Here is a 48970-nt window from a genome sequence, read left to right on the forward strand (position 1 = left end):
AGAAGGAGCGGTCGCGGTCATCACCGCGCTCGTGCTGGTCGCGCTGATGGCCGGCGTCGCGCTGACGGTCGACGTCGGCGGCCTGCTGCTGCGACGCCGTGCGATGGTCAACGGCGCCGACGCCGCCGCGCTCGCCGCCGCGCAATCCTGCGCCGATGCCACGCTCGGCACCCCCGAGACGAAGGCCGACGAGTTCGCGGCGAAGAACGTCCCGATCACCGACGGTGGGCTCACGGGCGGCATCATCACCGGTGTCGACCCCGAGAGCGGACAACAGTGGACCATCAACTGCGGCGTCGACATCACCGGGCACGTATCGGTGCGCTACGAGAGCGACCAGTCGCTGTTCTTCGCTCCCGTGCTGGGCTTCGACCAAACGTCGGAGGTCACCTCACGTGCCACCGCCTCGTGGGGCGCGGCCGGTGCGACCGGTCCGATCCCCCTCGTGATCTATCAGGGCTTCTTCCAGGGGAACCGGTGCGACGTGCCCAACGTGGCCGAGAACACCGTCTGCTACATCTGGGAGGACAACGACCTCTCCGGCGGCGGCGACTTCGGCTTCCTCGACGTCGGCGAGGGCTGGGACATCGGCAAGACCGATGACTGCAACAACTCCGGTGGATCCGACCAGCTCGCCGGCTGGATGAACGGATCCGACCCCGTGGAGATCCAAGACCTCAACTACCCGAACGCCACGTGGGTCTGCACGATCGAGGGCTCCCGAGGCAACAACATCGCCTGGCAGGCGCTCGAGGATCTCGCTGGCGAGGTCCGCGACTTCCCGATCGTCGGGGTGTCTCCGGGCGACGGTGAGCCCGCGCAGGTCTTCCCGCCGCAGCCCAAGTACAACGTGGTCGGGTTCGCCCAGTTCGAGATCGTGGGCGTCAACATGCCGAGTCAGGAAGCCTTGAGCTGCACGATCCCGCCCACCGCGACGCTCCCGTTCGACCTGATGGCGGCCTGTGCTTCCCCGGGTGACGGCTACATCGAGGGCAGCGCCAAGGCCAACAACGGAGCGAAGCTCACCGTCGATGCGAACGGCGTCATCACGGCGTGGAGCAAGAAGCCGAGCATCGTGACCTTCGAGACGACCGGGTCCGCCGAGTGCGGCGGCAACCCCCCTCCGAACTCGAGCGCTCACTGCCTGGTACTGAAGTGGAAGGGTGCCAGGATCGGTGGCGCCGAGCCCGGTGGCGGAGCCTACTTCGGTCTCCTCGCAGCGCAACTCTGTGACCTCCCGTACCGCAGCTGCCTCGAATGATGCGACCGGTCTTCCTGCGAGGCAGCTGAGGTCCCATCGGGGCGACCCAAAGCGGGCCATGCAGCCAGCGACCCCAGCGTGCCCGGGTCCCACACCACCCATCTACCCAGCGATAGCGTCCTCCACCGATGAGCGATGCGTGGATCCGCGCCCTCGTGGCGCTGCCGTTCGGGCTGGCGATCGGGAGCTTCATGACGGTCGTCGTGTCCCGCGTGCCGGCGGGGGAGAGCGTGCTGCGGCCCCGGTCACGGTGTCCGAGCTGCGGCACCGAGATCCGCAATCGCGACAACGTGCCGGTGGTGTCGTGGGTGCTGTTGCGGGGGCGATGCCGATCGTGCGGTGAGCGCATCTCCGGGCGGTACCCCCTGCTCGAGCTCTCCACCACGGTGCTCGTCGTCGCAGCCGCAGCGGCCTACGAGCGGATCTGGATCGCGGTCATGGTGGCGCTGTTCCTGTCGCTGATGCCGGCCCTGGCCTGGATCGACATCGAGCATCGCATCATCCCCAACCGCATCACGTACCCGGCGTTCCTGGGGTTCAGCGCGTACGTGGTGGTCGCGTGGCTCTTCGACGGCGGGACCGATCCGATTCGGGCGCTCGGCGGTGCCCTGCTCTACGGCGGCCTGTTGTTCGTCGTCGCGCTCGTGTCGCGAGGCATGGGCATGGGCGACGTGAAGCTGGCCCTGGTGATCGGGGTCGTGCTGGGGTCGATCGGCCTCGGCTTCGTCGGGGTGGCGGCCGCAGGTGCTGTGCTCTTCGGCGGGATCGGGGGGATCGTGGCTCTGATCGTGGGCCGAAATCGCAAGGCGATGATCCCGTTCGGACCGTACATGGCCGCGGGCGCGGTGGTCGGGGCGTTCTGGGGTGAGCCGATCGCCGACTGGTACCTGCGGTCGTTCAGCGCCACGCTCCTCTGAGCAGGTCGTTCGGCCCTCGAACATACGTTCAAACATCGTTCCTGCAGATGTTTGACTTGCCCTGTGGCCTGCTGTTTCGTGAGCAGCCTCAACAGCACTTCTGTCGTTTCATGTGACTCGTGTGAACTGGTGTGAACTGATGTGACGGAGGAGGCGGTATGGCCGATGTGCAGCCGTTCGTGACCGGAGCGTTGCTCACGGTTGCGGAGGTCGCCGCCGGCATGCGCGTGTCGAACATGACGGTCTACCGGTTGATCAAGAGCGGCGAGCTGCCCGCCGTCCGCGTCGGCAAGGGCTACCGCATCCGCGGATCGGAGCTGCAGCGCTTCCTCGAGGAGCGTTCCGTGCAGGTAGAGGGGGGCTAGTGGCCAGGGGGCGCATCGGCCTCGACATCGGCTCGACCGCGGTCAGAGCCGTCGAGCTCGCGGGGGGCGATCCGCCCACCGTGGTCAAGGCCGCCCAGGTGCCGCTGCCCGCCGGTGCCGTGGAGAACGGCGAGGTCAGGGAACCCGAGGTGGTCACCGATGCGCTGCGCGAGCTCTGGGAGCGCGGCGGCTTCAAAGCCAAGCGCGTGTACATGGGCGTGGGCAACCAGCGGGTCGTGGTGCGCGAGATCGCCCTGCCCTACCTGCCCGAGAAGGAGCTCCGGGCTTCGCTCGGCTTCCAGGTCCAGGAGTTCATCCCGATGCCCGTCGACGAGGCCGTGCTGGACTACGACCCGATCGGGGAATTCGAACAGGACGACCGCAAGATGCTGCGCATGCTGCTGGTCGCGGCGCAGCGGCAGATGGTCGACACGGTGGTGTCCGCCGTGACCGGCGCCAAGCTCGAGCCGGTCGGCCTCGACCTCGTTCCTTTCGCGATGGTGCGCTCGGTCGGCACGACCGGCGTCGGCATGGATCTCGAGGACGAGGGCGACGAGGCCGTGATCGACATCGGCGCCCACGTGACCAACATCGTGGTGCACGCGCGCGGCACGGTGCGGTTCGTGCGCATCCTCCCGTCGGGCGGGCGCGACGTGACCCTCGCGATCGCCCGCGGCATCGGTGTCGAGGACGACGTGGCCGAACGCCTGAAGAGGGGTGAGGAGGTCGAACTCGAGACGCCCCCGAGGGTCGACCAGGAGGACGGCGAGGAGGTGGCCGAGGCGCCCGATACCGGTCGGGTCAGGGAGATCGCGATGCAGCGGGCGGCGAGCTTCGTCGACGAGATCCGGTCGTCGCTCGAGTTCTACACGGCGCAGGCGCAAGGCGCTCGCATCGCGCGCGTGCTCGTCACGGGCGGCGGCTCGAAGCTGGAGGGGCTCCTCGAGCTCCTGCGCCAGCGTATCCCGGTCGAGGTCGAGGCGGGCCAGGTGTTCCAGCACGCACGCTCGCAGCTCTCGCTGTCGGCTGAGGCACTCGAAGAGGCGGAGCCGGTGCTCGCCGTGGCCGTCGGGCTCGCGATCCCCGGGAGGATCCCGTGAGCCAGGTCAACCTCCTTCCCCCCGATATCCTGCAGGCGCAGCGATATCGGCGCCTCACCTCAGGCGTGGTCGTCGCGGGCATCGTCCTGGTCGCGGCGGTCTTCGCTTACTACCTCTGGCAGAGCAACGAGCTGAGCAGCGTGAACGATGAGATCGTCGCGCAGGAGGCCACGAACGCCTCGATCCAGGCGAGCATCGCCGAGAAGCAGAAGTACGCCGACCTGCAGGCCGAGGCGCAGGCGCAGCAGCAGCTCTTGGCCGCGGCCTACGCGGGGGAGGTCTCGTTCTCGGCCCTGTTGATGGACTTCTCTCGCGTGATCCCGTCCGACGCCTACGTCAACAGCCTCGCGGTCCAGGCCGACCAGGCGGCGGTGGCTGCCGAGGGAGCGACCCCCGGCCTGATCGGCGGGATCACCGGCAGCGGCCAGGCGGTCAGCATCGACACGCTCTCGGTCTTCCTGACCCGGCTCGAGCAGGTGAAGGGGTGGGTCAACCCCTGGATGTCGACGGTGAGCAAGAACGAGGAGGTCAACGGCTACGACTACTCGGTGAGCGTGGATCTCACCGACGAGGTCGTGACCGAGCGAGGGAAGGAAGGGGCCGTCGATGCTGCGGGGTAGCCGGGCGCCGCTGATCGCCGGCGTCGGGGCCCTGGTGCTCGTCGGGCTGCTGATATTCCTCCTCGTGCTGCCGAAGATGGGGCAGGTCTCCGAGGCGAACGACCTGCTCGCGGCCGCGCAGGCCCAACAGGGAACGCTCGAATCGCAACTCGCCGCCCTGGAGCAGGCCGAGGCTGCCGCGCCCGAGGCGAAGGCGACGATCCAGGACGTGGAGCAGCGTATCCCGCCGACCGCCGACGAGCCCGGCATGTTGCTGCTGATCAAGAACGCGGCCGCCCGGGCGGCGGTGACCCTGGCGACGCTCACCCCGGGGACCCCAGCCCTCGACGCTGCGAGCGGGTTGTCGACGATCCCCGTTGCCGTGACGGCGTCCGGGAACTACTTCCAGCTCACGGAGTTCCTCTACAACCTCGAGACGCTGCCGAGGGCCGCCAAGGTGCTGAACATCACCCTCGCCCCGGGGGCCGGCTCCGACGCCACCACCACGACCGTGACGAACCTGTTGCAGCTGCAGGCCAACGTCGTGCTGTACACGAGCGACCAGAGCGCCGGTCCGGGCTCGGTGCCCGGCCCGACCGAGGACGCCGCCGCCGGAGGAGCCTGAGATGCCGCTGACCCCTCGTGACCGGCGCACCTTGATGATCGGCGGCGGCGTGCTCGGCGTGCTGCTCGTCGGCTTCCTCCTCATGAACCTGCTGTCCGGCGGCGGCGGCGACGAAGCGATCCCGACCCTGCCACCGATCACCTCCGGTCCGGGCGGGGGCGGAGGCCCCACCGAGCCCTCGCCGACCGGAGGCGTGAGCCCGATCCCGGTGTTCACGGGGCGCGATCCGTTCTCCGTGCCCCCTGCGCTCTCTCCGACGACCGCGACAACGTTCCCGCCGCCGTCGGGGAGCGTATCCCCACCGCCGTCGGGGAGCGTATCCCCACCCCCGAGCAGCCCCGCCCCCACGGCGCCGGGTGGCGGCTCCAGTGAGGAGGTCGGCGGCAAGACCGTGGTGCTCCTCTCCGTCTTCTCGAGCGGCGGTGAGCCGATGGTGCAGGTCGAGGTCGACGGGCAGGTCTTCAACAACATCGGCATCGGCGACACGTTCGACAACGGGCGATACGAACTGCGATCGGTCTCGGGTGACTGCGCGACGTTCCTCTTCGGCGACGAGTCGTTCACCCTCTGCGCCAACTCGACGAAGTAGGTCCCGAGCCGGGACCGACGGCTCCGGCGATCCGCCCACGGGGGGAGCGGTCGCCGGTTCGCGGGGGCGGCCTCCGGGCCGCCCCCGCATCACGTGGTGCTTCCACTATCTGCCGCCCTGAAGGCGGCGGTGGAGCGTTCCCTATGATGAGCGGATGCTCCGCATGCTCACGGCCGGCGAGTCGCACGGGAAGGCGCTCGTCGCCGTGCTCGAAGGCATGCCCGCGGGCGTGCCGGTCGATCCCGACGCCCTCGCGCACCAGCTCGCGCGGCGGCGCCACGGCCACGGTCGTGGGGGGCGACAGCGGTTCGAGTCGGACCGGTTCGAGATCCTCGCCGGGGTCCGTCACGGCCGCACGCTCGGCTCGCCGATCGCGGTGACGATCCCGAACCTGGAGTTCGAGGCGAAATACCGCGATCTCATGGGTGTGACCGGCGAGGAAGATCCCGCGGCGCGCCTCACCCGGCCACGGCCCGGGCACGCCGATCTCGCGGGCTCGCAGAAGTACGGGTTCGACGACGTGCGCAACGTGCTCGAGCGGGCGAGTGCGCGGGAGACGGCGGCCCGCATGACGGCGGGGACGTTCTGCCGGTGGTTCCTCGCCGAGCTCGGGATCGAGATCGTGTCGCACGTCGTGCGGATCGGATCGGTCAAGGTGCCCGCGCGGACCCCGCTGCCGACGCCCGCCGACGCGGCGACGATCGACCGCTCACCGGTGCGTTGCTTCCACGATGCCTCGTCGAAGGCCATGGTGGCCGAGATCGACCGACTCCGGAAAGGCCGCGAGACGGTCGGCGGCGTCTTCGAGGTGCTCGCCCACGGCGCTCCGCCGGGGCTCGGGTCCCACGTGCACTACGACCGCAAGCTCGACGGCCGACTCGCGCTCGCCCTGATGAGCATCCAATCCGTGAAGGGGGTGGAGGTCGGCGACGGGTTCGCGACCGCTGCTCGACCGGGTTCCAAGGCGCACGATGAGATCGTGGTCCGGGGAGGCCGCGTCACGCGCGCGACCGGCCGGGCGGGTGGCATCGAAGGCGGCATGAGCACCGGCGAGACGATCAGGGTGCGGGCGGCCATGAAGCCGTTCTCGACCGTGCCGACGCCGCTCGCGACGGTCGACATCGCCTCCGGTGAACCGGCGGTCGCGATCAAGCAGCGTACCGACGTCTGCGCCGTGCCCGCGGGCGGGGTCGTCGGCGAGGGGGTCGTCGCGTTCGAGCTCGCGAACGCCGTGCTGGAGAAGTTCGGGGGGGATTCGCTCCCGGAGACCCGTGGGAACCTCGAACGCTACCGGGAGGGATCGGCGTGATCGTCTACCTGGTGGGCATGCCGGGCGCCGGCAAGACGGTCGTCGGGCGGGAGCTGGCGGACCGTCTCGGGGTGCCGTTCGTCGACCTCGACACCGAGATCGAGCTGGAGCAGCGACGCCCGATCACAGAGATCTTCGTGTCGGAGGGGGAGCCGGCGTTCCGGGCGATGGAGGCTGCCGCGCTCGTCAAGGCGGGCGCGCACGACCCCTCGGTGGTGTCCTGCGGGGGCGGGGTGGTGCTCGAGCCCGCGAACCGGATCACGTTGCGGAACACGGGAACCGTGGTCTACCTCGACGTGCCGCTCGACGAGCTCCGGGCCCGTGTCAGGCCCGCGGAGGATCGGCCGTTGATCCACGAGGAAGGTGACCTCGAGCGACTGCTCGCCGAGCGAGGCCAGTTGTACCGGGAGTTCGCCGCCCACGTGGTGGACGGGAGCGGCGCGCCCGGAGATGTGGCGGACGCGATCGTCGAGGAGCTGCGTTGGTCCGTGTGACCGTGCCCATCCCCGAGCGCGCGTATGACGTCGTGATCGGCCGCGGGCTTCTCGTCGACGCAGCCCGCCATCTCCCGGAGTTCCCGAGGGCCACGCGGGCGTTCGTGATCGCGGACCGCGCGGTCGTCGATCGGGCGTTCGGCTCCCTCGCCGGTGGACTCGCACGGGCAGGCCTCGACGCCGTGCTGCTGACGGTTCCGTCGGGGGAGGAGGCGAAGACCCTGCAGGTCTCGGGCACGCTCCTGCATCAGTTGGCGACCCAGGAGGCCCACCGCGACGACGTCGTGGTGGCGCTCGGGGGTGGATCGACCGGGGACCTGGCTGGATTCGTGGCCTCCACCTACATGCGGGGGGTGCCGTTCGTGCAGGTGCCGACGACCCTGCTCGCGCAGGTCGACGCGGCGGTCGGGGGCAAGACCGCGGTCAACCTGCCCGAGGGCAAGAACCTCGTGGGCACGTTCTTCCAGCCCCGTGGCGTGTTGGCCGACGTCGAGACGCTGGCCACCCTGGACGAGCGAGACTTCCGGTCGGGGCTCGCCGAGGTGGCGAAGTACGCGCTCGCACTCGATCCAGCGCTGCTCGAGGGCCTGGAATCCGATCCGGGCCCGGTCCTCGCTCGGGATCCCGAGGCGCTCGAGTCGTTGGTGGCGCGGTGCGTGGCCGCGAAGGCGCGCACGGTCGCCAGCGACGAGCTCGACATGGGGTCGCGCCTCTTCCTGAACTACGGGCACACCCTCGGACACGCGCTCGAGCGGCTCGAGGCGTTCTCCGGGCGCACCCACGGCGAGGCGATCGCGGTCGGCATGGTCTTCGCGGCCCGCCTTGCAGAACGGCGCGGCCTGGCGTCGCCTGGGCTCGTCGGACGGACCACGCGGCTGCTGTCCTCGCTCGGACTCGAGGTGGACGGACCCCTCCCCCCGGTCGACGACATCACGACGGCGTTCCGCATGGACAAGAAGTTCCACGGAGGAGTCCGGTTCGTGCTGCTGCGTGCGGTCGGCGATCCGGTGGTCGTCGAGGACGTCGCCGACGACGAGCTGCGGACGACGATGCTGGAGATGGGAGCGACGGCATGAATGTGCTGTTCCTGTTCGGACCGAACCTCGGGGCCCTCGGCCGGCGCGAACCCGAGACGTACGGGGTCGAGACCCTCGAGCAGATCATGCGAGAGGTCGAGGCCCGGGCGGCGGCGCTCGGCCTCGAGATGGTGTGGCGTCAGTCCGACCACGAGGGCGATCTCGTCGGCTGGCTGCTGGCGGCCGCCGGCGACGGCCACGACGCGGTGGTCATCAACCCGGGTGCGTTGTCGCACTACTCGTTCTCGGTCCGCGACGCCGTGGAGGCCTGCGGGCTCCCGGTCATCGAGGTGCACATGTCCCACATCGCCGCTCGCGAGGAGTTCCGCCGGCATTCGGTGGTCTCCGAGGTGTGCCGGGCGACGATCACCGGTCTCGGGGCCGGTGGCTATCATCTGGCGCTGGAGGCGATGCCGTGGATCACCAGCTGAGACGAACTGCTCTGTCCGAGCGACTGCCCGACCTCGAGGTCGATGCCTACCTCGTGACCGGACTGACGAACGTGCGGTACCTGACCGGCTTCACGGGTTCCAACGGTCAGGCCCTCCTTACCCGCGACGCGTCGGTGTTCTTCACCGACGGCCGGTACACGGAGCAGTCCCGCCACGAGGTGCCCGACCTCGAGCGCGTGACGTACGGAGCCGCCTTCGGGGACGTGCTGGCCGAACAGGCAGCGCGTCTCGGGGTCGCGAGGATCGGCTTCGAGGCCCACCAGGTCACGGTCCGGGCCTATGAGCGCCTCGTGGCGGCCCTGGAAGGCCGGGAGCTGGTCGCCTGCGACGAGGAGGTCGAGCGCGTTCGCTGGGTCAAGGACGACGAGGAGCTCGAGCTGCTGCGGAGCGCCCAGGCCGTGACCGATCAGGCGTTCGATGACGTGCTCGACATGCTCGCGGTGGGTGTGAGCGAGCGCCAGGTGGCTCGACAGCTCGAGGCGTTGCTGCGCCGCGACGGCGCGGACGGCCTGTCCTTCGAGTCGATCATCGCGTTCGGCGAGAACGCTGCGGAGCCGCACCACGAGCCCGGGCATCGCACGCTCGAGGAGGGCGACGTCATCACGATGGACTTCGGGGCGTTGTTCGGTGGCTACCACGCCGATATGACGCGCACGGTCGCGTTCGGCGAACCCGCCTCCGAACTGAAGAAGATCCACGACATCGTGCGGCAGGCCCAGCAGGCGGGCATCGACGCCGTCGCGGAGGGCGTCACCGGCGCGGAGGTCGACGCCGCCGCCCGCGGGGTGATCGATGGCGCCGGCTACGGCGACCGGTTCACCCACGGGCTCGGTCACGGCGTCGGGCTCGACATCCACGAGGGTCCGAGGCTCGGCCGCGAGTTCGCCGAGCACACGTTGCCCGCGCGCGCGGTGGTCACGGTCGAGCCCGGCGTCTACGTGCCGGGCTTGGGTGGCGCGCGCATCGAGGACATGGTCGAGGTGACGCCCGACGGGTGCCGTGTGCTCGGCAACGCGTCGCGTGAGCTGATCGAACTGTAGGCCGGACGGTCCGGACGAGACGACATCGGGAGCTGAGCGTCGCGTGAGCGTTTCCACGAACGACTTCAAGAACGGCATGACCCTGGAGCTCGACGGGGTGTTGTTTCAGATCATCGAGTTCCAGCATGTGAAGCCGGGCAAGGGCGGCGCCTTCGTGCGCACGAAGCTGCGGAACGTGAAGAGTGGCGCCGTGCTCGAGCGCACGTTCAACGCGGGCGTGAAGGTCGGCCTCGCGATCGTCGAGCGCAAGGACTTCCAGTACCTCTATCCCGAGGGCGACAGCTTCGTCTTCATGGATCTGGAGACCTACGAGCAGGTGCACGTGCCCTCGGAGACGATGGGCTCGGCGAAGGACTATCTCACCGAGGGCGGCACGGCGCAGATCGCGATGCACGACGGCATCCCGATCGCGGTCGATCTGCCGGCGTCGCTGGTGCTCGCGATCACGAAGTGCGATCCGGGGGTGAAGGGCGACACGAGGACCGGCGCCCTGAAGCCGGCGACCCTGGAGACCGGGGTAGTGGTGAACGTGCCGCTGTTCGTCGAGGAGGGCGAGCACATCAAGGTCGACACGCGCACGGGCGAGTACATGGAACGCGTGAAGGTCTGACGGGTGGAGCGCCGGTGACGCCACGATGAGCACTCGCCGTCAGGCGCGGCGCGTGGCGCTCGACATCCTCTACCAGGCCGACGTGACCGGCGACGATCCCGAGCTGGCGCTCGAGTCGTGGATCGAGGCTGGGCGCGAGGTGCCTGCATTCGCGCGGGAGCTGGTCCACGGGGTCGCCGAGCACGGGCCCGGCATCGATCTCATGCTCGAGGAGCACGCGGAGGGGTGGACGGTGGCCCGCATGGCCGCCCTCGATCGCACGATCCTCAGGGTGGCGGTGGAGGAGCTGCGCTACCGTGACGACGTGCCCGACTCCGTCGCGATCAGCGAGGCCGTCGAGTCCGCGTCGGCGCTGTCCGCCGACGAGTCGAAGGCGTTCGTGAACGGCATCCTGGGCAGGATCGCCCGGGGCTGACCGAGGGAAACCTTGCGACGAAGGTCAGGCCTGGGTGGTCGGCGGGTCGGTCGGCTCGGAGGGCTGTGGCGTCGGGGTGGCCTTGGTGGCGGCGTCGTCCTGGTCACCCTCCTTCAGACCCTTCTTGAACTCACCCGACGAACGGCCGAGGTTGCGGGCGATCTCGGGGAGCTTCGTCGCGCCGAAGATCACGGCGATGGCCACGATGCCCACGATGATCCACTCGTTCATGCGGTTGCCACTTCCTTCCGATGTGGGGTCCGACCCTCGGGGATCGGGTCGCAGACATCAGTCTACGCCGGGGGTGTGGCGATGGCCACGAGGCCTCGTTGCCCCTCGGTCGGACCGCCCGCTATGCTCTTCACGAGAGAGCTTCCCCCTTTAAGTCCGGTCCCGAGAGGCCGGGAAGGGAGCAACGGAACATGCTGCACCGAATCGGCCGCGCCTCCTCGCATGCCCGGGGAGGCGTTCTCGTTCCCGGGCGCGTGAGGCCGGTCGCATGAGCGCCCCCGGCACGCTGCTCGACGCCGACGACATCCGGCGAACGCTGACGCGCATCGCGCACGAGATCATCGAACGCGACAAGGGGGCCGCCGACATCGTGCTCGTCGGCATCGCGAACCGCGGCGACCACCTCGCACGGCGACTCTCGCAGGAGATCGAGCGCATCGAGGGGACGCGGGTCCCGGTCGGGGTGCTCGACATCACGTTCTACCGCGACGACATCGGCCTGCGCGCCGAGGCGCCCGAGGTCCACGAGACGCTCATCGACGTCGACATCACCGGGCGCACCCTGGTGCTCGTCGACGACGTGCTCTTCACGGGCCGCACGATCAGGGCGGCGATGGACGCCCTCACCGACTTCGGCCGGCCCGCACGCATCCGACTGGCGGTGCTCGTCGACCGGGGGCACCGTGAGCTGCCGATCCGTGCCGACTTCGTCGGCAAGAACGTCCCCACCCACCGTGACGACGACGTCCGTGTGCACGTGCGGGAGCTCGACGGCGACGACGCGGTGACCGTGCAGGAAGCTGCCCCCATACAGGAGGTGCACCGATGAACCGCCACGTGCTCTCGATGCACGACCTGAGCGCCGACGACGTGACGCGCGTGCTCGACACGGCGGAGTCCTTCCGCGAGGTCGGCACCCGCGTGATCAAGAAGGTACCGGCCCTTCGCGGGCGGACGGTCGTGAACTTCTTCCTGGAGAACTCCACGCGCACCCGCATCTCCTTCGAGCTGGCCGCCAAGCGGCTGTCGGCCGACGTGATCAACTTCTCGGCGAGCGGATCGAGCGTGTCCAAGGGCGAGAGCCTGAAGGACACGGCGCTGACGCTGCAGGCGATGGGCGCCGACGCGATCGTGATCAGGCATTCGTCGAGCGGTTCGCCGCTGCAGCTCACGAAGTGGGTCGAGGGGCATGTCCTGAACGCCGGAGACGGCACGCACGAGCACCCGACGCAGGCCCTGCTCGACCTCTACACGATGCGGGAGAAGCTCGGACGGCTCGAGGGCCTGCGAGTCGCGATCGTCGGCGACGTGCTGCACTCGAGGGTCGCGCGATCCCTCAGCTTCGGGCTCGTGACGATGGGCGCCGACGTGACCCTGATCGGACCCCCGACCCTGATCCCGCCGGACGCGCCCACCTGGGGCGTGCAGGTCAGTTACGACATCGACGCCGTGATCCCCAAGCTCGACGTCTGTTACATGCTGCGCGTGCAGAAGGAACGCCAGCGGCTCGAGTACTTCCCGAGCGTGCGTGAGTACAACCGGCTGTTCGGTCTCACCGCCACCCGCGCCGGCGTGTTGCCCGAAGGCTCGCTGATCATGCACCCGGGCCCCATGAACCGGGGGGTCGAGATCGACTCCGACGTCGCCGATCTGCCGCAGTCGGTGATCGAGGAACAGGTGACGAACGGCATCGCGGTGCGCATGTCGCTGCTCTACCTGCTGCTGGGGGCTGGCGGAAGCCTCGGCGCCGACGGACCCGCAGGGCCGGGGCAGGTGTCCCGTGGCTGAGGCGCTGCTGCTCCGGGGAGCGCGCGTGATCGACGCCGCATCCGAGATCGACACCCATTCGGACGTGCTCGTCGCCGATGGGCGTATCGAGGCGGTGGGCAGCGGTCTCGATCCCCTGGGCGCGGACGTGCTGGATTGCCGAGGACTCGTGCTCTCGCCGGGGCTAGTGGACCTGCACACCCATCTACGTGAGCCGGGGTTCGAGCACAAGGAGACGATCGCGAGCGGGACCCGCGCGGCCGCCGCGGGAGGGTTCACCGCGGTCTCGTCGATGGCGAACACCGATCCCGTCAGCGACCACGCGGGCATCGTGGCCGAGATCCGCGACAAGGCCGCCGACGCGGGGTTCGCCGACGTCTTCCCGGTCGGCGCGATCACGAAGGGCCTCGCCGGTGAATCGATGGCCGAGCTGGGAGAGATGGTGGAGGCCGGCGTTCGGGTCTTCAGCGACGACGGCAACTGCGTGCCGACCGCACGCATGCTGCGCAACGCACTCGTGTACGCGAAGGCGTTCCCCGCCGAGATCGTGATCGCCGACCACTGCGAGGACGCGTCCCTGGTCGCCGGCGGACACATGCACGAAGGCGTGCACTCCTACTCCCTGGGTCTCGCCGGCCGGCCCGCGGAGGCGGAGGAGATCGTCGTCGCCCGGGACCTCGCGATCGCGCGTGCGACCGGCGGCCGCATCCATATCTGCCACGTGTCGAGCGCGCAGGCGGTCGATCTGATCCGCCGTGCCAAGGCCGACGGGGTGCGCGTCACCGCGGAGGTGACGCCCCATCACCTCGTCTTCACCGACGACGACCTCGTCGGGTACGACACGAACTTCAAGGTGAACCCGCCGCTGCGTACGGCGGACGATCGCGAGGCGCTGCGAGCGGCCGTCGCCGACGGCACGATCGACGTGATCGCGACCGATCACGCGCCGCACGCGGTGGAGGAGAAGGACTCCGAGTTCGACCTCTCGCCACCCGGGACGATCGGCCTCGAGACCGCCCTGGCCGCCGTGCTCACCTCCCTCGTCGAACCGGGCATGGTGTCGCTGTCCCGGGCGATCCAGGCGATGTCGGTCACGCCGGCCCGCATCCTCGGCGCCACCGGGCACGGGGGAGCGGTCGAGGCGGGCCGCCCCGCGAACCTCCTCGTCTTCGATCCCACCGAGCGCTGGGTCGTGGAGCCGCCGTTCGCCTCGAAGGCCCGCAACAGCGCGTTCACCGGTCACGAGCTCGTCGGCCGGGTCCGTCACACGATGCTCCGGGGTCGGCTCACCGTCGCCGACGGGAAGGTGGGTGGGTAGATGGTCCAGACGGACCCTCGCTCGGCGCACCGCCCGCTCCGGGGTCCGGATGCCGTGCTGGTGCTGGAGGACGGCAGCACCTTCCATGGCACGGCCTTCGGCGCCCAGGGGGAATCCTTCGGCGAGGCGGTCTTCAACACCGGGATGGCCGGGTATCAGGAGGTGCTGACCGACCCCTCGTACGCCGGGCAGATCGTGGTTATGACTTCACCGCACCAGGGGAACTACGGGGTGAACCACGAGGACCCGGAGTCTGCGGCCATCCAGGTCTCGGGCTTCGCCGTGCGCGAGGCTTCACGACGCGCCTCGTCGTGGCGATCGGAGTCGACGCTCGCCGAGGCGCTGTCCGCCGCCGGCATCGTCGGGATCGAGGGCATCGACACACGCCGTCTCACCCGTCTCCTCCGCGAGCGGGGCTCGATGCGGGCGGCTACCTCGACCGTGGATCTCGATCCCGCTTCGCTCGCGGAACGCGTGCGCACCGTGCCGGGCATGGCTGGCGCCGACCTCGCGGCCGATGTCGGCTCGGCCTCGCCCTACGAGGCTCGCGACCTGGTCGGGTCGGCGACCACCGACCTCGGCCGCGTCTTCAGGGTGGCGGCGTACGACTTCGGCATGAAGCGCAACATCCTCCGGCGTCTGGCGGCCACCGGCATCGAGGTGACCGTCTTCCCCGCCCGGACACCGGCGGCCGAGATCGCTTCGGGGGACTTCGATGGGGTGTTCCTGTCGAACGGTCCGGGCGATCCGGCGGCCACGACGTACGGCATCGCCGCCACGCGCGACCTGTTGGGCAAGGTGCCGGTGTTCGGCATCTGCCTCGGCCACCAGCTGCTCGGTCTGGCGCTCGGCGGGCGCACGTACAAGATGCCGTTCGGTCACCGCGGGGTGAACCAGCCCGTGAAGAACATGCAGACGGGCGCCGTCGAGATCACGAGCCACAACCACGGGTTCGCGGTGGATCCCCTCGGGTGGCGACGTGACGGCGACGGGGTCGCGCTGACCGACCGCGGACGAGTCGCCCTGACCCACTGGAACCTCAACGACGGCACGCTCGAGGGCCTGCGATGCCTCGACGTGCCCGCGTTCGGTGTGCAGTACCACCCCGAGGCCGCGCCGGGGCCGCACGATTCGCGGTACCTCTTCGACGACTTCCGCCGGCTGATGGCGGGCGGCGCGGGGACGAGCGTCTGATGCCGAAGCGGACCGACCTGCACAAGATCATGGTGATCGGCTCCGGGCCGATCGTGATCGGACAGGCCTGCGAGTTCGACTACTCCGGCACGCAAGCATGCAAGGTGCTGCGGCGCGAGGGCTTCGAGGTCGCCCTCGTGAACTCGAACCCGGCGACGATCATGACCGACCCGGAGTTCGCCGATCGCACGTACATCGAGCCGCTCACGCCGGCGTCGGTGCTGGCGATCTGCGAGCGCGAGCGCCCCGACGCGCTGCTCCCGACGCTGGGCGGCCAGACCGCGCTGAACGTCGCGGTCGCGCTCGCGGAATCCGGCGACCTCGACCGGCTCGGCATCACGCTGATCGGCGCCTCGCTCGAGGCGATCCATCGCGCCGAGGATCGCAGCGGCTTCAAGGAGGCGATGCTGAAGGCCGGCCTCGACGTGCCGAGGGCGGGCACCGCCACGACGCTCGACGAGGCCCTGGGGCTCGGGGATTCGATCGGGTATCCGCTGATCGTGCGCGCGTCGTTCACGATGGGCGGCGGCGGCAGCGGGTTCGCCGCGAACCATCAGGAGCTCGCATCGCTCGCTGCGCGCGGCCTCGAGATCTCCCCCGTGTCCGAGATCCTCGTCGAGGAGTCGATCGCCGGCTGGAAGGAATTCGAGCTCGAGGTGATGCGCGACGGTGACGACAACGGCGTCATCGTCTGCTCGATCGAGAACGTCGACCCGATGGGGGTGCACACCGGGGATTCGATCACCGTCGCCCCGCAACAGACCCTGACCGACCGCGAGTACCAGCAGATGCGCGACTCGGCGCTGCAGGTGCTGCGTGTGATCGGTGTCGAGACGGGTGGGTCGAACGTGCAGTTCGCGGTCGATCCGGTGACCGGACGCCAGGTGCTGATCGAGATGAACCCGAGGGTGTCCAGATCGAGCGCTCTCGCGTCGAAGGCGACGGGGTTCCCGATCGCGAAGATCGCGGCCCTCCTCGCCGTCGGGTACCGGCTCGACGAGATCGTGAACGACATCACGGGCGAGACCCCGGCCTCATTCGAGCCGACCCTCGACTACGTGGTCGTGAAGGTGCCTCGGTTCGCCTTCGAGAAGTTCTCCGACGCCGATCCCCGCCTGACCTCGACGATGAAGTCGGTCGGGGAGGTCATGGCGATCGGCCGGACCTTCAAGGAAGCGCTGGGGAAGGCGTGGCGCGGCATCGAGAAGGCGGGCTTCGACCTCGGCGGCGAGGACATCACGATCCCTCGGTCGTCAGGGCCCGATGAGCTGCTGACGGCGCTCGCCGCCGGGACCGAGGGTCGCCTGCACCTGGTCGAACGGGCGTTGCACGAGGGCCACGGCGTCGACGAGATCGCGGCTGCCACCCGCATCGATCCCTGGTTCATCGAGCAGATCGCCGAGGTCGTCGACGAAGTGGCGGCGGTGCGCGGGCGGCCGCTCTCGACGCTGACCGCTCACGAGCTGTGGCATGCGAAACGGGCTGGGCTGTCCGACGCGCGCCTCGCCGTGCTCACGGGCGCGACGGAGGCCGCCGTTCGCCGCCACCGCGACGCCCTGGGCGTCGCGCCGGTCTTCAAGACCGTCGACACCTGCGCGGGGGAGTTTCCCGCCCGCACCCCCTACCATTTCTCGACCTACGAACAGGAAGACGAGGTGGCTCCGACCGCACGGCCTCGCGTCGTGATCCTGGGCGCTGGCCCGAACCGCATCGGCCAGGGCATCGAGTTCGACTACGCCTGCGTGCACGCGGCGTACGCGCTGGAGCTGGCGGGGTTCGAGTCGGTGATGGTGAACTCGAACCCCGAAACGGTCTCGACCGACTACGACACCTCGAGCAGGCTCTACTTCGAGCCGCTCTCGCCAGAGGACGCGCTCGCGGTCTGCCGCGCCGAGCAGCCGGTCGGGGTGATCGCCCAGCTCGGTGGCCAGACGCCGCTGAGGCTCGCCCGCATCCTGACCGAGGAAGGCTTCCACGTGCTCGGCACCTCGCCCGACGCGATCGACCTGGCCGAGGACCGCGGGAAGTTCGCCGAGATCCTCGCGGAGCTCGAGATCCCCGCGCCGCCGCACGGTGAGGCGCGCACGATCGAGGAGGCGCGCGAGGTCGCCCGGCGCATCGGCTACCCGGTCGTGGTGCGACCGTCGTACGTGCTCGGGGGACGCGCGATGGAGATCGTCTACGACGACGAGGAACTCGGGACCTTCGTCCGCACGGCCGCGGCCGCTTCGCCCGATCATCCGGTGCTGGTCGATCGGTTCCTGGAAGGTGCGATCGAGGTCGACGTCGACGCGGTCGCCGACGCCACGGGCGACGTGTTCGTCGGCGGCGTGATGGAGCACATCGAGGAAGCCGGGGTGCACTCGGGAGATTCGAGCTGCCAGATCCCGCCTGCGACGCTCTCCGACGAGGAGCTCGACACGATCGAAGACATCACGCGAACGATCGCCCGGCGCCTCGGGGTGGTTGGCCTGCTGAACCTGCAGCTCGCGGTGAAGGACGAACGCATCTGGGTGATCGAGGCGAACCCTCGTGCCTCGCGGACGGTGCCGTTCGTCTCGAAGGTGATCGGCGTCTCCCTGGCCCGGGTCGCGACGTGGGTGCTCACGGGGCGGACGCTTGCCGAACTGGCGGCCGAGGGTGTCGTGCCGGCCGATCCGCACCACTACCGCCACCTGTCGCACACCAGCGTGAAAGCCGCCGTGCTGCCTTTCGGGCGGTTCCCCGGTGTCGACACCGTGCTGGGCCCCGAGATGAAGTCCACGGGCGAGGTCATGGGCGTCGACGCCGACTCCGGCATGGCCCTCGCCAAGGCGATGGTCGCGGCGGGTCATGCGCTGCCGACCGGCGGCACCGTGTTCGTGAGCGTGGCCAACCGCGATAAGCGCGCGATCGTGTTTCCGGCCAAGCGCCTGGCGGACCTCGGATTCCGGCTCGTGGCCACCGGCGGGACCGCGGGGGTCCTGCAGCGCGCCGGGATCGCCGTGGAGCGGGTCGCGAAGATGAGCGAAGGCCCCGACAACGTCGGGGAGATGATCCGCGGAGGCCGGGTCGACCTCGTGGTCAACACGCCGTTCGGACGAGGTCCTCGCACCGACGGGTACTTCATCCGCACGGCGGCCGCGAGCGCCGGGGTCCCGTGCGTGACGACCCTGCCGGGGGTGTTCGCGGCCGTGCGAGGCATCGAAGCGCTGCTCGGCGCCCCGACCGAGCCCCGGTCGATCCAGGAGTACCATGCCGAGGCCATGGCGGAGCCGATGCAGGGGCGCCTCACGTTCGAGCAGGCCGCATCGACGACGGCCGCCGGGGAGCCGCCCGCGTGACGCGCGTACGCGCCGAGATCCTCTCCACTCGCAAGCTCGGCGCGTACCACTCGCTGACGCTGGTCGCGCCCGAGATCGCGGAGAAGGCGCGTCCGGGGCAGTTCCTGGCCGTCAAGATGCCGGAGGGACGCGAGTTCCTGCTCCGTCGTCACTTTGCGGTGCACCAGGCCTCACGGCGCGGCGGGTGGGCCGGGACCCTCGAGTTCGTCGTGGATCCGCTCGGACCGGGCACCGAGTGGCTCACATCGGTCAAGGCGCACGAGTTCCTCGAGGTGATCGGGCCGCTGGGCACGGCCTTCGCCTATCCGAAGCGGCACACGAACTGCCTGCTCGTCGCCGAGGGGCACGGGGCGGCGTCGCTCTACTTCCTCGCGCAGGAATTGCTCGCGCGGCACAAGCGGGTCGACATGGTCGTCGGTGCCGAGACCCTGGAGCGGGTGTTCAAGCCGATCGAGGGAAAGCGCCTCTCCCAGACGATCTCGATCGTGACGGCCGACGGCACGTTGGGCGAGCGTGGGTCGGTCATGGACATGTTGCCCGAGATGGCCGAGACGACCGGGGCCGAGGTCCTCTACGCGGCGGCGCCCTCGCCGACCCTCGCGAGGGTCGCCGGGTTCTGTAAGGAGCGAGCGATCCCCTCGCAGGTGGCGGTCGAGGAACGCATGGGATGCGGGCTGGGTCTGTGCCAGACATGCGTCGTGCCGGTCGCCCGCAAGGACGGGAGCGGGTACGACCACCTGCGATCGTGCGTCGACGGACCGGTCTTCAACCCCGCTCGCGTGCTGTGGGATCGCTGGCTCTCCGAAGAGCCGACGATGTTGCCCACGCCGCCCGAGGGCCTGCCGGTGGTGCGCTCGTGGCCGGGGTGAAGCGTGCCCTGGCGGTCGACCTCGGGGGCATCGTCCTCGCCACCCCCGTGATGATCGCCGCCGGCTGCGCGGGGACCGGCCGTGAGCTGTCGGGACTCGTCGAGCTCCGGAAGGTCGGGGCGATCGTGAGCCGGACGATCTCGCTCGAGCCCGAGCGTGGGTCGCCCACCCCCCGGATCGCCGAGTCGCCGTCGGGGGTCGTGTGGTCGACGGGACTGCAGAACCCGGGCGTCGATGCGTTCGTCTCCGAGGAGCTGCCGCGTCTCGCCAGGTCGAGCACTCTTGTCGTGGTCTCGATCGCCGGCGGCACGCTCGAGGAGTACGTGCGGTTGACCGGTGCACTGCAGGGGCGGCCGGAGGTCTCGGCGATCGAGGTGTACCTGTCGGGTCCCGACCTCGAGCTCCGACGTCCGATGCTCGGTGCACACGTCGACCGGGCGGCCGAGGTCGCCGGTGCGGTCGCGCGCATGTCGATGGTGCCCGTTTTCGCGAAGCTGCCGATGCACGCGTCGGACCTGCCCGAGGTGGCCCGAGCCGTGGTGCGTGCCGGGGCGACGGGGCTGACGATCGGCGGCTCGCCTCCGGCACTCGACGTGCGACCGGAGCGACTGCGACCCGGCCTCGGCGGCGTGACGGGCTGGCTGAGCGGCCCGGCAGTGCTGCCCATGACGCTGAGGGCGGTCTTCGACGTCTCGCGGGCGGTGCCCGACACGCCCGTGATCGCCGTCGGCGGCATCCGGACGGGTGAGGACGCGATCGAGGCGTTCCTGGCCGGTGCCTGGGCGGTACAGGTCGGCACGGCAACGCTGATCGATCCGGCGGCGCCGGTCTCGGTCGCCCAGGGCATCGTGCGCTACCTGAGGGCCAAGGGGCTCGCCACCCCGGCGGACGTCCGCGCTCGGTTGCGCGTGCCCGCGTCGTTCGGGGCGGTCCCCGACGAGGACGACGACGGCCGATGATCCCCCGCCCCTCGAACCCCCTCGTCGTCGCGCTCGACGTGAGCGACCTCGACACCGCGGAGCGGCTGGCAGGCGACCTCGCGCCGCACGCGGGCATGCTCAAGGTCGGCCTCGAGCTCTGCTGGGCGGAGGGACCCGACGCCGTCCGTCGCGTCATGGCGCACGGGCCGGTCTTCGTCGACGCGAAGCTGCACGACATCCCGAACACGGTGGAGCGCGCGGCCGCCAACATCGCCAAGCTCGGCGTCGCGATGCTGAACGTCCACGCACTGGGCGGCGAGGCGATGATGCGAGCGGCGGTCGACGGGGCGGCTCGTGGCGCCGAGCAGGGCGGGCACCCCACGCCGCTCGTGATCGCGGTGACGGTGCTCTCGTCGATGTCGGGCGAGGAGCTGGCGTCGCCGACCTCGCTCGCGTTCGAGGCACGAACGGCCGGGCTCGACGGCGTGGTGGTGTCGGGCCTCGACGTCGCCGAGGTGCGCCAGGTCTGTGGCGAGGACTTCTGCCTGGTCGTGCCCGGCATCCGGCCGCCGGGCGCCAACGGAGACGACCAGGTCCGCGTGCTGACCCCGTCGGCCGCCCTCGATGCGGGTGCTGACTACCTCGTGGTTGGCCGGCCGATCACCGCCTCAAACGATCCAGTGGGCGTCGCGAAGGGCATCGTGCTCGGTGCCCAGTGAGGCATGCGCGCTCTCTCGTAAGGTCGTGAAACCGCAGGTCGTCGGGCACATCGCGCGTTGTGGGCGTCGGATGAGCCCGCGTATACTCCCCGGGTTCTCGAACCCCTCGACCCTCCCGACACGAAGGAGCGCATGATGGCTCTACCGCAGTTGACCCCGGAACAGCGCGCCCAGGCCCTCGAGAAGGCGGCCGCCGCGCGCAAGGCTCGCGCCGAGCTGAAGGGCGAGCTGAAGTCCGGGAAGATCACGCTGCAGCAGGTGCTGAAGCGCGACGACGACACCGTCGGGAAGATGAAGGTCTCGGTCGTGCTCGAGTCGCTGCCCGGCGTGGGCAAGGTGCGGGCAGCCAAGATCATGGAGGAGCTCGACATCAGCGCCACGCGCCGCGTGCGTGGCCTCGGCGCGAAGCAGCGCGAGCAGCTGCTCGCGAAGTTCGCGAAGTAAGCCACCGGCCTTGGCGCCTCGCCGAGGCACCCTGTTCGTGATCGCCGGCCCGTCCGGGGTCGGCAAGGGGACCGTGGTCCGGGAGGTCCTGGCGCGGGTTCCCCGCGGCCTCGTGCTGTCGGTGAGCGCGACCACCCGCCCGCCGCGCCCCGGGGAGTTCGACGGCACCGACTACTTCTTCGTCGACGATGAAGGCTTCGACCGGATGGTCGCCGACGGCGAGATGCTCGAGTGGGCGGAGGTCTTCCATGGGCATCGCTACGGCACCCCCGCGGGGCCCGTGGAGCTCCATCGAGACGCCGGGCGCGACGTCCTGCTCGAGATCGACGTCGAAGGTGCCCGCTGGGTTCGCGCCCGGGTTCCCGATGCGGTGATGATCCTGCTGGAGCCGCCCTCGCGCGAGGAGCTCGAGCGCCGGCTGCGCTCGCGCGGCACCGAGTCCGACGCGTCCATCGCGGAGCGCCTCGCCAAGGCGGACTGGGAGCTGTCGCAGCGATCGCTCTTCGACCAGACGGTCGTGAACGACGAACTGGATCGAGCGTCGTCGCAGGTCGCTGCTATCATCGACGCATCGCGGGCTCGCTCTGCTTCAGAAGCGGGGGCGGGCGCGCACGACCCCACGGAGGACCCTTCAGCATGATCGAACCGAAGATCGACGACCTGCTCGCCGCCGTCGACTCCAAGTACACGCTCGTCATCCTGGCGGCCAAGCGTGCGCGCGAGATCAACAGCTACTACAACCAGCTCGGCGAGGGCCGCGGCGAGTTCGTGCCGCCGCTGGTCGAGAGCGGGTTCAGCAACAAGCCGTTGTCGATCGCCCTCGAGGAGATCGCTGAGGGCAAGATCGAATACGTCCGTCCCGAGGAACCCGCCGAGGCAGAGTGATGCTGGCGGGCCGTCGGGTCCTGCTCGGCGTCACCGGGGGCATCGCCGCCTACAAATCGGCCCACCTCGCTCGATCGCTGACCGGCGCCGGCGCCGAGGTCACGGTCGTGATGACCGAGTCGGCGACGCGGTTCGTCGGCCCCGACACGTTCGCCGCCCTCACCGGGCGGCCCGTGCACACCTCCCTGTGGGAACGACCCGGCGAGGTCCTGCACGTGCGGCTGGCCCACGAGACCGACCTGATGGTCGTCGCGCCGGCGACGGCGCACCTGTTGGCCAGGCTCGCGACAGGCATGGCCGACGACCTGTTGACCTCGACCCTGCTGGAGTACTCGGGACCCGTCGTGGTGGCACCCGCGATGCACACCGGCATGTGGGAGCACCCAGCGACCCGGGCCAACGTGGCGCTCCTTCGCGAGCGGGGCGTCACGGTGTGTGGACCAGTGTCCGGCGCACTCGCCCACGGCGACGACGGCATGGGTCGCATGGCGGAACCCGACGACATCCTCTCGGATGCCTCCGCGGCGCTCGCGCGGCAGCCGAGGGGCGATCTGGCGGGACGGGAGATCGTCGTCACGGCGGGGCCGACGTACGAGGCGATCGATCCGGTGCGGTTCTTCGGTAACCACTCCAGCGGCAGGATGGGTGTGGCGGTGGCCGGCGAGGCGGCCCGCAGGGGGGGACTGGTGCACCTCGTCCTCGGTCCGGGCACGGTGGCGCCGCCGCCCGGGGTCGACGTCGAGCACGTCACGTCGGCGGAGGAGATGCGCGCCGCGGTCCTGGCTCACTTCGACACCGCCGACGCCGTCGTGATGGCGGCGGCCGTGGCCGATTTCCGACCGAAACAGGCCGCGCCGGGCAAGATCAAGAAGGACGAGGGGGCCCCCGATCTGATCCTCGAGCCCACCCCCGACATCCTCCGGGAGCTCGGCATGACGCGCCGGCCCGGGTCGGTGCTGGTCGGGTTCGCGGCGGAGACCGACGATGTCGAAGCGGCCGGCCGAGCCAAGCTCGTCGCCAAGGGCGTCGATCTCCTGGTGGCGAACGAGGTCGGGCGCCCCGGCACCGGGTTCGGATCGGAGACGAATCATGCCGCGATCCTCGACGCGACGGGCGACGATGTTCCGCTGCGAAGATGGACCAAGGCGGAGCTGGCCAGGGCGATCGTCGATCGCGTGGTTGCCCGTCTGGACTAGACTTCGGCCCATCATGATCCAGCCCTACCTCTTCTCGTCGGAGTCCGTCACCGAGGGGCACCCCGACAAGCTCGCCGACCAGATCTCCGACTCGATCCTCGACGCGTTCCTGTCGGAGGATGCCGAGAGCCGGGTCGCCTGCGAGACGCTGGTCACGACCGGCCTCGTCTTTGTCAGTGGGGAGATCACGCTGGCCGAGGGCTGGGTCGATGTGCCCTCGATCGTGCGCGAGACGATCACCGAGGTGGGCTACACCGACGCGAAGTTCGGCCTCGACGGCGAGACCTGCGGAGTGATGACGGCGATCCAGGAACAGTCGCCCGACATCGCCCGAGGTGTCGACGACGCGCTCGAGCACCGCGCCGAGCACTCCGGCGATCCTCTCGATCACCTCGGGGCGGGCGACCAGGGCATGATGTTCGGCTACGCCTGTCGCGAGACCGACGAGCTGATGCCGCTGCCGATCGCGATGGCCCACCGGCTGTCGAAGCGCCTGTCCGACGTCCGCAAGGCGGGCGTCGTTCCCTACCTGCGCCCCGACGGCAAGAGCCAGGTCTCGATCGAGTACGAGGGCGGCCGGCCGGTCCGCGTCGACACGGTGCTGATCTCCGCGCAGCACCGCGAGGAGGTCGACGTCGAGACGCTGCTGAAGCCAGACGTCGAGGCCGAGGTGATCGACCCGGTGTTGCGCGAATTCCCCGAGCTCGACGCCTCGGGCGTGCGGGTGCTGGTGAACCCCACCGGTCGCTTCGAGATCGGCGGGCCGAAGGCCGACACCGGTCTCACCGGCCGGAAGATCATCGTCGACACGTACGGCGGGTACGCGCCGCACGGCGGCGGAGCCTTCAGCGGCAAGGACCCGACCAAGGTCGATCGATCCGCAGCCTACATGGCACGATTCGTGGCGAAGAACATCGTCGCCGCCGGGCTCGCCGAGCGCGCGCAGCTCCAGCTCGCGTACGCGATCGGCACGGCACACCCCGTGAGCCTGCTCCTCGACACGTTCGGCACCGAGCAGGCCGATCCAGAGAAGCTCCGCGCCGCGTTGTGGGACCTGTTCGACTTCCGCCCCGCGGCGATCATCCGAGACCTCGATCTCGCGAGACCCATCTATCGCGAGACGGCCGCCTACGGCCATTTCGGTCGCAAGGAGTTCCCCTGGGAGGGGACCGACCGCGTCGACGACCTCCGCGCCGCGGTCGCCTGAGCCCGCCGAGTCGCTCGCCGGACCGGTCGCGATCTGCGTCGACCGGCCACTGCTGAGCCTCGATCGCGCGTTCACCTACGACCTCCCGGCCGAACTCGAGGCGGGCGTCGGGTCCCTGGTGCAGGTGCCGTTCCACGGGCGTGCCGTGCGGGGGTGGGTGCTCGGTCCGACCGACGATGTCCCGAAGAGTGTGCTCGAGGTGAAGAAGGTCGTGTCGCCGACGCGGTGGTTCGACGAGGCCGGGCTGTCCCTGTGCCGGTGGGTGAGCGAGCGGTACGTGGCGCCCATGGCAGCCGTGCTCGAGCGTGCGACGCCGCCGCGTGTCGCAGCCGAGGAGAACCGCGGGCGGGCCGGGTGGCGCCGGGTCGCTCCCGTTGCGCTGCCACCGCCCGTCCTCGAGGGGTACCGGGAGGGGCCGAGGCTCGTGGAGGCGATCGTGGCGGGCGGGCCGGGGGCGTGGGTGCTCCGGCCCGCGCCCGAGCACGAGAGCGCCGTCGTGGTCGAGGCCGTCGCGCGGTGCCTCGGCACCGGAAGGCGGGCGCTCGTGATCGTGCCGGAAGCGGCGCCCGTCCCCGGCACGGCGAAGGCGATCGCCGCGGCGTTCGGCGACGACCGAGTGGCGCGTCTCCTGGGGGGTTCGAAGCGGGCCCGGTATCGCACCTGGCTCGACGTGCAGGCCGGTGGATATGATGTCGTCGTCGGCACGCGCCCGAGCATCTTCGCCCCGGTGCCCGATCTCGGGCTGATCGTGGTGGGGCGCGAATCGCACCCCGCCCTGCGCGAGGATCGGGCGCCGTACTACCACGTGCGCGACGTGGCCCTTGCGCGCGGGGAGATCGAGCGTGCCGTCGTGGTCATGTCCGCGATGGCGCCCTCGTCCGAAGCCGCCGCCTTGGCGCTGCCGACCGTCGCGCCCCGGCGCCGAAGTTGGGTGCCCGTGGAGATCGTGTCGCCGGGGCCGGAGGGGCGAGCCCCGCGACTCGTGCGGGCGCTGCGCGAGAGCACCAGGGCGTTCCTCTTCTCACCGCTCCCCGGATACGGCATCGCCGCCGTCTGTCGCGCATGTGGCCAGCCGGCCGCCTGCGCCGTCTGCCATGGCGTGCTGCGGTCGAGCGAGGGAGCGGTGCGGTGCGTGGTCTGTGAAGCGCCGGGGCGATGCCGGGCCTGCGGAGCGAGCGACTTCGGTCTGCGTCGGGGCGGGCAGGAACGCGTCGAGGAGTGGGCCGCGCGTGTCGCGAGCGTTCCAGTGCACCGGCTGGCGGCGGACGACGCGCCGCGCCTGCCGACGGACGGCGAGGTTCTCGTTGGCGGCCCCGACGACGTCCGCGACTTCGGAGACGCAGGGCTCGACCTCGTCGCGATCCTCGATGCGGATCTCGCGGGGCGCCGTCCCGGACTGACGGCGCGGGAACGAGCCGTCACGACCTGGACCGAGGCGATCGCGTGGGCGAGGCCGGGCGGGCGGGCGATCGTGCAGTCGGCCCAGGCGAACGACCCCGCGATCCAGTCCCTCGTGCTGGGCGACCCGGCGCGTTTCCATCGGGACGAACGCGAGCGGCGAGCGCAGGCGGGGTTCCCGGTGGGATCCGCCGTGTTCCGGGTGGTCGGCGACGCGCACCTGGCCGACGAGCTCGCGGCCCTCGAACCGATCACGCTGCTGGTCTCGACGGCCGAAGGGCAGACGGTATGCTTGCTCGCGCTCGACCCGGGCAGCGTCGCGGCGTTCGGCCGACAGGCCCGTGCCCTCGCCGTGCGCGACGTGATCACCCGTGTCGAGGCCGAGCCTCATCTGTGACCCGAACGGAAGCGACGAACCTGTGATCATGCCGATCCGCACCCTCGGGGATCCCGTCCTGCGCGAGCCTGCCAAGCCGGTGACGACCTTCGACCGCGCGTTGCGCACCCTCCGAGACGACATGGTCCAGACGATGTACGACGCGCCGGGGGTCGGGCTCGCCGGACCGCAGGTGGGGATCTCCCTTCGCCTGTTCGTGTTCGACGACGGCGAGACCGGCCCGCTGTTCATCGCGAACCCTGTGCTGTCGGGCGCCGAGGGCGAGCTCCTCGAAGAGGAGGGGTGCCTCTCGATCCCGGGTCCGTATCACGAGACCACGCGGTACGCGAGGATCACCTGCAGCGGCCAGGACGTCGACGGCGGGCCCATCGAGCTCACGGGGGAGGGGTTGTTGGCCCGCATCTTCCAGCACGAGACCGACCACCTCGAAGGCATGCTCTTCATCGATCGCCTCGACGACGACGGGCGGCGATCGGTGCTGGCCGAGCTGCGACGCATCGAGCTGGGACTCGAGGATCCGCCGCCGAAGCGGCGCGTGCTGCGCAGATCCGAGGGTTGAGCGCCATGCGCGTGGTCTTCCTGGGCAACGACCCCTGGTCGGTGCCGACCCTGGAGGCGCTCGCGAACGCCGACGACGTCGACGTCGAGCTCGTAGTCACGAACCCCGCCCGCCCGGCTGGGCGCGGATCGCGTCTCACATCCACGGCGGTCGCCGACGCGGCCCGGGCTCTCGGCCTCGAGCTGCTCGAGGTCGAGGGCGTTCGCAGCGGCGACGGGCGGGCGGCGATCGAGGCGAGCCGGCCCGATGCGCTGGTCGTCGTCGCCTATGGCGAGCTCCTCACCCCCGACGTGCTCAGCGTCCCGCCGCTCGGCACGGTCAACCTGCACTTCTCGCTGTTGCCGCGGTGGCGAGGCGCCGCGCCGGTGCAACGGGCGATCCTCGAGGGCGACGAGCTCACCGGCGTGAGCGTGATGCTGCTCGATGAGGGTCTCGACACGGGCCCGGTACTGGTGGCCAGGGAGGAACCGATCCTCCCCGACGACGATACTGGGAGCCTCGGGGCCCGCCTGGCCGAGATCGGTGCGCCCCTCGTGGTCGACGCCCTGCGCGGCTTGGATGCGGACACGGCGTCGCCTGCCCCGCAGAGCCCCGGGGGCGCCACGACCGCGCCGAAGCTGCTGCCCGAGGAGCGCTCGATCGACTGGCGGCAGCCGGCCGACGCGATCGTTCGGCGAGTACGGGCGTTCGCTCCCTCGCCCGGGGCGACGACGACGTTCCGCGAGACGGCGCTCAAGCTGGTGCGCGTCGAGATCCGAGAGCTCGGACTCGCGCCCGGCGCGCGACCCGGGGCCGGGCCCGGGGCCGGGCCCGGGGTCGGGCCCCGGGTCGGGGCGGTGTGGCTCGACCGCGACGGCACCCCGACGGTGGTGACATCCGACGGAGGGATCGCCCTGCTCGAGGTCGGCCCCGCCGGGCGCGGGCGCATGTCCGGGGCGGACTGGGCGCGCGGCGCGCGCATCCGGCCCGAGGAGCGCTTCGCGTGAGGCAGACCGCGAGGTCGGTCGCCCTCGAGGCGATCAGGCGCGTCACCGACGAGGGCGCGTACTCGACGATCGTGATCCCCGGCGCCTTGCGACGTTCCCGGCTGGACGAACGCGACCGCGCGTTCGCCACCGAGCTCGCGTTCGGCACGATCCGCCATCTGCTCGCGATCGACTGGGCCCTCGATCGCGTGGCGAGCCGGCCCGTCGCCCGGATGTCGCCGAGCGCGCGGACGGTGCTGCGGCTCGGTGCCTACCAAGTGCTGTTCACGGACGTCGCGCCGCACGCGGCGGTGGGAGAGACGGTGGGGCTCGCGGGCGATCGTGAGCGGGGGTTCGTGAACGCCGTGCTGCGCCGGCTGACCGCCGAGCCGACGGCGTGGCCCGACGGCGCCGGCGACGTCGACGTCGCCGTCCGCAGCGGGCTCGCACCCTGGGCGGTGAACGAGCTGCGCAAGCTGCTCCCGGCCGACGAGGTCGAGCCGGCGGCGGCCGCCTTCGCGAGCCCCGCATCGCTCTGCCTCCGGGCGAATCCCGCAGCGATCGAGCCGGCACCCCTCGAGCGGGCGTTGCGCGATGCCGGTCACGACCCTCGACCCGCTCCTCTCGATCCGACCTGTCTCCTGCTCGACCATGGCGATCCGGCCCGCATGCCCGGATTCGAGGAGGGGTGGTTCGCGGTTCAGGACCAGGCGTCGGCGTTCGTCGTCCGGGCCCTCGACCCGATGCCCGGCGATCGCGTCCTCGATGCCTGCGCCGCGCCGGGCGGCAAGACGACCTACGCAGCCGCGCTCGTCGGGGAAGACGGCCTCGTCGTCGGCGCCGATCTGCACGCCGGGCGCGTCGGTCTGATCCGCCGGAGCGCGACGCGCCTCGGCCTGCACCCGCTGGTGCTCGCGCAGGACGCCACCGCCCCGGCCCTGCAGGGTCCCTTCGACCGCATCCTCGTCGATGCCCCGTGCTCGGGTCTGGGGTCGGCCCGTCGCCGCCCAGAGCTCTTGTGGCGCGATCGGAAACGAGATCTGAGCACGCTGGCCCGGACCCAGGTCGCGATCGTGTCGGCGCTGGCCGAGCTCCTCGCGCCCGGCGGGCGCCTCGTGTACTCCGTGTGCACCTTCCCGAGGGCCGAGACCGACGCGGCCGCCGACGCGATCGTCCGACATCGTCCCGACCTCGTGCCGTTCGCGACCGACGGTCCCGACGGGCCGTCCGATCGCGTCCGGCTGTGGCCGCACCGGCACGGGAGCGACGGCATGTTCATCGCCGCGTACGCGAGGAAGCTCTGAGGTGGCCGGTACGATGGCCCGCGTGGGGAAGCTCGCCGCCTCGATCCTGTCCGCCGACCTCGCGCACCTGGCCGACCAGGTCAAGCTCGTCGAGGAGCATGCCGAAGTCATCCACATCGACATCATGGACGGGCACTTCGTACCTCCCATCGCGCTCGGCTCGGTGGTGGTCGCGTCGCTGCGGCCGCACACCGATCGCACGTTGCACGGCCACCTCATGGTCGACGCCCCTGAGTCGTTCTTCGAGGAATTGGCCGAGGCCGGTCTCGACGTCGTGTCGTTCCACCACGAGGCGGTCGCAGATCCCGTGATCGCGATCGACAAGGCGCGCGGCGCCGGCCTTCGCGCCGGCGTCACGATTAACCTGGAGACGCCGGTCGAGGACGTCTTCCCGTACCTGGAACAGGTCGACGACGTGATGCTGATGAGCATCAAGCCGGGGTGGAGCGGGCAGACGATCGACCCGGCCGTCTACCCGCGCATCGAGGCGGTGCGAGCCGAGGTCGATCGCCGTGGCCTCGACGTCGACGTCGAGATCGACGGCGGCGTCAAGGTCGACAACGCCCGGCGGGCGATCGACGCGGGGGCGACCGTGCTGATCAGTGCGAGCGGGATCTTCCAGGCGGCGGACCCGGCCGAGAACGCGCGGGTGCTACGCGCGATCGCCAACGGCGAGGCGGCCTGATGGCCGAGACCATCCTCGTCGTCGACGACGATCCCGACATCGCCCGCTTCGTCGAGGTGAACCTGCGGTCGGCCGGGTACGAGGTGGCGGTCGCAGGCGACGGTGAGGTCGCCCTCGAGCGAGCGGCGGTCTTGCGGCCCGACCTCGTCCTGCTCGACGTGATGATGCCCCGGCTCGACGGCTTCGAGGTCGCCCAGCGCCTGCGCAAGAACCCCCAGACCGCGAACACGAGCATCATCATGCTCACCGCGAAGGCATTGTCGGCTGACAAGGTCACGGGCCTGCAGTCCGGCGCCGACGACTACATCATCAAGCCCTTCGACCCGATCGAACTGCTGGCGCGGGTGAAGGGAACGCTCCGACGGGCCAAGGAGATGCGGAACCTCTCCCCGCTGACCGGCCTGCCCGGCAACATCCGCATCCAAGAGGAGATCGAGCGACAGGTGCGCGAGGGACGCCCGTTCGCGGTGCTCTACTGCGACCTGGACAACTTCAAGGCCTACAACGACCAGAAAGGCTTCGTGCGCGGGGATCGTTTGATCCAGTCGACCGCTCGCATCATCCAGGACGCGGTCGCGGGCCACGACGGTTCGCATGGATTCGTCGGGCATGTGGGCGGCGACGACTTCGTCGCCGTGGTGCGTCCCGACGTGGCCGAAGACGTCGCCGGAAGCGTGTGCGACGGCTTCGAAGCCGCCAAGATCGAGTTCTACGAGCCCGAGGATCTCGAGCGCGGTTTCGTGCGGATCGAGGACCGCAAGGGCGTGATGCAGGACATCCCGCTCGTGGGTATCTCGATCGGCATCGCGTCGAGCGCGCGGCATCCCTTCGCGCACTACGGCGAGGCGGTGGCGGTCGCCACCGAGATGAAGCAGTTCGCCAAGCGCGACGGCGGGTCCTCCTTCGCGATCGACCGACGTTCGGCCTGATCGACCGCCGCACCGGTTCCCGGGTTCCCGGCCGGATACCGGCGTGCGTATACTCGGCACCAGAAGCTCGTTTCCGGGGCGGGGTGCGACTCCCCACCGGCGGTGAGAGTCCGCGACCCCACGGCCGCCAGCCGTGGGTGGATCCGGTGCGATTCCGGAACCGACCGTGACAGTCGGGATGGGAGGAGACGGGCACACGGCTCGGTCGCGCGTCCCTGCGCGGCCTGCACCGGCCGTGCGCCTGCCGTGCCCACCCGCTCCGGGCGGAGGAGGCACGATGGCTGCGATCGCGGAGGCCCACATGCGCCGGGCCCTGGAGCTCGCCGAGCGAGGCTGGGGCCGGGTGTCCCCGAACCCCCTCGTGGGCGCGGTCGTCGTGTTCGACGGCGAGATCGTCGGTGAGGGATGGCATGCAGGCCCCGGGACCGATCACGCCGAGGTGTTGGCGCTGCGGGCCGCGGGCGACCGCGCGAGGGGCGCCACCGTCGTCTGCACGCTCGAGCCATGCAACCGCTTCGGTCGCACCCCGCCCTGCACCCGGGCCCTGATCGGGGCCGGTGTGGCGAGCGTGGTCGTCGCGGCGACCGACCCGAACCTCGGCGACGGCGCCCCGGGCATCGCCGAACTGCGCGCGGCCGGCATCCAGGTCGAGGTCGGTCCGTCGCAGGCGGAGGCGCGGGAGCTGAACGTCGCCTTCGATCATCACGTCGTCACGGGCCGGCCGTTCGTCGTGTTGAAGATGGCGTCGAGCCTCGACGGGAAGACGGCCGCCACCGACGGTTCGTCGCGATGGATCACCGGCGTCGCCGCTCGCGCCGACGTGCACCGGCTCCGCGCCTGGTCCGATGCCGTCGTGGTGGGCGCCGGCACCGTGATCGCCGACGATCCCGTCCTCACCGTGCGAGGGCCCTTCCAGGGCACCGCGACCCCGCCCGTGCGCGTGGTGGTCGACTCGGCCGGCCGCGTGCCGAGCACGTCGCGCGTGTTCGACGGTGCCGCTCCGACCCTCGTGGCCACGACCGATCGCATCTCGGACGCGCGGATCCGCGAGTACGGCGACGCCGGTGCCGACCTGGTCGTGCTCGATCGCGACGCGGCGGGCTCCGTCTCTTTGCCGGCCCTGGTCGAGGAGCTCGGCAAGCGCGACGTGCAGGGGCTGCTCCTCGAGGGTGGAGCGACCCTCGCGTGGAGCGCGGTGCGCGACGACGTGGTGGACCGGGTCGTGCTGTACCTCGCGCCGCTGCTGATCGGCGGAGCGGTTGCCCACACGGTGATGTCGGGTGCGGGGTTCGCACCGATCGACTCGGCGAAGCGGCTCGGGCCCCTGCGCGTGGAGCCGGTCGGCGAGGACCTGAAGGTGGTGGCCGATGTTCACGGGCATCGTTGAGGAACTCGGTTCCGTGCACGCGCTCGATGCGCATCGTCTCGAGGTTGCCTGCGGGGTCGTGACCGACGACAGCGACGTCGGCGCATCGGTCGCGGTGAACGGGGTCTGCCTCACGGTGGTGGCGCGGACGGCCGATCGGCTGGGGTTCGACCTCTCCGACGAGACGATCGCCCGGACCAGTCTGCGCCGGCTCGGCGTGGGCGCCCCGGTCAACCTGGAGCGGCCCGTCACGTTGGCGGCTCGGCTCGGAGGCCATCTCGTGCAGGGGCACGTCGACGGCGTGGGCAAGGTCGTCGACGTCGCCGCCGACGACGCGGGCGGGGCTCGGGTGCGCATCACGGTGCCGGCTGGACTCCGCCGCTACACGATCGAGAAGGGGTCGATCACGGTCGACGGCGTGAGCCTCACCGTCGCCGAGTTCCGCGACGACGGTATCTCGATCGCGCTGATCCCACACACCCTTGCCGTGACGACGCTCGGCACGGTCCGGCCGGGCGACCCCGTCAACCTCGAGGTCGACATGATCGCCAAGTACGTCGAACGACTCCTGGCTCCCGATGCCGGGCTCACGGACGACACCGCCGACGATGGAGGAGCACACGATGGATGACAGCGGGAACCGCGACGGGCTCGATCGCACGGTCTTCTCGACGATCACGGAGGCGATCGACGAGATCCGCCGAGGACGCATGGTGCTCGTCGTCGACGACGCCGACCGCGAGAACGAAGGAGACTTCATCATGGCCGCCGAGGCGTGCACCCCCGAGGCCGTGAACTTCATGGTCACCCACGGTCGCGGCATCGTGTGCCTGCCGTGCGCCGCCTGGCGCCTGGACGAGCTCGGCATCCCGCAGATGGTGACCGATACCACCGACGGCCACGAGGCCGCGTTCACCGTGTCGATCGACTACCGGCACGGCACGACGACCGGCACCAGCGCTCTCGACCGGGCGGTCACCGCCAAGGCCGTGACCGATCCCGAGGTCGTGCCACGCGACTTCCAGAAGCCTGGACACGTCTTCCCGCTCCGGGCGAAGGACGGCGGGGTGTTGCGCCGCGCCGGACACACCGAGGCTGCCGTCGACCTGGCCACGATGGCCGGCATGTTCCCGGCAGGCGTGATCTGCGAAGTGATGAACGAGGACGGCACGATGGCTCGCATGCCCGAGCTGATCCGCGTCGCGCGGGAACACGACATGAAGCTGATCTCGATCGCGGATCTCATCGAGTACCGTCGCCGACGCGAGGTGCTCGTGCAACGGGTGGCCGAGGCGACGATCCCCACGCCGTACGGTGACTTCCGGTCCTACGCGTACGAGAGCGTCGTCGACGGCCGCACGCATGTGGCACTCGTGATGGGCGACATGGCCGACGGACGCGGGGTCCTCACCCGAGTGCACTCCGAGTGCCTCACCGGCGACGTCTTCGGTTCCTTACGATGCGACTGCGGGGCCCAGCTCGACCGGGCCTTGGAGATGATCGCGAAGGAAGGCCGCGGGGTCGTGCTCTACATCCGGGGCCACGAGGGGCGGGCGATCGGGCTGACGCACAAGCTCCGCGCCTACGAGCTGCAGGACCAAGGCCGCGACACGGTCGAGGCCAACCTCGAGCTCGGATTCCCCGCAGATCAGCGCGAGTACGGCATCGGCGCCCAGATCCTCGTTGACCTCGGCGTGACGACGATGCGGCTCCTGACGAACAACCCCGACAAGCGGGCGGGACTCGAGGGCTACGGGCTGGCGATCGAGGAACGGTTGCCCCTGCGCATCGACCCGACGCCGGAGAACATCGGCTACCTTCGGACCAAGCAGCAGAAGATGGGGCACCTGCTCGACGTGGCGGAGGCGGAGCCCGAGGCGGGGGCCCGCGCGTGACCACGTACGTGGGCGTGCACGACGGCGCCCGCCGCCGCATCGCAGTCGTGGCGGCGAGGTTCAACGAGATCGTGACCGCGAGGCTCGTCGAGGGGGCGATCGCGGGGCTCGCCAAGCACGGTGTGGCCGACGAGCATGTCGACGTCTCGTGGGTGCCCGGCGCCTTCGAGATCCCGCTGGTGGCGTCGCGGATGGCGAGATCGGGCCGATACCACGCGGTGATCTGTCTCGGCGCCGTGATCCGCGGCGAGACGACGCACTTCGAGCTCGTGGCCAACGAGGCCGCGCGCGGCATCGCGCAGGTCGCTCTGGAGACCGGGGTGCCGGTGATCTTCGAGGTGTTGGCCACCGACGATCTCGCGCAGGCCGAGTCCCGCGCAGGAGGGGCGCACGGGAACAAGGGATGGGAGGCGGCCGAGGCGGCGCTCGAGATGGCATGGCTGCTGGACCGGCTTCCCAACGAGGAAGGAGGGCGGCGATGATCCGTCGATCCGGAGCGGAGCAGATTCGCATCGATCAGGAGGGCGGCCGATGATCGTCGACAAGCCGTGGGGCAAGGTCGCCACCTATTCCCTCAACCAGCCGTCATCGGTCCGCGTCATCACCGTCGAGCCCGACCAGGAGACGAGTGTGCACTTCCACCGCATGCGCGACGAGATGTGGGTCGTGCTCGACGCGGGCCTCACGATCGAGATCGGCAACCGCGTCGTCGAAGCCCAGCCGGGGGAGGAGTTCATGATCCCCGCCGAGGAGACCCACCGCATCCGCTGCACCGGATCGTCGCGAGGGCGCATCCTCGAGATCGCCTACGGATACACGATGGAAGACGACACGCAGCGCCTCGAAGACGCCTACGGCCGTCCCCTCGAGCCGGATTGGTGAGCGGCGGGGGTGTGGTGCGTTCGTCGACACCCCTGGGGTCCGACGCCTATACTTCCCGCCCAGAAGTGCACGCACGTGTGTTCGTCATGCACCGGGCCTGCCCGGTGCTCGTTCGTCTGTAGGAGGTGATGCGGGGTCTCCACCGATCCGCGAATCAACGACCGGATCCGCTCTCCCCAGGTGCGCCTGGTGGGGGCCGACGGCCAGCAGATCGGGGTGATCGACACCCGTGAGGCGCTGCGCCAGGCCCGCGAGCTCGATCTCGACCTCGTCGAGGTGGCACCGCAGGCGAACCCGCCGGTGTGCCGCATCATGGACTACGGCAAGTTCAAGTACGAGCGCGACGTCCGTCAGAAGGAAGCCCGCAAGAAGCAGTCGCGGAGCGGCCTGAAGGAGATCAAGTTCCGCCCCAAGATCGACCCCCACGACTACGCCACGAAGAAGGGCCACGTCGAGCGGTTCCTGAAGGGCGGCAACAAGGTCAAGGTCACGATCATGTTCCGAGGGCGCGAGATGGCGCACACGGAGCTCGGGCGCAAGATCCTCGACCGCCTGGTGGCCGACCTGGGCGAGGCGATCGTCGTGGAGTCCTTCCCGAAACAGGAGGGACGCAACATGATCATGGTGATCGGGCCGAACAAGCGCTACGTCGAGGCGCAGGCCAAGGAGGCCGCGAGACTGGCTCGTGACGCTGAGCGGACCGAGGCCGCGCCCGATGCGACCCCCGAGTCGGAGTCCGAACCCGAAGCGGAGCCGAGCGAACCGGTGGCGGAAGCCCCCGCATCGAACAACGAAGGATGACGCGATGCCCAAGATGAAGAGCCACAGCGCCACCACCAAGCGCTTCCGCATGACCCGCAAGGGCAAGGTGCTGCACCGCAAGGCGACCGGCAACCACATGCTCACGAAGAAGAGCGGCGGCCAGCGCCGCCGCGTCGAGGGCATGTCCGAGGTCACGGCCGAGAAGACGAAGATCAAGCGACTGCTGGGGAAGGCCTGAGCGATGGCGCGAGTGAAGCGATCGGTCCACGCGAAGAAGAAGCGCCGTGCGGTGCTCGAGCAGGCCAAGGGGTATACGGGAACCCGACGGAAGCGGTACCGCGCCGCCAAAGAGCAGGTCATGCACTCGGGCATGTACGCCTACCGAGACCGCCGTGACCGCAAGGCGCAGTTCCGCAGGTTGTGGATCGCGCGAATCAACGCGGCGGTCCGCCCCCACGGCATGTCGTACTCGCGGTTCATCAACGGCTTGAAGCTGGCTGGCGTCGAACTCGACCGCAAGATCCTCGCCGACTTGGCCGTCAGCGACCCCACGGCGTTCGCCGCGCTCGTCGAGCAGGCGAAGGCCGCCTCCGCCGCGGCCTGAGGTCCGCTCGGCGGAGGGGCACCCGGTGCTGACGTCCGCCAAGAATCCCAAGGTCGCCAACGCCGCGCGCCTGCGCAAGCGGGCCTTCCGCGAGGACGCGCGGCGGTTCCTGTTGGAGGGCGCCCAAGCGGTCGGCGAGGCCCTCGAGGCCGAGCGGCTCGAGACCCTGTTCACCACCGATGAGCTCGATCCTCTCGCCGTGCGGGCTCGGCACGCCGGGATCGAGACGTACCACGTCGCCGACGAGGTGGTCCGCCGCCTGACATCCACCGTGACCCCGCAGGGGATCGTCGGAGTCGCCGGCTTCCTCGACGTCGGGCTCGGGTCGGTCCTCGAGGCCGCCTTCAACGAAGGCGAGGGGTGCATCGCACTGCTGCACCAGGTCCGTGATCCCGGGAACGCCGGCACCGTGCTCCGCTCCGTCGACGCTGCGGGCGCCGGCGGGATCGTCTTCTCCGAGACCTCGGTCGACGTCTACAACCCCAAGACCGTCCGCGCCTCGGCGGGATCCGTGTTCCACGTGCCGGTCGTGCGCGACGCCTCCACGATCGACGCGATCGAGCGGGCGAAGGGCGCGGGAGCCCGCGTGCTCGCGATGGCTGCCGAGGGGTCGAGCGACCTCTACCGCACCGACCTGTCGGGCCCTGTGGTCCTCGTGTTCGGCAACGAAGCGCAGGGGCTGCCCGACGACGTCGCGACCGCCGCCGACGCCGTGGTCCGCGTCCCCCAATCGGGCCGAGCGGAATCGCTGAACCTCGCGGCGGCGGCGACGGTGTGCCTGTTCGAGTGGCAGCGGCGTCGTCTGCGGTCCGGCGAGGCCCTCGAGAGCATCGTGACCGCGGCCGCCCACGACATCCGGTCGCCCCTCACCGCCATGAAGGGCTTCGGGTACGCCCTTGAGCGTCGGTGGGACGCGATGACGGAGGAGCAGCGGGCGATGATGCTGCAGGGCATCGTGCACGATGCGGACCGCATGGACACGATCCTGCGCATGCTCGTCGACGCCGCCCGTGTGGTCGGCGGCACGCTCGAGGTCTTCCGGGAGCAGGTCGACGTCGGGGACCTCGTCAGGCGCGTGGCCGAGGCCCAGCGACGGGATCCCGACCATCCGGGGGTGGAGTGGGTCGGCCAGGTGCAGACGGTCTTCGCCGATCCCGCCCGGCTCAAGACGACCCTCCAGGCGTTCTGCGGTTCGCTCGTATGGTGGGGGAGCGAGGGGCCGATCGTCGTCGACGCCGAGATGCGGGGCGCCACGCTGGTGCTCCGTGCCTCGAGACCGGTCGAGGATCTCACCGACGACGAGGCCGACGGGCTGTTCCAGCCTCGACGGCCGGGAGAGGGGGCCGGCAGCAAGATCGGCCTGTTCGTCGCGCGGGGCGTGGCCGAGGCCCAGGGTGGGCGCTGCTGGGGCTCGGTCGAGAACGGCCGTCTCGTGTTCCACCTCGAGCTCCCGGCCGGACCGGACACGCCGTCGGGCTGAGCCGTCGAGCACGTCGGCCTGCAGCCGGCCGGTAGACTCTGGCCCCTGATGGACCCCGAGGAGATGCTCCGTTCGCTCGAGGTCGAGCGCGATCGTGGCCTCGGCCTGATCGAAGCGGCGGCCACGCCGGAGCAGCTCGAGGCCGCCCAGGTCGAGGCGATGGGCCGCCGGTCCCCGTTCAGCGCGATCCAGAGGTCGCTGGGGGCCCTGCCCCCCGAGGACCGCAAGCGCGTGGGCCGAGCCGCGAACGAGGTGCGGACCGCGCTGCAGGCCGCGCTCGGTGCCCGAGGAGAGGCCCTCGAGCGGCTGGCCGAAGACGCCCTGCTCGATGCCGACCGGCTCGACATGTCGTTGCCCGGACGGGCGCCGCGCGTGGGGTCGTTCCACCCTCTGACGATCGTCGAGCGCGAAGCGGTCGAGGTGTTCACGAGCCTCGGCTTCCGGGTCGCGGAAGGGCCCGAGGTGGAGGACGACTGGCACAACTTCCAGGCGCTGAACATCCCGCCCGACCATCCCGCCCGCACGATGAAGGACTCCCTGTACGTCGACGTGCCGGGCAGGCCGGAGCTCTTGCTACGCACGGAGACGTCGGCGGTGCAGATCCGCACGATGCAGTCGCAACCGCCGCCCGTGTTCGTCGTGGCGCCGGGTCGGGTCTACCGGCGCGAGACCCCTGACCCGACGCACCTGCCCGTCTTCCAACAGATCGAGGGGTTGGCGGTCGACGAGGGCATCACTTTCGCCGACCTGAAAGGCACCCTCGACGTGTTCGTGAAGGCCATGTTCGGCGAACGCCGGCGCATCAGGCTCGGACCCGCGTTCTTCCCGTTCGTGGAACCGGGATGCGAGGTCGGCGTGTCGTGTTTCCGCTGCGATGGAGCCGGCTGTCGTGTCTGCGGCACCGGGTGGATCGAGCTGCTCGGCGCCGGCATGGTGCACCCGGTGGTCCTCGAGAACTGCGGCTACGACCCGGAGCGCTATACGGGATTCGCGTTCGGCCTCGGCATCGAGCGCGTGGCCCTGCTGCGCTACGAGATCCCAGACATCCGCATGCTCGTCGACGGCGACGTGCGTCTGCTGGAGCAGTTCCAGGGGGTCGTATGAGGATCGTCTGGTCGTGGCTCCGGGAGTTCTGCCCGACCGAGCACAGCGCGGAGGCCCTCGCGGAACGCCTGACCCTGCACGGCGTGAAGGTCGAGGAGGTACTCCGGCCGTGGAGCGGCGTGCAGCACGTGGTCGTCGCCCGCGTCGTGAAGGTGGAGGACCATCCGAACTCGCAGAAGCTCACCGTGGTCACGGTCGACGACGGCACCGGGGAGCACGTCGTCTGCGCCGGCATCCGCAATTACGAGGCGGGCGACCTCGTCCCGTGGGCCCCCCCGGGCGCCCGTGTCCCCGTGTTGCCCGAGCCGCTCGCGCCGCGCGAGATGGGCGGCATCGTCTCGAACGGCATGCTGTGCTCGCCGCGCGAGTTGGCGATCGCCGACGTCCACACCGGCATCCTCGTGCTGAACGCCGAGGCCGTGGCTCCGGGGGAGGACATCGTCACCGCGCTCGGCCTCGACGACGAGGTCCTCGACATCGAGGTGGAACCGAACCGGCCCGACTTCCTCAGCGTGGTGGGGGTGGCGCGCGAGGTCTCGGCGCTCACGGGTCAACCGCTCGTCGACCCCCTTCCGCCACTCGAGGAGACGCGGGAAGCGGCGGGCGAGGTCGCCTCGATCCGGATCGACGCGCTCGACGGGTGCCCTCGGTACGTGGCCCGGGTGATCCGCGGCATCGGTGGGGGAACGACACCGATCCGGGCCCAGGCTCGACTGACCGCATGCGGCATGCGGCCGATCTCCCCGGTGGTCGACGCGACGAACTACGCGATGCTCGAGCTGGGACAACCCCTGCACGCCTTCGACCTGCATCGGCTGGAGGGGCCCGGCATCGTGGTGCGGCGTGCGGCCGACGGCGAGCCCCTGCGCACGCTCGACGGCGTCGACCGGACGATGGGCGAGGGCGATCTGCTGATCTGCGACGTCGAGCGCCCGGTGGCGATCGCGGGCGTGATGGGAGGCGCGACCTCTGAGGTCGCCGGCGATACCGTCGATGTCCTGCTCGAGTCGGCGTCCTTCACCCGGACCGGCATCCTTCGCACGGCGCGCCGGCTCGATCTGCACACGGAGGCGTCCCATCGCTTCGAGCGCGGCACCGATCCCGAGGCCCTCGAGGCCGCGGCGGCCAGGGGGGCCCAGCTGATGGCTGCGTGGGCGGGCGGCACCGTCGCTCGCGGCATCGCCGAGGACGGGGACACGCCGCCCCGCCGATGGGTGTCGATGCGACCTGCGAGGGCGTCGGAGCTGCTCGCCTTCGAGGTCAGCGGGGCCGACGCCGAAGGCGCCTTCGACCGGCTGGGCATGGCGCACCGCGCCCCGACCGGCGGGGATGCGGCGGACCTCGAGGTCGAGGTGCCCGGGTATCGCGTCGACATCGAGCGCGAGGTCGACCTGATCGAGGAGGTGGCCCGCGTGCTCGGGTACGAGCGGATCGGCATGCGGGTGCCGCCGACCGGACAGGCCGGAGGCGTTCCCGAGTCCTACCGGTTCCGGATGCGGGCGGTGGAGGGCCTCGTTCGGTGCGGGCTCCGCGAGGTGCAGCTCATGACGTTCGCCTCGGCCGAAGACGTCGCGATGGCCGGCGACGTCGAACCGGTACCGGTCGCGAACCCCCTGCAGGCCGACGAGGGGTTTCTGCGCACGCGACTCTTGCCCGGGCTCGTGCGGGCGACCGGACGCAACCAGGCCTGGGGCGTCGCCGACATCGCGATCTTCGAGGCGGGCACGGTGTTCCGTCTCGAGGGTGAGGACGTCGTGGAACGTCAGCACGTGGCGATGACGCTGTCCGGTCCCGCCGAAGAGCACTGGTCCGCCGGGCCCAGGCCGTTCGACGCGCTCGACGCGACGGGGGTCCTCAGCTCGTTGATGGCCGAGCTCGGCGTCCGCGAGTGGCGCCTGGGCGACCCGCCCGGTCACCCGTTCCATCCGGGGCGGTCCGCGCAGGTGCTCGTCGGCGATGCCGTCGTCGGATCGGTGGGCGAGCTGCACCCGCGGGTGACCCGCACGCACGAGGTCGAGGGTCGCCTGGCGGCGTGCGAGGTGGTGCTCGACGAACTCCTGACGGTCGCGACGGACTCCGTGGTGGCGCGCGACGTGCCACGCTATCCGCCCGTCCGGCGCGACCTCGCGTTCGTCGTCGCCGAGGATGCCGTCGCCGGGGAGGTGCAGGCGGCGATCGAGCAGGCCGCCGGCGAGCTGTTGAGCCGGTGCACCCTGTTCGACCTGTTCCAGGGGCCGCCCCTCTCGCCCGGCACCAAGAGCCTCGCCTTCGCGATCGAGCTCCGGGCCCACGACCGCACGCTCACGAGCGAGGACGGGGAGCCCGTCGTCGCCGCGATCGTCGACCGGCTCCGCCGAGACTTCGGCGCCGAGCTGCGAGCGGGCTGACCCCGATGCGCGTCGTCGCCGGCCGAGGCGGGCCGGAACCGACCTCCGCTGGCACCGCTTCGGTGGATGCCGATAGACTCCGCGCCGTGGAGCAGGACTACCTCTCGGTCGACGATCTGAGCCCGAAGGAGCTCGAGGAGCTGCTCGACCTGGCCGCCGACGTGAAGTCCCGCCCCGAGGCGTACGAGGGGCGGCTGGCGGGCCGATCGATCGGGCTCGTCTTCGAGAAGCCGAGCACCCGCACCCGCGTCTCGTTCGAGGTCGGGGTCGTGCAGCTCGGTGCTCATCCGGTCGTACTCTCCTCGAGCGAGCTCCAGCTCGGCCGTGGCGAGACGATCGAGGACACCGGTCGCGTGCTCTCGAGGTTCCTCGACGCGATCGTGCTGCGCACCTTCGAGCAGGAACGTCTCGAGGTGCTGGCTGGAGCCGCCGACGTGCCGGTGGTGAACTCCCTCTCGGACTTCGAGCACCCGTGCCAGGCGCTCGCCGACCTGCTCACGATGCGCGAACGGCTCGGGTCCCTCGGAGGCCGCACCCTCACCTACCTCGGTGACGGGAACAACGTGGCGCATTCGTTGCTGCTCGGCGGCACGAAGGTGGGCATGCGGGTACGGGTCGCGACCCCCGCCGGATTCGAGCCGATCCCGCAGGTCGTGCAGCGCGCCGCCGAGATCGCGACCGAGACCGGCGGCGCGACGGAGGTGACGAACGACCCCTCGGGCGCCGCCCGCGGCGCCGACGTCCTCTACACGGACGTGTGGGCGAGCATGGGGCGGGAGGCCGAGGCCGACGAGCGGATGCTCGTGTTCACGCCCTATCAGGTGACCCAGGACCTGGTCGACGTCGCCGCCGACGACGTCGTGGTGTTGCATTGCCTCCCGGCCCACCGCGGGCAGGAGATCGCCGCCGAGGTGATCGACGGTCCACGCTCGGCGGTCTGGGACCAGGCCGAGAACCGCCTTCACACCCAGAAGGCGCTGCTGCTGCGGCTGTTCGGCGCCGCCTGAGGCGTCGCGTGCCTCGATCCAACGACCTGGTCGAGCGGGCGCTCCAAGAGTACGCCGATCTGCTCTCGATCGTGAGCGAGGATCCCTTCAAGCCGCGCGCCTACGAGAAAGCGGCTCGGGCCGTGGGGGGATACCCAGACGAGGTCGCCGAGCTCGACGAACAGGGCGTGCTCGCGATCCCCGGGGTCGGGAAGTCGATCGCCGCGAAGGTCACCGAGTACCTGCGGATGGGGAGTTTCGAGGAGCTCGATGAGCTCCGCGCGCAGGTGCCCGACGGCGTCCGCGAGATGACGTCGATCCCCGGCTTCGGCCCGAAGAAGGCGATGGCGGCCTACCGGGAGCTGGGCGTCACCTCGGTGGATGAACTCGTGGCCGCCGCGGAGCGTGGCGAGCTCGCGAACCTGAAGGGCTTCTCCCGCACGACGGAACGCAACGTGCTCGACGGGGTCCGTCGGCTGCGGGCGAGCGGAGGGCGGGTCCAGGTGAACCAGGCCCGCGAGGTCGCCGAGGACGTGCTCGAGCGGATCCGGGCGATCCCGGGGGTGCGGCGTGCGACGTACGCTGGCTCGCTGCGACGCATGGCCGAGACGATCGGCGATGTCGATCTGCTCGTCGCGAGCGACCGACCGACCGCGGTGATGGATGCGTTCGTCGGGTTCAGCCTGGTGGACCGGGTGCTCGCGCACGGCGAGACGAAGTCGTCGATCGTGACGACGGGAGGGCTCCAGATCGACCTGCGCGTGATCGATCGTGAGGCCTGGGGCGCCGCGATGATCTATTTCACGGGCTCGAAGGCGCACAACATCCGGATCCGCGAGATGGCGGTGCGCCAGGGGCTGAAGCTGAACGAGTACGGGTTGTTCCGCGCGAAGACCGGGAAGCTCCTCGCGGCCGAGACCGAGGAGGCCGTCTACGAACGTCTCGGTCTTCCGTACATCGAGCCCACCTTGCGGGAGGACCGCGGCGAGATCGAGGCCGCGCTCGCGGGGGAGTTACCCGACCTGATCACCTTGCGACAGATCAGAGGCGATCTGCACACCCACACGAACCTGACCGACGGCCTCGCGTCGCTGGAGCGCATGCTCGAGGCGGCCGCCGAGCACCGCTACGCGTACTACGCGGTCACCGACCACGCGCCGAACCTGTACATGCAACGCATGACCGACGAGAAGATGCTCGATCAGCGTCGACGACTCCGCGCGCTGCAGGATCGGTTCCCGTCGATGCGGCTGCTGCACGGAACCGAGCTCAACATCGACCCCGACGGCGGCGTCGACTGGGACGAGGACTTCCTCGGGGGGTTCGACCTCACCGTCGCCTCGGTACACTCGCATTTCGCGCAGTCGAAGGACCAGATGACCCGCCGCGTGATCCGCGCGATCGAGCATCCCGGCGTCAACATCATCGGGCACCTGACCACGCGCAAGATCGGACGACGCGATCCGGTCGATCTCGATCTCGAGGAGGTGTTCGAAGCCGCGGGTCGCGCCGGGACGGCGCTGGAGATCAACGCATACCCCGACCGGCTCGATCTGCGGGACGAGCACGTGCTGTGGGCCCGCCGCCACGGCGTGCGCTTCGCGATCGATACCGACGCCCACGCCGTTGGGCACCTCGACATGATGCGCTTCGGCGTCGCGACCGCCCAGCGCGGCTGGCTCACGAAAGCCGATGTGATCAACGCCTGGCCGATCACCAAGCTCGAGCGGTTCCTGCGGAAGGACGGTTCCTGAGCCCCCCACGGCTGCCCCGATCGTTCTACGAGCGTCCGGCGGTGGAGGTCGCGGCCGACCTGCTCGGCCGCATCCTGGTGCGGCGGCTGCCCGACGGCGCTCGCCTCGCCGGGCGCATCGTTGAGACCGAGGCCTACGAGCCCGGCGATCCCGCGAGTCACGGCTTCCGCGGCATGACCGCTCGCAACGCAACGATGTTCGGGCCCGCCGGGCACCTCTACGTGTACTTCAGCTACGGCAACCACTGGATGATGAACGTGGTGACCAGGGGATCCGGAGAAGGCAGCGCCGTGCTCCTGCGAGCGATCGAACCGGAGGCGGGGCTCAACGCGATGGCTCGGGCCCGGGGGCGCGATCGTCCGCTCGACCTGTGCTCGGGCCCCGGCAAGCTCGCGCAGGCGTTCTCGGTCGACCGGTCCCAGGACGGCGTCGATCTCGTGATCGGACACGAGGTATGGATCGAGCGCGGCACGCCGACCTCCGACGCCCTCGTCGCGACGTCGGCGAGGGTGGGGGTGCGGGTGGGGTTCGAACGGCCGTGGCGGTTCTTCGTGGCCGGCGATCGGTTCGTCAGTCCGGGCCGGCCGGGACCTCCGACGTCTCCGCGACCTCCGACACCGTGATCGTGACGGTGCTCGTCTGGTTCGCCGAGGTCCCCGCCGAGGGGGACTGGTAGATCACGGTGCCGGCGGGTTGGGTCGAAGGCTCGACCCGAACCGCGACGTAGAACCCGGCGTCCTCCAACGCGAGCGCGGCTGATGCCTGATCGAGCCCGATCACCGACGGCACCGGCACCGATTGCACCCTCGTGGGTGACGTGCACACTTCGGTCGGTTCCGTGCCTTCGATGAACTGCAGCGTGTCGATGTTCTGTGGCAGCGTGTAGGCGTTGGGCAGGCAGTACGGCGATTGCGAGACGTCGACCGACACCGAGAGGTAGCCAACCTCCGGCGTCGGGAACTCGCGTTCGGGCAGGTCTGCTGCGGCTCGCAACATGAACAGCCGCCAGATCTGAGCCGGCCATGTGCCCCCGAAGACGGTGATGCGCGTGCGAGGCGGTTCCATCGGGATCAGCCCTTCGTGGAACCCGATCCAGACGGCGGCGGTGAGCTGAGGGATCGCGCCGACGAACCACGCATTCGTGTGTGTGTCCGCGGTGCCGGTCTTCCCCAGCTGCGGCCGCCCGATGATCGCCGATCGTCCCGTGCCGTAGCTCACGGCGTCCTGCAGGATGTCGGCGGCCGCGGACGCGACCTGGGGCTCGAGCACCTGCTTGGGGTGGGGGCGAGCCTGCCACAGGGTCTCGCCCTGGGGATCGGTGACGCTGACGACCGGGACCGGATCGATGTGAGCGCCGCCGGTCGCGAGCGTGCCGTAAGCACTCGCCATCTCGAGCGTGTTCGCCTCGTTCGTGCCGAGCACCGCCGAGAGATAGGGTGAGAGCGGCTCGTGCGGCTCGCTCACCCGCAGGCAGCACCGCATCCCCATCCGCTCCGCCGTCTCGACCACCTTGTCCGGCCCGAGCTGCTGGATCAACTGTGCGTAGACGGTGTTCACCGAGTTCACCGTGGCGCTGGCGAGGCTCATCGAGCCGTAGCCGCTGCCCTCCGCGTTCGTCACGTGCCAGATCGTGCCCCCTTCGAGCGGGATGTCGATCGTGGCCGGGGCCGGGAACACCGTGGATGGGCTGATGCCGTTCTCGAGGGCGGTCACGAGGGCGTACGCCTTGAAGGCGGAGCCTGTCTGGCGCCCCAGGCCGCCCTCGCCGGTCGCGAGGTTCACGCGCCCCGCGTCGGCGTCCCTCCAGTAGTCGGTGTCCTTGCCACCCACCATCGCCCGCACGAACCCGGTCCGGGGGTCGATCACGGTCATCGCGCCGTCGGGGTCGCCCCGGCTCTCGAGGACCGAGCGGACGGAGTCCTCGGCCAGCTCCTGCGTCCGAGGGTCGAGCGTGGTCGCGATGCGCAGGCCCCCGGTGAACAGGAGCTTGTATCGGTCCTGGCGCGTCGCGCCGAACGCCGGGTTGGCCAGGAACCATTCCTTGAAGTAGTCGACGAAATAGGGGAACCGGTAGCGATCGGTCGGCTCGCCACGATGCAGGACGATCGGCTCGCGGACCGCGGCGCGGTACTGCGCAAACTCGATCAGGTGCTGGTCGCGCATCAGCCGCAGCACGACGTTTCGCCGGCCGTACGCGCTCTCCGGGTGCACGAACGGATCGAAGTGGTTCGGCGCCGCGATCAGGCCGGCGAGCAGTGCGGACTGTCCGAGGCTCAGCTCGCGGGCGTCGATCGAGAAGTAGGTCTGGGCCGCGGATTGCACGCCGTACGCGCCTTCCCCGAGATAGACCGTGTTCAGGTACTTCGTGAGGATCTGATCCTTCGAGAGGCGATCTTCCAGCTGCCAGGCGAGCGATGCCTCGTCGAGCTTGCGCCGGAGCGTGTCGGCGTTGCCGACGTAGAGGTTCTTCACCAGCTGCTGGGTAATCGTGGAGCCGCCCTCGGTGACCTCCCCCTCGTTCGCGTTGACGACCGCCGCCCGGGCGATCGCGCGCACGTCGACGCCGTGATGGGCGAAGAACCGGCGATCCTCGATGGCGACCGCGGCGTCCCGGACGAAGGGGGACATCTCGCGCTGGCGCAGGACGACCCGGTTCTCGGCCGCGTGCAGCTCGGTGATCAGCGAACCGTCGGCGGCATACAGGAACGAGGTCTGCGCGAGTGGCAGTGGATCGTATTCGTCGATGCTCGGCAGGTCACACGCCGTCGCGGTGACCGCGAGCAGCAGCATCGAGCCGAACAGGGGGAAGCCTCGGCGGTGGCGCATCGCCGGGCGAGTGTAAACCGGGGACGGGGGGCAACCGTGGAGGCCGCCGGCATCGCCACTGGTAGCATCCGGCGCGGAATGGCTCCCCGAGACCCCGACGATCTGGGCGTGCTCGCCGCCGATGCGGCCGACGTCGTGCCGCCGGGGGCGCTCCGCGACAAGCTCGCTCTCGGCAGACCGCTCCGGGTCAAGCTGGGGCTCGACCCCACCGCCCCCGCGGTCACGCTCGGATGGGCGGTCGTGCTCCGCAAGCTGCGCCAGTTCCAGGACGCCGGACACACGGCCGTGCTGATCGTGGGCGACTACACGGCGCGGGTCGGCGATCCGTCGGCCAAGGCTGAGACCCGTCGCCGGTTGTCGAAGGAAGAGGTCGACGGGTACGCCGAGCGGCTGCTCGGACAATTCCGGAAGGTGCTCTCCGAGGACCGGCTCGAAGTCCGGCGCAACTCCGAATGGCTCGAGCCCATGGGCATGGACGACGTGCTTGGCCTCACCTCCTCGATCACCGTGGCTCGGATGCTCGAGCGCGACGACTTCGCGACGCGACATGCTGAGGGCAAGCCGATCTCCCTGATGGAGTTCATGTACCCGCTGCTGCAGGGCTACGACTCCGTCGCGGTCCACGCCGACGTGGAGCTCGGTGGCACCGACCAGCTCTTCAACCTCTTGGTCGGTCGCGACCTCCAGCGTGACCACGGGCAAGAGCCGCAGCTCGCGCTCACGATGCCGCTCCTCGAGGGGCTCGACGGGGTGCAGAAGATGAGCCAGTCCCTGGGCAACTACGTGGGGATCGACGAGGCGCCCGACGAGCAGTTCGGCAAGCTGATGTCGATCCCGGACCATCTGATCGTGAAGTATCTGCGCCTGTGTACGCCGATATCGTCACCCGACGCCGACGAGGTCGAGCGAGGACTGGCCGTCGGGTCGCTGCACCCCAACGACCAGAAGCGCCGCATGGCGCGACTCGTAGTCGACCTGTACCACGGCGAGGGTGCCGGGTCGCGAGCAGAGGCCCGGTTCGACATCGTCCACAAGCAGCACCAGTTGCCCGCCGAGGTGCCAGAGATGCCCGTCCCCGGCGAGGCGCTCAGGGATGGCCGCGTGTGGCTCCCCCGGCTCCTCGTCGCGACGGGGTTGGCCGCATCCAACGGAGAGGCGCGCAGGGCCGTCCGGGGGGGAGGCGTCCGGCTCGACGGTGAGCCGCTCGACGATCCCGACGCCGAGTATCAGCCGGAGTCGTTGCGCGGCAAGGTGTTGGCGGTCGGAAGGCGTCGCTTCGTCCGGCTCGTCTGACGTCGGGTTGACGGTTCGGACCTGACTGCTACAGTAAGCGGTCGGTGCCAAGCCCCTCTGCGTGGTTCTGCTACGCTCGAGTTGGCCGACGTGCCGTCTCTCGCACCTTGAGAACTGAACAGTGTGACAGAAGCCAGTGCCTTTACCCGTCAGGCGGATGGCGCGGTTCGCCGTGTCCATCCAGGTTCCTGACGGCTGTACTGGATCCGTCCGGTCTCGATCGGGCGGAGCCAGATCACGAAAGGCCGGTCACACGGGCAGTGCCTGCTCGGACCGGCCGAACTCCAACAACAGATAGCAAACCACGGGCCCTCGGGCCCGGGATGTTCACTATCTCTACGGAGAGTTTGATCCTGGCTCAGGACGAACGCTGGCGGCGTGCTTAACACATGCAAGTCGAACGGTGAACCGGGCTTCGGCCCGGGGATCAGTGGCGAACGGGTGCGTAACACGTGGGCAACCTGCCCCA

At 70.3% G+C, this 48970-nt stretch carries 50 protein-coding genes, 1 rRNA gene and 1 riboswitch; of the genes, 49 read left to right on the top strand and 2 right to left on the bottom strand.

The window, feature by feature from the left end:
- From VFI59_00085 to nusB, 14 genes are all read left to right on the top strand, one after another.
- Window positions 1-1261: pilus assembly protein TadG-related protein (locus VFI59_00085; protein ID HET6712099.1), on the top strand; the 1261-nt coding region annotated here is incomplete at its 5' end.
- A 128-nt stretch (window positions 1262-1389) separates the two neighbouring features.
- On the top strand, window positions 1390-2178 hold the full coding sequence (locus VFI59_00090; GenBank protein ID HET6712100.1) for a prepilin peptidase: 789 nt from the start codon (window positions 1390-1392) through the stop codon (window positions 2176-2178).
- Window positions 2179-2336: 158 nt separating this feature from the next.
- Entirely contained in the window at window positions 2337-2543 is a 207-nt protein-coding gene (locus VFI59_00095) for a helix-turn-helix domain-containing protein (GenBank protein ID HET6712101.1), read from the top strand.
- Window positions 2543-3643 carry a type IV pilus assembly protein PilM gene (gene pilM, locus VFI59_00100; protein ID HET6712102.1) on the top strand — a complete coding sequence of 367 codons (1101 nt, stop codon included), beginning with the start codon at window positions 2543-2545 and terminating at the stop codon, window positions 3641-3643. The genes VFI59_00095 and pilM overlap by 1 nt, the downstream gene beginning before the upstream one ends.
- Window positions 3640-4263, top strand: a complete 624-nt coding sequence (locus VFI59_00105) for a PilN domain-containing protein (protein ID HET6712103.1) — start codon at window positions 3640-3642, stop codon at window positions 4261-4263. Before pilM ends, VFI59_00105 begins: the two co-directional genes overlap by 4 nt.
- The gene (pilO, locus tag VFI59_00110; GenBank protein ID HET6712104.1) at window positions 4250-4867 is read left to right on the top strand and encodes a type 4a pilus biogenesis protein PilO; all 618 of its coding nucleotides are present in this window, start codon (window positions 4250-4252) and stop codon (window positions 4865-4867) included. The genes VFI59_00105 and pilO overlap by 14 nt, the downstream gene beginning before the upstream one ends.
- Window position 4868: 1 nt before the next feature.
- Window positions 4869-5456, top strand: a complete 588-nt coding sequence (locus tag VFI59_00115; GenBank protein ID HET6712105.1) for a hypothetical protein — start codon at window positions 4869-4871, stop codon at window positions 5454-5456.
- A 154-nt stretch (window positions 5457-5610) separates the two neighbouring features.
- Complete coding sequence (aroC, locus tag VFI59_00120; protein HET6712106.1) at window positions 5611-6765, top strand: chorismate synthase; 1155 nt, start codon at window positions 5611-5613, stop codon at window positions 6763-6765.
- Window positions 6762-7259, top strand: coding sequence for a shikimate kinase (locus VFI59_00125; protein ID HET6712107.1), 498 nt, complete (start codon window positions 6762-6764; stop codon window positions 7257-7259). The genes aroC and VFI59_00125 overlap by 4 nt, the downstream gene beginning before the upstream one ends.
- A complete protein-coding gene (aroB, locus tag VFI59_00130) occupies window positions 7256-8335 on the top strand; it encodes a 3-dehydroquinate synthase (GenBank protein ID HET6712108.1) in 1080 nt (359 codons plus the stop codon). Before VFI59_00125 ends, aroB begins: the two co-directional genes overlap by 4 nt.
- Window positions 8332-8766, top strand: a complete 435-nt coding sequence (locus VFI59_00135) for a type II 3-dehydroquinate dehydratase (GenBank protein HET6712109.1) — start codon at window positions 8332-8334, stop codon at window positions 8764-8766. Before aroB ends, VFI59_00135 begins: the two co-directional genes overlap by 4 nt.
- Window positions 8751-9827 carry a Xaa-Pro peptidase family protein gene (locus tag VFI59_00140; GenBank protein ID HET6712110.1) on the top strand — a complete coding sequence of 359 codons (1077 nt, stop codon included), beginning with the start codon at window positions 8751-8753 and terminating at the stop codon, window positions 9825-9827. Before VFI59_00135 ends, VFI59_00140 begins: the two co-directional genes overlap by 16 nt.
- 43 nt (window positions 9828-9870) lie before the next feature.
- Window positions 9871-10437 carry an elongation factor P gene (efp, locus tag VFI59_00145; protein HET6712111.1) on the top strand — a complete coding sequence of 189 codons (567 nt, stop codon included), beginning with the start codon at window positions 9871-9873 and terminating at the stop codon, window positions 10435-10437.
- A gap of 25 nt (window positions 10438-10462) precedes the next feature.
- Window positions 10463-10852, top strand: a complete 390-nt coding sequence (nusB, locus tag VFI59_00150; protein ID HET6712112.1) for a transcription antitermination factor NusB — start codon at window positions 10463-10465, stop codon at window positions 10850-10852.
- 24 nt (window positions 10853-10876) lie between these two features.
- On the opposite strand, the gene VFI59_00155 is transcribed toward nusB, so the two are convergent.
- Window positions 10877-11083: a twin-arginine translocase TatA/TatE family subunit gene (locus tag VFI59_00155; protein HET6712113.1), complete on the bottom strand. Its 207-nt coding sequence runs from the start codon at window positions 11081-11083 to the stop codon at window positions 10877-10879.
- A gap of 268 nt (window positions 11084-11351) precedes the next feature.
- Here VFI59_00155 and pyrR point away from each other — a divergent pair, with 268 nt between their 5' ends.
- From pyrR to VFI59_00320, 33 genes are all read left to right on the top strand, one after another.
- The gene (pyrR, locus tag VFI59_00160) at window positions 11352-11912 is read left to right on the top strand and encodes a bifunctional pyr operon transcriptional regulator/uracil phosphoribosyltransferase PyrR (GenBank protein ID HET6712114.1); all 561 of its coding nucleotides are present in this window, start codon (window positions 11352-11354) and stop codon (window positions 11910-11912) included.
- Window positions 11909-12871 carry an aspartate carbamoyltransferase catalytic subunit gene (locus VFI59_00165; protein ID HET6712115.1) on the top strand — a complete coding sequence of 321 codons (963 nt, stop codon included), beginning with the start codon at window positions 11909-11911 and terminating at the stop codon, window positions 12869-12871. The genes pyrR and VFI59_00165 overlap by 4 nt, the downstream gene beginning before the upstream one ends.
- Window positions 12864-14168 carry a dihydroorotase gene (locus VFI59_00170; GenBank protein ID HET6712116.1) on the top strand — a complete coding sequence of 435 codons (1305 nt, stop codon included), beginning with the start codon at window positions 12864-12866 and terminating at the stop codon, window positions 14166-14168. Before VFI59_00165 ends, VFI59_00170 begins: the two co-directional genes overlap by 8 nt.
- Window positions 14169-15362 carry a glutamine-hydrolyzing carbamoyl-phosphate synthase small subunit gene (carA, locus tag VFI59_00175; protein ID HET6712117.1) on the top strand — a complete coding sequence of 398 codons (1194 nt, stop codon included), beginning with the start codon at window positions 14169-14171 and terminating at the stop codon, window positions 15360-15362. It begins immediately after the preceding gene.
- The gene (gene carB / locus VFI59_00180) at window positions 15362-18685 is read left to right on the top strand and encodes a carbamoyl-phosphate synthase large subunit (protein ID HET6712118.1); all 3324 of its coding nucleotides are present in this window, start codon (window positions 15362-15364) and stop codon (window positions 18683-18685) included. Before carA ends, carB begins: the two co-directional genes overlap by 1 nt.
- Window positions 18682-19554, top strand: a complete 873-nt coding sequence (locus VFI59_00185; protein ID HET6712119.1) for a dihydroorotate dehydrogenase electron transfer subunit — start codon at window positions 18682-18684, stop codon at window positions 19552-19554. Before carB ends, VFI59_00185 begins: the two co-directional genes overlap by 4 nt.
- On the top strand, window positions 19542-20513 hold the full coding sequence (locus VFI59_00190) for a dihydroorotate dehydrogenase (protein ID HET6712120.1): 972 nt from the start codon (window positions 19542-19544) through the stop codon (window positions 20511-20513). The genes VFI59_00185 and VFI59_00190 overlap by 13 nt, the downstream gene beginning before the upstream one ends.
- Entirely contained in the window at window positions 20510-21193 is a 684-nt protein-coding gene (gene pyrF / locus VFI59_00195) for an orotidine-5'-phosphate decarboxylase (GenBank protein HET6712121.1), read from the top strand. The genes VFI59_00190 and pyrF overlap by 4 nt, the downstream gene beginning before the upstream one ends.
- A gap of 135 nt (window positions 21194-21328) precedes the next feature.
- Window positions 21329-21637, top strand: a complete 309-nt coding sequence (gene mihF / locus VFI59_00200; protein HET6712122.1) for an integration host factor, actinobacterial type — start codon at window positions 21329-21331, stop codon at window positions 21635-21637.
- A 10-nt stretch (window positions 21638-21647) separates the two neighbouring features.
- Window positions 21648-22277: a guanylate kinase gene (gene gmk, locus VFI59_00205; GenBank protein HET6712123.1), complete on the top strand. Its 630-nt coding sequence runs from the start codon at window positions 21648-21650 to the stop codon at window positions 22275-22277.
- Window positions 22274-22522, top strand: coding sequence for a DNA-directed RNA polymerase subunit omega (rpoZ, locus tag VFI59_00210; protein HET6712124.1), 249 nt, complete (start codon window positions 22274-22276; stop codon window positions 22520-22522). The genes gmk and rpoZ overlap by 4 nt, the downstream gene beginning before the upstream one ends.
- Window positions 22522-23718, top strand: coding sequence for a bifunctional phosphopantothenoylcysteine decarboxylase/phosphopantothenate--cysteine ligase CoaBC (gene coaBC / locus VFI59_00215; GenBank protein HET6712125.1), 1197 nt, complete (start codon window positions 22522-22524; stop codon window positions 23716-23718). Before rpoZ ends, coaBC begins: the two co-directional genes overlap by 1 nt.
- Before the next feature lie 16 nt (window positions 23719-23734).
- Window positions 23735-24925 carry a methionine adenosyltransferase gene (gene metK / locus VFI59_00220; protein HET6712126.1) on the top strand — a complete coding sequence of 397 codons (1191 nt, stop codon included), beginning with the start codon at window positions 23735-23737 and terminating at the stop codon, window positions 24923-24925.
- A gap of 31 nt (window positions 24926-24956) precedes the next feature.
- Entirely contained in the window at window positions 24957-26720 is a 1764-nt protein-coding gene (locus VFI59_00225) for a hypothetical protein (GenBank protein ID HET6712127.1), read from the top strand.
- 28 nt (window positions 26721-26748) lie between these two features.
- Window positions 26749-27279: a peptide deformylase gene (def, locus tag VFI59_00230; GenBank protein ID HET6712128.1), complete on the top strand. Its 531-nt coding sequence runs from the start codon at window positions 26749-26751 to the stop codon at window positions 27277-27279.
- A gap of 5 nt (window positions 27280-27284) precedes the next feature.
- Window positions 27285-28265: a methionyl-tRNA formyltransferase gene (fmt, locus tag VFI59_00235; GenBank protein HET6712129.1), complete on the top strand. Its 981-nt coding sequence runs from the start codon at window positions 27285-27287 to the stop codon at window positions 28263-28265.
- Window positions 28262-29548, top strand: coding sequence for a 16S rRNA (cytosine(967)-C(5))-methyltransferase RsmB (gene rsmB, locus VFI59_00240; GenBank protein HET6712130.1), 1287 nt, complete (start codon window positions 28262-28264; stop codon window positions 29546-29548). Before fmt ends, rsmB begins: the two co-directional genes overlap by 4 nt.
- Before the next feature lies 1 nt (window position 29549).
- Window positions 29550-30233, top strand: a complete 684-nt coding sequence (locus tag VFI59_00245) for a ribulose-phosphate 3-epimerase (protein ID HET6712131.1) — start codon at window positions 29550-29552, stop codon at window positions 30231-30233.
- Window positions 30233-31162 (top strand): response regulator, encoded by a 930-nt coding sequence (locus VFI59_00250; protein ID HET6712132.1) that lies wholly within the window; start codon window positions 30233-30235, stop codon window positions 31160-31162. Before VFI59_00245 ends, VFI59_00250 begins: the two co-directional genes overlap by 1 nt.
- A 65-nt stretch (window positions 31163-31227) precedes the next feature.
- Window positions 31228-31356, top strand: a riboswitch (FMN riboswitch).
- An 83-nt stretch (window positions 31357-31439) separates the two neighbouring features.
- Window positions 31440-32549 carry a bifunctional diaminohydroxyphosphoribosylaminopyrimidine deaminase/5-amino-6-(5-phosphoribosylamino)uracil reductase RibD gene (ribD, locus tag VFI59_00255; GenBank protein ID HET6712133.1) on the top strand — a complete coding sequence of 370 codons (1110 nt, stop codon included), beginning with the start codon at window positions 31440-31442 and terminating at the stop codon, window positions 32547-32549.
- A complete protein-coding gene (locus VFI59_00260) occupies window positions 32530-33159 on the top strand; it encodes a riboflavin synthase (GenBank protein HET6712134.1) in 630 nt (209 codons plus the stop codon). The genes ribD and VFI59_00260 overlap by 20 nt, the downstream gene beginning before the upstream one ends.
- Window positions 33152-34423, top strand: a complete 1272-nt coding sequence (locus tag VFI59_00265; GenBank protein ID HET6712135.1) for a bifunctional 3,4-dihydroxy-2-butanone-4-phosphate synthase/GTP cyclohydrolase II — start codon at window positions 33152-33154, stop codon at window positions 34421-34423. The genes VFI59_00260 and VFI59_00265 overlap by 8 nt, the downstream gene beginning before the upstream one ends.
- Complete coding sequence (gene ribH, locus VFI59_00270; GenBank protein HET6712136.1) at window positions 34420-34905, top strand: 6,7-dimethyl-8-ribityllumazine synthase; 486 nt, start codon at window positions 34420-34422, stop codon at window positions 34903-34905. The genes VFI59_00265 and ribH overlap by 4 nt, the downstream gene beginning before the upstream one ends.
- Before the next feature lie 49 nt (window positions 34906-34954).
- On the top strand, window positions 34955-35305 hold the full coding sequence (locus VFI59_00275; GenBank protein ID HET6712137.1) for a cupin domain-containing protein: 351 nt from the start codon (window positions 34955-34957) through the stop codon (window positions 35303-35305).
- A 153-nt stretch (window positions 35306-35458) separates the two neighbouring features.
- Window positions 35459-36106 (top strand): translation initiation factor IF-3, encoded by a 648-nt coding sequence (gene infC / locus VFI59_00280; GenBank protein HET6712138.1) that lies wholly within the window; start codon window positions 35459-35461, stop codon window positions 36104-36106.
- A gap of 4 nt (window positions 36107-36110) precedes the next feature.
- Window positions 36111-36305: a 50S ribosomal protein L35 gene (gene rpmI / locus VFI59_00285; GenBank protein HET6712139.1), complete on the top strand. Its 195-nt coding sequence runs from the start codon at window positions 36111-36113 to the stop codon at window positions 36303-36305.
- A gap of 3 nt (window positions 36306-36308) precedes the next feature.
- Complete coding sequence (rplT, locus tag VFI59_00290; GenBank protein ID HET6712140.1) at window positions 36309-36671, top strand: 50S ribosomal protein L20; 363 nt, start codon at window positions 36309-36311, stop codon at window positions 36669-36671.
- A 25-nt stretch (window positions 36672-36696) separates the two neighbouring features.
- The gene (locus VFI59_00295) at window positions 36697-38151 is read left to right on the top strand and encodes a TrmH family RNA methyltransferase (GenBank protein ID HET6712141.1); all 1455 of its coding nucleotides are present in this window, start codon (window positions 36697-36699) and stop codon (window positions 38149-38151) included.
- A gap of 48 nt (window positions 38152-38199) precedes the next feature.
- Window positions 38200-39255 (top strand): phenylalanine--tRNA ligase subunit alpha, encoded by a 1056-nt coding sequence (gene pheS / locus VFI59_00300; GenBank protein HET6712142.1) that lies wholly within the window; start codon window positions 38200-38202, stop codon window positions 39253-39255.
- Window positions 39252-41642, top strand: a complete 2391-nt coding sequence (pheT, locus tag VFI59_00305) for a phenylalanine--tRNA ligase subunit beta (GenBank protein HET6712143.1) — start codon at window positions 39252-39254, stop codon at window positions 41640-41642. The genes pheS and pheT overlap by 4 nt, the downstream gene beginning before the upstream one ends.
- Before the next feature lie 86 nt (window positions 41643-41728).
- Complete coding sequence (gene argF, locus VFI59_00310) at window positions 41729-42649, top strand: ornithine carbamoyltransferase (protein ID HET6712144.1); 921 nt, start codon at window positions 41729-41731, stop codon at window positions 42647-42649.
- An 8-nt stretch (window positions 42650-42657) separates the two neighbouring features.
- Window positions 42658-44382 carry a DNA polymerase/3'-5' exonuclease PolX gene (polX, locus tag VFI59_00315; protein HET6712145.1) on the top strand — a complete coding sequence of 575 codons (1725 nt, stop codon included), beginning with the start codon at window positions 42658-42660 and terminating at the stop codon, window positions 44380-44382.
- 11 nt (window positions 44383-44393) lie between these two features.
- Window positions 44394-45005, top strand: a complete 612-nt coding sequence (locus tag VFI59_00320) for a DNA-3-methyladenine glycosylase (protein HET6712146.1) — start codon at window positions 44394-44396, stop codon at window positions 45003-45005.
- Here the strand turns inward: VFI59_00320 and VFI59_00325 are convergent.
- On the bottom strand, window positions 44953-47208 hold the full coding sequence (locus VFI59_00325; GenBank protein ID HET6712147.1) for a transglycosylase domain-containing protein: 2256 nt from the start codon (window positions 47206-47208) through the stop codon (window positions 44953-44955). The two genes, VFI59_00320 and VFI59_00325, sit on opposite strands and share 53 nt — an antisense overlap.
- 78 nt (window positions 47209-47286) lie before the next feature.
- Here VFI59_00325 and tyrS point away from each other — a divergent pair, with 78 nt between their 5' ends.
- Together tyrS and VFI59_00335 are read left to right on the top strand one after the other, a co-directional pair.
- Window positions 47287-48501 carry a tyrosine--tRNA ligase gene (gene tyrS, locus VFI59_00330; GenBank protein HET6712148.1) on the top strand — a complete coding sequence of 405 codons (1215 nt, stop codon included), beginning with the start codon at window positions 47287-47289 and terminating at the stop codon, window positions 48499-48501.
- A gap of 335 nt (window positions 48502-48836) precedes the next feature.
- Window positions 48837-48970, top strand: a 16S ribosomal RNA gene (locus VFI59_00335); the annotation flags it as partial.

Source organism: Actinomycetota bacterium (assembly GCA_035697485.1).
GTDB lineage: Bacteria > Actinomycetota > UBA4738 > UBA4738 > HRBIN12 > JAOUEA01.

Coding starts and splice junctions, on each gene's coding strand:
- VFI59_00090 (HET6712100.1), top strand. CDS start 1,390: ATGAGCGATGCGTGGATCCGCGCCCTCGTGGCGCTGCCGTTCGGGCTG.
- VFI59_00095 (HET6712101.1), top strand. CDS start 2,337: ATGGCCGATGTGCAGCCGTTCGTGACCGGAGCGTTGCTCACGGTTGCG.
- pilO (HET6712104.1), top strand. CDS start 4,250: ATGCTGCGGGGTAGCCGGGCGCCGCTGATCGCCGGCGTCGGGGCCCTG.
- VFI59_00115 (HET6712105.1), top strand. CDS start 4,869: ATGCCGCTGACCCCTCGTGACCGGCGCACCTTGATGATCGGCGGCGGC.
- aroC (HET6712106.1), top strand. CDS start 5,611: ATGCTCCGCATGCTCACGGCCGGCGAGTCGCACGGGAAGGCGCTCGTC.
- VFI59_00135 (HET6712109.1), top strand. CDS start 8,332: ATGAATGTGCTGTTCCTGTTCGGACCGAACCTCGGGGCCCTCGGCCGG.
- nusB (HET6712112.1), top strand. CDS start 10,463: ATGAGCACTCGCCGTCAGGCGCGGCGCGTGGCGCTCGACATCCTCTAC.
- VFI59_00155 (HET6712113.1), bottom strand. CDS start 11,083: ATGAACGAGTGGATCATCGTGGGCATCGTGGCCATCGCCGTGATCTTC.
- pyrR (HET6712114.1), top strand. CDS start 11,352: ATGAGCGCCCCCGGCACGCTGCTCGACGCCGACGACATCCGGCGAACG.
- VFI59_00165 (HET6712115.1), top strand. CDS start 11,909: ATGAACCGCCACGTGCTCTCGATGCACGACCTGAGCGCCGACGACGTG.
- carA (HET6712117.1), top strand. CDS start 14,169: ATGGTCCAGACGGACCCTCGCTCGGCGCACCGCCCGCTCCGGGGTCCG.
- carB (HET6712118.1), top strand. CDS start 15,362: ATGCCGAAGCGGACCGACCTGCACAAGATCATGGTGATCGGCTCCGGG.
- pyrF (HET6712121.1), top strand. CDS start 20,510: ATGATCCCCCGCCCCTCGAACCCCCTCGTCGTCGCGCTCGACGTGAGC.
- mihF (HET6712122.1), top strand. CDS start 21,329: ATGGCTCTACCGCAGTTGACCCCGGAACAGCGCGCCCAGGCCCTCGAG.
- rpoZ (HET6712124.1), top strand. CDS start 22,274: ATGATCGAACCGAAGATCGACGACCTGCTCGCCGCCGTCGACTCCAAG.
- coaBC (HET6712125.1), top strand. CDS start 22,522: ATGCTGGCGGGCCGTCGGGTCCTGCTCGGCGTCACCGGGGGCATCGCC.
- def (HET6712128.1), top strand. CDS start 26,749: ATGCCGATCCGCACCCTCGGGGATCCCGTCCTGCGCGAGCCTGCCAAG.
- fmt (HET6712129.1), top strand. CDS start 27,285: ATGCGCGTGGTCTTCCTGGGCAACGACCCCTGGTCGGTGCCGACCCTG.
- VFI59_00250 (HET6712132.1), top strand. CDS start 30,233: ATGGCCGAGACCATCCTCGTCGTCGACGACGATCCCGACATCGCCCGC.
- ribD (HET6712133.1), top strand. CDS start 31,440: ATGGCTGCGATCGCGGAGGCCCACATGCGCCGGGCCCTGGAGCTCGCC.
- VFI59_00260 (HET6712134.1), top strand. CDS start 32,530: ATGTTCACGGGCATCGTTGAGGAACTCGGTTCCGTGCACGCGCTCGAT.
- VFI59_00265 (HET6712135.1), top strand. CDS start 33,152: ATGGATGACAGCGGGAACCGCGACGGGCTCGATCGCACGGTCTTCTCG.
- VFI59_00275 (HET6712137.1), top strand. CDS start 34,955: ATGATCGTCGACAAGCCGTGGGGCAAGGTCGCCACCTATTCCCTCAAC.
- rpmI (HET6712139.1), top strand. CDS start 36,111: ATGCCCAAGATGAAGAGCCACAGCGCCACCACCAAGCGCTTCCGCATG.
- rplT (HET6712140.1), top strand. CDS start 36,309: ATGGCGCGAGTGAAGCGATCGGTCCACGCGAAGAAGAAGCGCCGTGCG.
- pheS (HET6712142.1), top strand. CDS start 38,200: ATGGACCCCGAGGAGATGCTCCGTTCGCTCGAGGTCGAGCGCGATCGT.
- pheT (HET6712143.1), top strand. CDS start 39,252: ATGAGGATCGTCTGGTCGTGGCTCCGGGAGTTCTGCCCGACCGAGCAC.
- VFI59_00325 (HET6712147.1), bottom strand. CDS start 47,208: ATGCGCCACCGCCGAGGCTTCCCCCTGTTCGGCTCGATGCTGCTGCTC.
- tyrS (HET6712148.1), top strand. CDS start 47,287: ATGGCTCCCCGAGACCCCGACGATCTGGGCGTGCTCGCCGCCGATGCG.